General features: G+C 64.6%; 63 protein-coding genes, 1 tRNA gene and 2 pseudogenes (2 of these 66 running past the window's edge). 36 read left to right on the plus strand and 30 right to left on the minus strand.

Annotated elements, in window-relative coordinates; all coding sequences use genetic code 11:
• The 7 genes from F1C10_RS14570 to F1C10_RS14605 all read left to right on the plus strand — a co-directional run.
• Positions 1-776: the 3' portion of an NAD(P)-dependent oxidoreductase gene (locus F1C10_RS14570; protein WP_185207256.1), read on the plus strand. It extends 1,399 nt beyond the left edge of the window; 776 of the gene's 2,175 nt are visible here — the last part of the coding sequence; its start codon lies off the left edge, out of view; it ends in the stop codon at positions 774-776.
• 164 nt (positions 777-940) lie between these two features.
• A complete protein-coding gene (locus F1C10_RS14575; RefSeq protein ID WP_185207258.1) occupies positions 941-1,795 on the plus strand; it encodes a manganese catalase family protein in 855 nt (284 codons plus the stop codon).
• A gap of 56 nt (positions 1,796-1,851) precedes the next feature.
• Positions 1,852-2,706, plus strand: a complete 855-nt coding sequence (locus F1C10_RS14580; protein ID WP_185207260.1) for an MBL fold metallo-hydrolase — start codon at positions 1,852-1,854, stop codon at positions 2,704-2,706.
• Between the two features lie 39 nt (positions 2,707-2,745).
• Positions 2,746-3,270 carry a ferritin-like domain-containing protein gene (locus tag F1C10_RS14585; RefSeq protein ID WP_185207262.1) on the plus strand — a complete coding sequence of 175 codons (525 nt, stop codon included), beginning with the start codon at positions 2,746-2,748 and terminating at the stop codon, positions 3,268-3,270.
• Positions 3,271-3,612: 342 nt separating this feature from the next.
• Positions 3,613-4,107: a patatin-like phospholipase family protein gene (locus F1C10_RS14590; RefSeq protein ID WP_185207263.1), complete on the plus strand. Its 495-nt coding sequence runs from the start codon at positions 3,613-3,615 to the stop codon at positions 4,105-4,107.
• A gap of 97 nt (positions 4,108-4,204) precedes the next feature.
• Positions 4,205-4,390, plus strand: coding sequence for a hypothetical protein (locus F1C10_RS14600; RefSeq protein WP_185207265.1), 186 nt, complete (start codon positions 4,205-4,207; stop codon positions 4,388-4,390).
• 15 nt (positions 4,391-4,405) lie between these two features.
• On the plus strand, positions 4,406-4,591 hold the full coding sequence (locus tag F1C10_RS14605; RefSeq protein WP_185207267.1) for a DUF3734 domain-containing protein: 186 nt from the start codon (positions 4,406-4,408) through the stop codon (positions 4,589-4,591).
• A gap of 16 nt (positions 4,592-4,607) precedes the next feature.
• Here F1C10_RS14605 and F1C10_RS14610 read toward each other — a convergent pair whose 3' ends face one another.
• From F1C10_RS14610 to F1C10_RS14620, 3 genes are read right to left on the minus strand one after another with little or no spacing between them, the layout of a single operon-like run.
• On the minus strand, positions 4,608-5,069 hold the full coding sequence (locus F1C10_RS14610; protein WP_185207269.1) for a hypothetical protein: 462 nt from the start codon (positions 5,067-5,069) through the stop codon (positions 4,608-4,610).
• A gap of 57 nt (positions 5,070-5,126) precedes the next feature.
• Complete coding sequence (locus F1C10_RS14615; RefSeq protein WP_219729762.1) at positions 5,127-5,351, minus strand: hypothetical protein; 225 nt, start codon at positions 5,349-5,351, stop codon at positions 5,127-5,129.
• An 11-nt stretch (positions 5,352-5,362) separates the two neighbouring features.
• Positions 5,363-7,588, minus strand: a complete 2,226-nt coding sequence (locus F1C10_RS14620; RefSeq protein ID WP_258042954.1) for a hypothetical protein — start codon at positions 7,586-7,588, stop codon at positions 5,363-5,365.
• Positions 7,589-7,908: 320 nt separating this feature from the next.
• Here F1C10_RS14620 and F1C10_RS14625 point away from each other — a divergent pair, with 320 nt between their 5' ends.
• The 4 genes from F1C10_RS14625 (at position 7,909) to F1C10_RS14640 (ending at position 10,914) form a co-directional block, all read left to right on the plus strand.
• Complete coding sequence (locus F1C10_RS14625; RefSeq protein ID WP_219729763.1) at positions 7,909-9,003, plus strand: zinc-dependent alcohol dehydrogenase; 1,095 nt, start codon at positions 7,909-7,911, stop codon at positions 9,001-9,003.
• Between the two features lie 8 nt (positions 9,004-9,011).
• The gene (locus F1C10_RS14630; RefSeq protein ID WP_219729764.1) at positions 9,012-9,563 is read left to right on the plus strand and encodes a hypothetical protein; all 552 of its coding nucleotides are present in this window, start codon (positions 9,012-9,014) and stop codon (positions 9,561-9,563) included.
• Between the two features lie 497 nt (positions 9,564-10,060).
• Entirely contained in the window at positions 10,061-10,258 is a 198-nt protein-coding gene (locus tag F1C10_RS14635; RefSeq protein ID WP_185207274.1) for a hypothetical protein, read from the plus strand.
• A 65-nt stretch (positions 10,259-10,323) separates the two neighbouring features.
• Positions 10,324-10,914, plus strand: coding sequence for a UPF0149 family protein (locus F1C10_RS14640; protein ID WP_258042955.1), 591 nt, complete (start codon positions 10,324-10,326; stop codon positions 10,912-10,914).
• Between the two features lie 19 nt (positions 10,915-10,933).
• Here the strand turns inward: F1C10_RS14640 and F1C10_RS14645 are convergent, their stop codons facing one another.
• A complete protein-coding gene (locus F1C10_RS14645) occupies positions 10,934-11,542 on the minus strand; it encodes a hypothetical protein (RefSeq protein ID WP_185207277.1) in 609 nt (202 codons plus the stop codon).
• Between the two features lie 445 nt (positions 11,543-11,987).
• On the opposite strand from F1C10_RS14645, the gene F1C10_RS14650 reads away from it, so the two are divergent.
• Positions 11,988-12,221 (plus strand): hypothetical protein, encoded by a 234-nt coding sequence (locus F1C10_RS14650; protein ID WP_185207279.1) that lies wholly within the window; start codon positions 11,988-11,990, stop codon positions 12,219-12,221.
• A gap of 34 nt (positions 12,222-12,255) precedes the next feature.
• Here the strand turns inward: F1C10_RS14650 and F1C10_RS14655 are convergent, their stop codons facing one another.
• Positions 12,256-12,645 (minus strand): S8 family serine peptidase, encoded by a 390-nt coding sequence (locus F1C10_RS14655; RefSeq protein ID WP_185210279.1) that lies wholly within the window; start codon positions 12,643-12,645, stop codon positions 12,256-12,258.
• 96 nt (positions 12,646-12,741) lie between these two features.
• The gene (locus tag F1C10_RS14660) at positions 12,742-14,553 is read right to left on the minus strand and encodes a diguanylate cyclase (RefSeq protein WP_185207281.1); all 1,812 of its coding nucleotides are present in this window, start codon (positions 14,551-14,553) and stop codon (positions 12,742-12,744) included.
• A gap of 325 nt (positions 14,554-14,878) precedes the next feature.
• Here F1C10_RS14660 and F1C10_RS14665 point away from each other — a divergent pair, with 325 nt between their 5' ends.
• Both F1C10_RS14665 and F1C10_RS14670 read left to right on the plus strand, forming a co-directional pair.
• The gene (locus tag F1C10_RS14665) at positions 14,879-15,625 is read left to right on the plus strand and encodes a Crp/Fnr family transcriptional regulator (protein ID WP_185207283.1); all 747 of its coding nucleotides are present in this window, start codon (positions 14,879-14,881) and stop codon (positions 15,623-15,625) included.
• A gap of 2 nt (positions 15,626-15,627) precedes the next feature.
• Positions 15,628-16,755, plus strand: a complete 1,128-nt coding sequence (locus tag F1C10_RS14670; protein WP_185207284.1) for a GAF domain-containing protein — start codon at positions 15,628-15,630, stop codon at positions 16,753-16,755.
• 25 nt (positions 16,756-16,780) lie between these two features.
• On the opposite strand, the gene F1C10_RS14675 is transcribed toward F1C10_RS14670, so the two are convergent.
• Positions 16,781-16,987: a hypothetical protein gene (locus F1C10_RS14675; RefSeq protein WP_185207286.1), complete on the minus strand. Its 207-nt coding sequence runs from the start codon at positions 16,985-16,987 to the stop codon at positions 16,781-16,783.
• Between the two features lie 228 nt (positions 16,988-17,215).
• The gene (locus F1C10_RS14680; protein ID WP_185207288.1) at positions 17,216-17,776 is read right to left on the minus strand and encodes a hypothetical protein; all 561 of its coding nucleotides are present in this window, start codon (positions 17,774-17,776) and stop codon (positions 17,216-17,218) included.
• 53 nt (positions 17,777-17,829) lie between these two features.
• Between F1C10_RS14680 and F1C10_RS16765 the strand changes: the two genes are divergently transcribed.
• From F1C10_RS16765 to F1C10_RS14695, 4 genes are all read left to right on the plus strand, one after another.
• The gene (locus tag F1C10_RS16765; protein ID WP_258042956.1) at positions 17,830-18,273 is read left to right on the plus strand and encodes a thermonuclease family protein; all 444 of its coding nucleotides are present in this window, start codon (positions 17,830-17,832) and stop codon (positions 18,271-18,273) included.
• A 123-nt stretch (positions 18,274-18,396) separates the two neighbouring features.
• Complete coding sequence (locus tag F1C10_RS14685; protein ID WP_185207290.1) at positions 18,397-18,687, plus strand: hypothetical protein; 291 nt, start codon at positions 18,397-18,399, stop codon at positions 18,685-18,687.
• Positions 18,688-18,704: 17 nt separating this feature from the next.
• Entirely contained in the window at positions 18,705-18,893 is a 189-nt protein-coding gene (locus tag F1C10_RS14690; RefSeq protein WP_185207292.1) for a DUF6961 family protein, read from the plus strand.
• 270 nt (positions 18,894-19,163) lie between these two features.
• Positions 19,164-19,445 (plus strand): hypothetical protein, encoded by a 282-nt coding sequence (locus tag F1C10_RS14695; RefSeq protein WP_185207293.1) that lies wholly within the window; start codon positions 19,164-19,166, stop codon positions 19,443-19,445.
• Between the two features lie 234 nt (positions 19,446-19,679).
• On the opposite strand, the gene F1C10_RS14700 is transcribed toward F1C10_RS14695, so the two are convergent.
• Positions 19,680-19,901: a hypothetical protein gene (locus F1C10_RS14700; protein ID WP_185210305.1), complete on the minus strand. Its 222-nt coding sequence runs from the start codon at positions 19,899-19,901 to the stop codon at positions 19,680-19,682.
• Positions 19,902-20,040: 139 nt separating this feature from the next.
• Here F1C10_RS14700 and F1C10_RS14705 point away from each other — a divergent pair, with 139 nt between their 5' ends.
• The 3 genes from F1C10_RS14705 (at position 20,041) to F1C10_RS14715 (ending at position 20,939) form a co-directional block, all read left to right on the plus strand.
• Positions 20,041-20,202 carry a hypothetical protein gene (locus F1C10_RS14705; protein WP_185207295.1) on the plus strand — a complete coding sequence of 54 codons (162 nt, stop codon included), beginning with the start codon at positions 20,041-20,043 and terminating at the stop codon, positions 20,200-20,202.
• 231 nt (positions 20,203-20,433) lie between these two features.
• The gene (locus F1C10_RS14710; protein WP_185207297.1) at positions 20,434-20,616 is read left to right on the plus strand and encodes a hypothetical protein; all 183 of its coding nucleotides are present in this window, start codon (positions 20,434-20,436) and stop codon (positions 20,614-20,616) included.
• A gap of 53 nt (positions 20,617-20,669) precedes the next feature.
• Complete coding sequence (locus F1C10_RS14715; protein ID WP_185207299.1) at positions 20,670-20,939, plus strand: hypothetical protein; 270 nt, start codon at positions 20,670-20,672, stop codon at positions 20,937-20,939.
• Positions 20,940-21,031: 92 nt separating this feature from the next.
• Here the strand turns inward: F1C10_RS14715 and F1C10_RS14720 are convergent, their stop codons facing one another.
• Positions 21,032-21,658 carry an SOS response-associated peptidase gene (locus F1C10_RS14720; RefSeq protein ID WP_258042957.1) on the minus strand — a complete coding sequence of 209 codons (627 nt, stop codon included), beginning with the start codon at positions 21,656-21,658 and terminating at the stop codon, positions 21,032-21,034.
• Positions 21,659-22,484: 826 nt separating this feature from the next.
• Between F1C10_RS14720 and F1C10_RS14725 the strand changes: the two genes are divergently transcribed.
• The gene (locus F1C10_RS14725) at positions 22,485-25,325 is read left to right on the plus strand and encodes a PAS domain-containing protein (protein ID WP_185207301.1); all 2,841 of its coding nucleotides are present in this window, start codon (positions 22,485-22,487) and stop codon (positions 25,323-25,325) included.
• 1 nt (position 25,326) lies between these two features.
• Positions 25,327-25,695, plus strand: a complete 369-nt coding sequence (locus tag F1C10_RS14730) for a response regulator (protein ID WP_185207303.1) — start codon at positions 25,327-25,329, stop codon at positions 25,693-25,695.
• Here the strand turns inward: F1C10_RS14730 and F1C10_RS14735 are convergent.
• On the minus strand, positions 25,681-26,469 hold the full coding sequence (locus F1C10_RS14735) for a Crp/Fnr family transcriptional regulator (RefSeq protein WP_185207305.1): 789 nt from the start codon (positions 26,467-26,469) through the stop codon (positions 25,681-25,683). The genes F1C10_RS14730 and F1C10_RS14735 overlap by 15 nt on opposite strands.
• A gap of 425 nt (positions 26,470-26,894) precedes the next feature.
• Between F1C10_RS14735 and F1C10_RS16930 the strand changes: the two genes are divergently transcribed.
• Positions 26,895-27,086 carry an Rmf/CrpP family protein gene (locus tag F1C10_RS16930; RefSeq protein WP_374939352.1) on the plus strand — a complete coding sequence of 64 codons (192 nt, stop codon included), beginning with the start codon at positions 26,895-26,897 and terminating at the stop codon, positions 27,084-27,086.
• Between the two features lie 264 nt (positions 27,087-27,350).
• Here F1C10_RS16930 and F1C10_RS16770 read toward each other — a convergent pair.
• From F1C10_RS16770 to F1C10_RS14755, 4 genes and pseudogenes are all read right to left on the minus strand, one after another.
• Positions 27,351-27,551, minus strand: a pseudogene (locus F1C10_RS16770) (GMC oxidoreductase); the annotation flags it as partial.
• A gap of 4 nt (positions 27,552-27,555) precedes the next feature.
• Positions 27,556-27,693: pseudogene (locus F1C10_RS16775) on the minus strand (2Fe-2S iron-sulfur cluster-binding protein); the annotation flags it as partial.
• Between the two features lie 104 nt (positions 27,694-27,797).
• Complete coding sequence (locus tag F1C10_RS14750) at positions 27,798-28,133, minus strand: TfoX/Sxy family protein (RefSeq protein ID WP_185207307.1); 336 nt, start codon at positions 28,131-28,133, stop codon at positions 27,798-27,800.
• A 190-nt stretch (positions 28,134-28,323) separates the two neighbouring features.
• The gene (locus F1C10_RS14755) at positions 28,324-28,527 is read right to left on the minus strand and encodes a helix-turn-helix domain-containing protein (RefSeq protein ID WP_185207309.1); all 204 of its coding nucleotides are present in this window, start codon (positions 28,525-28,527) and stop codon (positions 28,324-28,326) included.
• Positions 28,528-28,643: 116 nt separating this feature from the next.
• On the opposite strand from F1C10_RS14755, the gene F1C10_RS14760 reads away from it, so the two are divergent.
• A complete protein-coding gene (locus F1C10_RS14760) occupies positions 28,644-29,687 on the plus strand; it encodes a hypothetical protein (RefSeq protein WP_185207311.1) in 1,044 nt (347 codons plus the stop codon).
• Here the strand turns inward: F1C10_RS14760 and F1C10_RS14765 are convergent.
• Positions 29,684-29,893 carry a hypothetical protein gene (locus tag F1C10_RS14765; RefSeq protein WP_185207313.1) on the minus strand — a complete coding sequence of 70 codons (210 nt, stop codon included), beginning with the start codon at positions 29,891-29,893 and terminating at the stop codon, positions 29,684-29,686. The genes F1C10_RS14760 and F1C10_RS14765 overlap by 4 nt on opposite strands.
• A gap of 274 nt (positions 29,894-30,167) precedes the next feature.
• Between F1C10_RS14765 and F1C10_RS16780 the strand changes: the two genes are divergently transcribed.
• The gene (locus F1C10_RS16780) at positions 30,168-30,299 is read left to right on the plus strand and encodes a hypothetical protein (RefSeq protein ID WP_258042958.1); all 132 of its coding nucleotides are present in this window, start codon (positions 30,168-30,170) and stop codon (positions 30,297-30,299) included.
• A gap of 35 nt (positions 30,300-30,334) precedes the next feature.
• On the opposite strand, the gene terL is transcribed toward F1C10_RS16780, so the two are convergent.
• From terL to F1C10_RS14785, 4 genes are all read right to left on the minus strand, one after another.
• The gene (gene terL / locus F1C10_RS14770) at positions 30,335-31,783 is read right to left on the minus strand and encodes a phage terminase large subunit (RefSeq protein ID WP_185207315.1); all 1,449 of its coding nucleotides are present in this window, start codon (positions 31,781-31,783) and stop codon (positions 30,335-30,337) included.
• Positions 31,780-32,355 carry a DUF5681 domain-containing protein gene (locus tag F1C10_RS14775; protein ID WP_185207317.1) on the minus strand — a complete coding sequence of 192 codons (576 nt, stop codon included), beginning with the start codon at positions 32,353-32,355 and terminating at the stop codon, positions 31,780-31,782. Before F1C10_RS14775 ends, terL begins: the two co-directional genes overlap by 4 nt.
• 78 nt (positions 32,356-32,433) lie before the next feature.
• Positions 32,434-33,795 (minus strand): DNA methyltransferase, encoded by a 1,362-nt coding sequence (locus F1C10_RS14780; protein WP_185207319.1) that lies wholly within the window; start codon positions 33,793-33,795, stop codon positions 32,434-32,436.
• A gap of 710 nt (positions 33,796-34,505) precedes the next feature.
• Positions 34,506-34,596 (minus strand) — tRNA-Ser (locus tag F1C10_RS14785).
• 94 nt (positions 34,597-34,690) lie between these two features.
• Between F1C10_RS14785 and F1C10_RS14790 the strand changes: the two genes are divergently transcribed.
• The gene (locus tag F1C10_RS14790; protein ID WP_185207321.1) at positions 34,691-35,632 is read left to right on the plus strand and encodes a peptidylprolyl isomerase; all 942 of its coding nucleotides are present in this window, start codon (positions 34,691-34,693) and stop codon (positions 35,630-35,632) included.
• 130 nt (positions 35,633-35,762) lie between these two features.
• Here F1C10_RS14790 and F1C10_RS14795 read toward each other — a convergent pair whose 3' ends face one another.
• A complete protein-coding gene (locus F1C10_RS14795; protein WP_185207322.1) occupies positions 35,763-36,890 on the minus strand; it encodes a hypothetical protein in 1,128 nt (375 codons plus the stop codon).
• An 846-nt stretch (positions 36,891-37,736) separates the two neighbouring features.
• A complete protein-coding gene (locus tag F1C10_RS14800) occupies positions 37,737-38,735 on the minus strand; it encodes a ligase-associated DNA damage response exonuclease (RefSeq protein ID WP_185210281.1) in 999 nt (332 codons plus the stop codon).
• A gap of 73 nt (positions 38,736-38,808) precedes the next feature.
• Between F1C10_RS14800 and F1C10_RS14805 the strand changes: the two genes are divergently transcribed.
• From F1C10_RS14805 to pdeM, 5 genes are all read left to right on the plus strand, one after another.
• Complete coding sequence (locus F1C10_RS14805) at positions 38,809-38,997, plus strand: hypothetical protein (protein ID WP_185207324.1); 189 nt, start codon at positions 38,809-38,811, stop codon at positions 38,995-38,997.
• A gap of 144 nt (positions 38,998-39,141) precedes the next feature.
• A complete protein-coding gene (locus tag F1C10_RS14810) occupies positions 39,142-41,592 on the plus strand; it encodes a ligase-associated DNA damage response DEXH box helicase (RefSeq protein ID WP_185207326.1) in 2,451 nt (816 codons plus the stop codon).
• 88 nt (positions 41,593-41,680) lie between these two features.
• On the plus strand, positions 41,681-42,649 hold the full coding sequence (locus F1C10_RS14815) for a retroviral-like aspartic protease family protein (protein WP_185210282.1): 969 nt from the start codon (positions 41,681-41,683) through the stop codon (positions 42,647-42,649).
• Between the two features lie 76 nt (positions 42,650-42,725).
• On the plus strand, positions 42,726-44,138 hold the full coding sequence (locus F1C10_RS14820; RefSeq protein ID WP_185207328.1) for a M20/M25/M40 family metallo-hydrolase: 1,413 nt from the start codon (positions 42,726-42,728) through the stop codon (positions 44,136-44,138).
• A gap of 108 nt (positions 44,139-44,246) precedes the next feature.
• Entirely contained in the window at positions 44,247-44,909 is a 663-nt protein-coding gene (pdeM, locus tag F1C10_RS14825; protein WP_185207330.1) for a ligase-associated DNA damage response endonuclease PdeM, read from the plus strand.
• 25 nt (positions 44,910-44,934) lie between these two features.
• Here pdeM and F1C10_RS14830 read toward each other — a convergent pair whose 3' ends face one another.
• The 5 genes from F1C10_RS14830 to rpmF all read right to left on the minus strand — a co-directional run bounded on the left by F1C10_RS14830 (position 44,935) and on the right by rpmF (position 47,893).
• Positions 44,935-45,303, minus strand: a complete 369-nt coding sequence (locus F1C10_RS14830; protein ID WP_185207332.1) for a MerR family transcriptional regulator — start codon at positions 45,301-45,303, stop codon at positions 44,935-44,937.
• Entirely contained in the window at positions 45,300-45,602 is a 303-nt protein-coding gene (locus F1C10_RS14835; protein ID WP_185207334.1) for an integration host factor subunit alpha, read from the minus strand. Before F1C10_RS14835 ends, F1C10_RS14830 begins: the two co-directional genes overlap by 4 nt.
• Positions 45,603-45,687: 85 nt before the next feature.
• On the minus strand, positions 45,688-46,656 hold the full coding sequence (locus F1C10_RS14840) for a beta-ketoacyl-ACP synthase III (RefSeq protein ID WP_185207336.1): 969 nt from the start codon (positions 46,654-46,656) through the stop codon (positions 45,688-45,690).
• A complete protein-coding gene (gene plsX / locus F1C10_RS14845) occupies positions 46,653-47,684 on the minus strand; it encodes a phosphate acyltransferase PlsX (RefSeq protein ID WP_185207337.1) in 1,032 nt (343 codons plus the stop codon). Before plsX ends, F1C10_RS14840 begins: the two co-directional genes overlap by 4 nt.
• A gap of 29 nt (positions 47,685-47,713) precedes the next feature.
• Positions 47,714-47,893: a 50S ribosomal protein L32 gene (gene rpmF, locus F1C10_RS14850; RefSeq protein ID WP_085810596.1), complete on the minus strand. Its 180-nt coding sequence runs from the start codon at positions 47,891-47,893 to the stop codon at positions 47,714-47,716.
• A gap of 206 nt (positions 47,894-48,099) precedes the next feature.
• Between rpmF and F1C10_RS14855 the strand changes: the two genes are divergently transcribed.
• Positions 48,100-48,540 (plus strand): MAPEG family protein, encoded by a 441-nt coding sequence (locus tag F1C10_RS14855; protein ID WP_185207339.1) that lies wholly within the window; start codon positions 48,100-48,102, stop codon positions 48,538-48,540.
• A 7-nt stretch (positions 48,541-48,547) separates the two neighbouring features.
• On the opposite strand, the gene F1C10_RS14860 is transcribed toward F1C10_RS14855, so the two are convergent.
• From F1C10_RS14860 to F1C10_RS14870, 3 genes are read right to left on the minus strand one after another with little or no spacing between them, the layout of a single operon-like run.
• Positions 48,548-48,880, minus strand: coding sequence for a hypothetical protein (locus F1C10_RS14860; RefSeq protein ID WP_185207341.1), 333 nt, complete (start codon positions 48,878-48,880; stop codon positions 48,548-48,550).
• Positions 48,873-49,379 carry a metallophosphoesterase family protein gene (locus tag F1C10_RS14865; RefSeq protein ID WP_185207343.1) on the minus strand — a complete coding sequence of 169 codons (507 nt, stop codon included), beginning with the start codon at positions 49,377-49,379 and terminating at the stop codon, positions 48,873-48,875. The genes F1C10_RS14860 and F1C10_RS14865 overlap by 8 nt, the downstream gene beginning before the upstream one ends.
• Positions 49,376-50,464 carry a spore photoproduct lyase family protein gene (locus F1C10_RS14870; RefSeq protein WP_185207344.1) on the minus strand — a complete coding sequence of 363 codons (1,089 nt, stop codon included), beginning with the start codon at positions 50,462-50,464 and terminating at the stop codon, positions 49,376-49,378. Before F1C10_RS14870 ends, F1C10_RS14865 begins: the two co-directional genes overlap by 4 nt.
• 172 nt (positions 50,465-50,636) lie before the next feature.
• On the opposite strand from F1C10_RS14870, the gene F1C10_RS14875 reads away from it, so the two are divergent.
• From F1C10_RS14875 to katG, 3 genes are all read left to right on the plus strand, one after another.
• Positions 50,637-51,185, plus strand: a complete 549-nt coding sequence (locus tag F1C10_RS14875; protein WP_185207346.1) for a DUF4142 domain-containing protein — start codon at positions 50,637-50,639, stop codon at positions 51,183-51,185.
• Between the two features lie 98 nt (positions 51,186-51,283).
• The gene (locus F1C10_RS14880; protein WP_185207348.1) at positions 51,284-51,868 is read left to right on the plus strand and encodes a GDSL-type esterase/lipase family protein; all 585 of its coding nucleotides are present in this window, start codon (positions 51,284-51,286) and stop codon (positions 51,866-51,868) included.
• Positions 51,869-51,998: 130 nt separating this feature from the next.
• On the plus strand, positions 51,999-54,035 hold the 5' portion of the coding sequence (katG, locus tag F1C10_RS14885) for a catalase/peroxidase HPI (RefSeq protein ID WP_185207350.1). The gene runs 201 nt beyond the window's last position; only the first 2,037 of its 2,238 coding nucleotides appear in the window; the start codon lies at positions 51,999-52,001; the stop codon falls past the right edge of the window.

Raw genomic sequence — 54,035 nt, forward strand, 5'->3', positions numbered from 1 at the left:
TGACGACGCGTGCCGAATGCGATCTCGGCGATCCGCTGTCGATCGCAACCGCGCTCGACGACATGCAGCCCTGGGCCGTCGTCAACGCGGCCGGCTGGGTGCGGGTAGACGAGGCGGAAACACAGGAAGCGGCATGCTGGCGCAGCAACGCGACCGGCGCGATTGATCTCGCGATCGCCGCCGCAGAGCGCGAGGTGCCGATCGTCGCGCTGTCGAGCGACCTCGTTTTCGACGGCGCAATCAATCGCCCCTATGTCGAAAGCGATATGCCGCGGCCGCTGTCCGCCTACGGCCGCAGCAAGCAGGCCATGGAAGACGGCGTGATACGGCGCGGTCACCGCCCGCTGGTGGTTCGCGCGGCGGCGTTCTTCTCGCCCGACGATCCATACAATTTCGCCCATGCCGTGGCCCGCGATCTCGATGCGGGGCGACAGGTGGGCGCAGCCGACGATCAGATCGTGTCCCCCAGCTACGTGCCCCGGCTCGTCGATACCATCCTCGACCTGCTGATCGACGGGGAAGACGGGATACGGCACCTCGTCACCGATGGCGCGGTGACCTGGCTCGAATTCGGCCGGGCGATCGCGCGTGCGATCGGGCATGATCCTGACAGGATCGTCGGGGTGAGCGGTGCCGACCTCGGCTGGCGCGCGCCGCGTCCGCGCTACAGTGTGATGGCGAGCGAACACATCGCGCCATTGGCGTCGCTCGCGGAATCGATTGACCATTTTGCAGACCGCTGGCGTAGCGATCATCCGGCGCTCGGGCAAAAATAATTAGAAAGATCGGGGCTGGAAGTTTGATCTACATCAGAGCAAAGGCCAAGTTGCAGATATGCTAATCGTGAAAGTGATTTAGATTAGCACGAAATAGATAATTATCTTGGTACTTATCGTGATGGTGATCGGTTGACCCAGCAACATAGTAATGGGGAGTCAACATGTATTACCACGACAAACGTCTACAATATCCGGTCGAAGTTGAAAAGCCGAACCCGCAGTTCGCGCGAATGCTACAACAGGCGATTGGCGGCGTCGAAGGCGAGATCCGCGTGTGCATGCAGTATTTCTTTCAAGCGTGGGGCAACCGCGCGCCGACAACCAAGTACCGCGATATGCTTCTCCACACAGCGACCGAGGAGATTGGCCATATCGAGATGCTCGCGACCGCCGTGGCACTGAACCTTGAGACGGCGCCTGCCTCACTGCAGGAGGAAGGTGCTGGCGACAGTATCGTAGGCGCCGTCATGGGCGGTGGAAGCGCCAAGGCAACGATCGAAGGATTGATCCACAAGAATTTGCTGTCGAGCGGGCTTGCGGCAATGCCGATGGACTCGGACGGCGTGCCGTTCAACATGAGCCATATCTATGCCAGCGGCAACGTTGCGGCCGACATGTATTCCAATGTCGCGGCAGAGGCGACCGGGCGGGTGCTGGCGGTGCGCCTGTTCAACGCTGCCGAAGACAAGGGCATGAAGGACATGCTCCACTACATGATCGCCCGCGACACGATGCATCAGCAGCAGTGGCTCGCCGTTCTGGAAGAATTAGGCGGCCCGGCTGCCAATCTGCCAATCCCCAATTCTTTCCCGCAGGAGATGGAGGATCAGCAGAACAACTATAACTTCTATGCGACCGCAGTCGACGGGACGGTCCCGGAGGGGCGTTGGACCAGCGGCCCCGCGGTGGACGGCCGCGGCGAGTTCACCGTCTTTCAGAACCAGCCTTTGGGCGACGAACCCGTCCTGGGGCCGGCACGACCGGACAGCGCCGCGCAGGACAAACAGATCGGCTGACGATCGCGGCCGGTGGCGTCCCCGCCGGCCGTTCTTCGTCCCAGACAGGATGACCGATGCGGATCCACCATTTGAACTGCGGCACGGATTGCCCACTCGGCGGCGCGCTGTTCGACGGGCAGAGCGCAGGCCCACTGGCCAAACTGGTCTGCCATTGCCTGTTGATAGAAACCGATGCCCATGGACTGGTACTGATCGACACCGGTTACGGGCTGCGTGACGTGGCGAAGCCGCATGCCGGCCGCTCACCGCGTATCTCAAGGCCGTGGCGTCTTATGCTCAACATCCGGCTGCGTGAACGGGAAACCGCGGTTCGGCAGATCGAAGCGCTGGGTTTTCGGCCCCGCGACGTGCGCCACATCGTCGTGACCCATCTCGATTTCGATCATGCCGGCGGGCTGGAGGACTTTCCCGAAGCGACCGTACACGTGATGCAGCGCGAATATGACGACGCGGCCGGGCCACATCGCGGCGTCGTCGCGCGCAATCGCTGGCGTCGCCCACAGTTCGACAAGGTGAGCGACTGGCGCCGCTATGGCGCGCGTGGTGCGCCGTGGTTCGGCTTCGACGCGGTGCGCGACCTCGACGGGTTGCCGCCGGAACTCCTGCTAATCCCGCTACCCGGCCATACGTGGGGCCATGCCGGCGTCGCGATCCGGCGCGATGACGGACGCTGGTTGCTCCATGCGGGCGACGCGTATTTCTACCGCGGCGAGATGCGCCAGGCACGGCGGCGCTGCACCCCCGGCCTGCGTGGCTACCAGCGGCTGATGGAAGTCGACGCCACCAGCCGCCTGACCAATCAGGCGCGACTGCGCACCTTGTCGATCGAGCATCGCAGCGACGTGTCGATCGCATGTGCGCACGACCCGGTCGAGCTTGCCGCCTGTCAGGCGGGCCACCCGCTCTGACACCCGCTTCCCCAACATCAACTCAGAAGGAAAACTACCATGGCCAGTCAGCTCGATACGTTTCGCGAACTGTTCATCACCGGGCTCGTCAACGCGCACGCGGTCGAGAAACAGGCGCTGGCGATTATGACGCCGCAAGTGTCGCGGATCGAACATTATCCGGAGGTCGCCGATCGATTGCGGCTTCATATCAAGGAAACGAACGCGCAGATCGCCCGGCTCGACGAGATTCTCGCCGGCTTCGACACGAGCAGTTCGACGATAAAGGATATCGGGCTGAGCATGTCGGGCGGGGCGGCGGCGATCGCACACAGTGTTGCGGGCGACGAGATCCTAAAAAACAGCTTTGCCAATTACGCGTTCGAGCATTTCGAGATCGCCGCCTATAAATCGCTGCTGGTGCTGGCGGAAGACGGCAGGTTCGTCACCGCGACGCCGTTGCTGATGCAGTCGCTGAGCGAAGAGCAGAGCATGGCACAGTGGATCGACGAAACGCTCCCGATCGTCACGCGGCGCTATGCCACGCTTTACGCCGAGAACGGCAGTCCCGAGGCGAAGGTTTGATCGGAATGCGCCGCTGGCAGGACGCACGGTGATGCGGCAAGGGCACGGCGACGTCGGCCGGCGCGCCGGGCTTCGAACAACCCGTTCGATTATGACCAGGGCAAGCTCGGCTAACTCTATTGGCTCGCGCGGGAGGTAGCGATGCGCGTCGCGCATCTGCCGGCCGCCAACGCTACCGATACAGCGGCGGCTGAGCGGAGAGCCGGCGTGCGTGCCTGGATCGATCCGGCGACGGACGAGGCGCATGGCAGTGGCGCGGATGCTGGCGCCGAGCCCTGAAGCAAGCCCAAGATAGCCAAGCTGCCACCGGCGTGACCATGCCGGCACTTCAGGAATGCCGCGTTGCTCTGGTGCTGGCCGGGCAATGCGCTTGGTGCCTATCAGGCGGGCGTGTTCCAAGCGCTAACGGAGCGTGGAATCGAGCCCGACTGCAGGATCGGAACCTCGGTCGGCGCGATCAACGAAACGATCATCGCGGGCAATATGCCCCAGCAAAGGCTGTTGCGCCTCACGCATCCGTGGCGTCCCGCCAGCACTGACGGCGGCTGGCCCGACTGGACTGCCGCGTTCCCCGAGACGTGGCGGCGTACGGCGGAAGCGCCTGGCACGCTGGCCGGCGGCCGGCCGGGCGTTCGCCCCTGCCGGCACCGCACTGATTGTGGAAGCAGCACGACGCCGGCGCTCTACGACACCGCCCCGCTTGCTACGACGCTTGCCCGCCTGGTCGATTTCACCCGGTCGAACAGCGGCGCGATGCGGTACGCGGCGTTGGCCGTAGACCTTGAGACGGGTGACGACGCAGTGTTCGACACGCAGAACGGCACGTTTGCGGCCTAGCATGTCCGCGGAAGTGCCGCCGTGCCCCCATCGTTTCCAGCGGTTTCGATCGACGGCCGATTGTTCGTCGATGGCGGGCTGTCGGCGAATATGCCGCTTGATTCGCTACGCGACGCCGACCGGCCTGCCGACGCTATGCATCGCTGTCGACATGCTGCCGGCATCGGGTATCCGGCCTTCGACGCTGGGCGAGTTGGTTTCGCGCACCCAAGACCTGATCTTCGCCGCGCAATCACGTCGGAGGATCGAGCGTTGGCGCCGGGCCTATGTGTACGATCCGTGATACCGCGACAGTTCGGTGACGCTGGTTCGGCTCGCCTACGACGGTCAGGCGCGCGAAGTGGCAGGCAAGGCGATGGATTTCTCGCCCGCATCGGTCGGGTCGCGCTGGGACACCGGCTATCGCGCCGGGAGCGGCCTTCTCGCTCGGCTCGACCGTGGGGCGATCGCCGCCGGCGGTGCCGGACTGACGATCGCCGCGTAACGGGCCGCGACCAGCGCTAGAAGAGCGTTCCGGCCAGATCGTCAGCCGCGCCGGTCCTGACCACCGGTGTCGCCACGACCAATGGCGCGTCGGCACGGCCACGCCGGCGACCGATCATGTAAGCCACCGCAGCCGTGACGACGATCCACGGCCAGGGTGACGCGGCATCGGAGACGGTCGGCGGCGGCGGTGCGGAATGGCTGTGAACATCGCTTGTCGAGGCAGCGTGCGACGACGAAGGCGCGGGCCCCGCGGGTGCCGTTGCCTGACCGGTTTTTACCGAATGTATCGGTGGAGCGACGACCGCGATGCCGGACGTCTCCTCCACCTCGAACGATGGCTGCCCCGGCGGCGAGACGGTGTGGCGCAACGCCGGGAAGGCGGCGTCGCTTGCCGCCTCTCCGCGCAAGCCGTTCTCGGCCGCAGCCTGATGATTGTCGGGGTCCGCGGTGCCGTAGAGGTGGGTCGTATCGTTCATCGTATCGGTCCTTTCAGGAGAAACGGCGCAAGGTGCAGGGCAGAACCAGTAGCAGCGTCATCGCGCAGCCTTCACCTGCTGCGCCCGGCGCAAAAGCATGCGGAGCTGGGCATCGTGCGCGAGCGCCGCGGGCAGATCGGTCGCGGCGCGTAGCCCGGCGACGCTGGATATGTTGCGGATCGTGCGGTGCGTCTGGTTGATCACCTGGCCAACCATCGCGCGTCGTTCGATCTCGCCGTGTTCCTCCATCACGATGCGCTTGCCGGACAGTTTGGTTTTCACCACGCTGATATCTACTCCCATGTCAGGATGAGGCGGCCACTTGCGGGGACGTGGAAGTCGATCCGGTCGCGCCCGGTATGTCTGGGCCGGATGATGTCGCCGCCGGCGGTCATCAGCGTCGGCTTGCCGATCGCGCGGCGCTTCACGCGCACCAGGCTGAAATCGGCGACGCAAGCCTCACCCCCATCGAGCGTCAGACTGAGCGCCCGGTCACCGGTGCGCTCGCACGCGTAGACGAAATGGTCGCAAAAGAGCCGGAAGGGCGCGCCTTCGACGTGGTGGAACGCGCGCGTGGCGAAGATGAAGGCAGCGCCCGCGCCATATACCTCCTGCCCCACCTGGCCGGCTTCCTGCCCGTCGGGATAGAGATCTTCCAGCGGGAAGGAGAGCGCGCGATCGACATGACCGTTCGCATCGCGTTGCTTGGCGGCTATCGCTTCCTTGGGCAGCGCATCGGGATAATAAAACCAGGCGCGCGACAGCGCGTAGCGGCAATATTGGGATACCAGCAGTCGTGCCGCCGGTTCGAGGTCAGGTCCGCTGTCGCCTAAATAGCGCTCGAACGCGAGGAAGGCTTCGAAACACTCATAGATCGCCATGTACGGCGCGTCCTGCAGGCACGTCACGCCCATGAACGTCTCGTACGCCGACGCATGTCCCAGCCGGCTCTGCCACAGGACCGAATTGTGGAAGAAGCTGGCGAGATAGACGTAGCTCTGGTCAAGATAGACGTGGCGATTGGTGATGCGCCACAACCGCATGCATGCCGCCGCGCCCCAGGCCGTGAGGTTGGCCTGGTAATTGAGATCGAAGCCCAACCCGATCGCCGCCTCGATCGCAGCCTGTGCTTCGGCGATATAGCGCGGTTCGTCGGTCAGCTCATACGCCTGAAGCATGATCCAGGCGTAGATCCCGCCGACGTCGGTTTGCCCGCGACCGTCGGCACCAGCAGTCTCGGTGATGACCGAGAAATCGGTGACCTTGAACTGGATCGGCCAGCGATAGTCGAAATGGTGCGCGACTTTGATCGCATAGTCGAGCGACTTCAGCAGCAGGTCGCGCGCCTCTCCGTCCCCGCCGAGCGCGAGATTGCCGAGATTGAGGAGCGGGTGATAGAGATACCAGCTGTCGACGGCATCGGCATCCTTGTCCTTGCCGACGTTGGGCAGGTAGCGCCGCAGCGTCTTCAGCTTTGCGTCGTAGAATTTTGGCACGCCGCGCTTCAGCTCAGCTTCGAGCGCGGTTGGCTCGCCGATCCACTTGCCCCAATCGTGCAGCGCGGAAATCAACGACATCTGTACCATGATGTCGGGATATTCGGCTGCGGTGTATGGGTGAACGTAGCGGTGGCCGTAGTGGCGGATCGTGGCTTCGGGCGCGCTTTCAAGATCATCCAGCGTGCGATCCGCGCGGTCGATCCAGTCCCGATAGCTCGTCTGCGGTAGGTCGATCATGCGATACGCTGCACCCAGCATTTGCAGGAAATGCCGCGCCGATTGCCGCTCGTCCGGGGGCGGATCATGGCGAAAAACCATAATCGCGTCAGACAACGCCACTGCCTTGCCTGCGGGCAGCGAAGCGGCGGACGACATTTCACCTAATGGCGGGGTAGGTGGCAGATACCCCAACTCTGGCCAGATACCGCCCACTACGCCTTCGGGTTTGGTGCCCGTCGCAAGGAAAACGTCGTTAAGGGCGGTCAGGTTCTGGAAATACAGGACGTTGCCGAACGACGGCTCTTCGATCCTGAAGTAGATCAGCCCCGCGTTCACGCCGCGCTGCTGCGCCTGGACGATGCCGGCCGTGCCGAGCGGATCGCCGGCCCGATCAATCGGGTAAAGATCCCGCGGCGTGAATGGCATCAGCATGTCCACAGCGGGCGTGAAGCACACGGTGACGCGCAGCCGCTCGAGCATGTCATGCGCGGTCTCGAAGACGATGCGATGCCCCCCCATCGCGCTATCTACTGAGATGCGGCGCGCCTCGCCCTCGCGGGCACGTTCCAACCGCCAGGTGAAAGGCCCGGCCATAAAGGCGACCCGTATCGCGAGCCCACCCTGCCGCTGGCGGCGCGCGAGCGCCCATAGCGAATCCCCGATCGCGCGCACTTCGACCGCAATGTTGCCGACCTCGAACGACGTCACGCGCTCCCCGAGCTCTTCGTGAAGCGCCGATCGCAGCGCCAGCACAAAGGGACTTGCTGGCATGGTCGACGCGGCGGTAGCGGCTGATGCCATTTACGCTGTTCCTGCTGCCAGTTAATCCTCCTGCTTGAACAGAGATCGAGCCCCCGGCGTTCCTGAGAATAAGATAGAACATTCCTTACATAGATCAGGCCTATTTGTTAACAGAGATCAGCTAAATCTGCAGAATACTGTCGTGAAACGATAATAATACAAGCTAGTTTCTGTCTAACCTATAGCAACTTCAGGAACCATCGCTGTACGCGAAAGATTACCTGGACTGGCCACGTGATATCGGCTGGTTCCTGGAGGTTTATTTGATGCAAGCGATGAACTATCGGGGACCGTACCGCGTGCGTGTCGATGAAAAGCCGATGCCACAGATACAGCACCCCGAGGACGCGATCGTCCGCGTCACACGGTCGTGCATCTGCGGATCCGATCTGCACCTGTATCACGGCATGGTTCCCGACACCCGCGTGGGCATGACGTTCGGGCACGAGTTCTGCGGAACGGTGGAACAGGTCGGTACCGAAGTTCGCAACCTGAAGCCGGGCGACCATGTCCTCGTGCCGTTCAACATCGCCTGCGGCAAATGCCATTTCTGCCAGCAGGGTCTGTTTGGCAATTGCCACGAATCGAATGCGCAGGCGACGGCAGTCGGCGGCATCTTCGGCTATTCACATACCGCCGGCGGGTACGATGGTGGACAGGCACAATATGTTCGCGTTCCCTATGCCGATGTCGGCCCAACGGTGATCCCCGACTGGATGGATCATGACGACGCCGTTTTGCTGACCGATGTGGTGCCGACAGGCTATCAGGCAGCCGAGATGGGCGGGATCCAGCCGGGCGACACGGTAGTCGTCTTCGGTGCCGGTCCGGTCGGGCTGATGGCCGCGCGATCGGCATGGCTGTTTGGTGCGGGGCGGGTGATCGTGATCGATCATGTCGACTATCGACTGGAATTCGCCCGCGTCTTCGGACCAGCGGAGGTCTATAACGTCCGCGAGATCGACGACATGGTCGTGTTCCTCAAGAAACAGACGGACTCGCTTGGCGCCGACGTATGCATCGACGCGGTCGGCGGCGATGCGGCGGGAAACGCGATCCAGACGCTGCTCGGCACGAAGCTGAAGCTGGAGGCGGGCAATGCGATCGCGCTGCACTGGGCGATCAATTCGGTCAAGAAAGGCGGGATCGTCTCGATCGTCGGGGTCTACGGCCCGACCGGAAACATCGTGCCCATCGGCAACGTGGTCAACAAGGGTATCACGATCCGTGCCAATCAGGCTTCGGTGAAGCGATTGCTGCCGCGCCTGATCGAGCATGTCAAAGCAGGGCTTATCAATCCAAAGGCGATGATAACCCACCGCGTGCCGCTGGCCGACATCGCCGACGCCTATCACATCTTCTCGGCGAAGCTCGACGGCTGCATCAAGCCCGTGCTTCTCCCCAACGGTCAGTGAGGGACACTATGTTGACCACCGAACTGGTCGATACCGCGACGATTCCCGGCTGGGGTGTCGATGCCGATCCGAAGAACAATCCTACCTATCCGATCCGCCATATCGAAGACCAGCAGACGCGCGGGCTGACGTGGGACCGTCCAGCAATTCAAGTGCCGGACGTCGAGGTGCTGCGATCGATCGAGCACAATCGGTTGCCTGCGGTCGTCGGCACCTCGACGCCGCCGAGCGGCGTGTCCGGCGCGATCAGACGCTATGCGTTCCGACGCAGTGAATCGGATTGGTGGCACTGGCTACTGCTGATGGGCGCGGACCGCATCAACGTCGTCGAAGGCGTGGTGCAGGATGTCGCAAGAGGCCGCCTACCCAACATACCCGCCGAAATGGGTGCGCGGGCCGAATGGCGGCACAACAAGACTGGCCTTGCGCGAAAGGTCGGTACGCTGATCGGCGTCGGTGCCGCGCTCTATCTCGCGTTACGGCGAGAAGGTGGGCCAGCAATTCCACACACTCCGGACTTAGCCGATGCTGCGCGGCCTGCACCACCCGCGCCGCTATGATACAATGCGAACCGTCGGCGGCTGCAGCCTCTTCGCAATGTCCTTGCGTCAGTCGTCTGCCGTGCCCAAAATCGGTAGCATGCCGGGCAACCGGGATCGCTCGACGCCGATGGCAAGGCCCCGATGTTGTCACAACGATCCAGTGGATGGACGGCACAGACCCGAAGTCAGCCTTGCGCAAAAAACTGGTCATAACATCGGTATGGCGGAAGCGAGCTGGAGGTTGGGGGATCGTCGTTGCTCACGAGTCTTTAATGCCGCCATCTCGCTGACACCGAATGTCCGCTTACCCCCCTCCATCTATGCCGCTCAGCAGCTTGGATGCGATCGCTTCAACCGGCCCGCGGGCGGACATGAACGAGCGGCGGGTTTCGGGACGCGGGCAAAGCGGCACGAGTGTCGTGTGTTGGGTCCTTGTGAAAAGAGCAGCTAACATCAGCTTGTTCGCCATGCGATCGGACGCTGCCAATCTTGACGGGTCCTGCTAGCAAGCGTCCATGCTTAAAACACGGATGAAGCGCCAAGCAGCCAAAATCGGGCGCGCGGTCGATCGCCTTGCTGCCATTGAGGCGTCGGTGGCCGCCCTTGCCGATGAGGACCTGCTCGACTTGGCTGACATCTTTGCCGCAGGCGAGCCCACACCCCTGCGTGAAATGGCTGCGGCAGAAATGCTCCATCGCAATCTCAGCCTGTGAAGCATCTGCCCTCTCGCTTTCGGCGCCTCGACGGTGCGCTAGCGGACCTGCCACTTGAAGAGCCAATGCTGCTCACTGAGCTGGATGGCTTTCTCACCGGGTTGGTGGTTTGCCCTGAATCGATCTTATCGGGCGAGTGGATGACGCTCGTGTGGGGACCGGACACTGACGGCATCCCGCCCTTCGAAGACCCGCTTGATGTGCAATGGTTCGCCGACGCTGTGGCAGCGAGGCGCGATGAGATCACGCGTGATCTTGTTCGCGGTAAACTTCAGCCGATCCTCGACGTCGACCAGCGCAATGGCGAGTTTTTATGGGAGGACTGGATTGATGGTTTTGCGGAGGCGGTCGCGCTCCGTCCGGAAGCTTGGCATGCTCTGGCTGACGATTCGGCGAAGGCTTCTGCGTGGGCGCGCTTGGTGACTTTGATGGCGGTGGCGCGCGATGAAAGCGACCTCGACAGCGTAGCGATCAATGCGATTCAAGATCGCGCTGCCGCTGAGCTGAGTGAGGCCGTGCAACTCCTGTATGCGGCGTTTGCCCATGCCGCTGGGGAGAAGCCGGGCGCTCTGGCACAGAAAGCAGCTTCAAAGGTTGGCCGCAACGACCCGTGTCCTTGCGGGTCCGGGAAGAAGCACAAGCGCTGCTGCGGCTGATCTGGCGGCGGCATACGAGCTATCGGCTAGGCCTGTTAGTCACACGCTGCAGCTTGGCGGAGGCGGTCCCGACCTCAACCTCCAAAGTCTGCGCCCGAGAATCCAGCGCAAAAGCGGGGATGTCGAAGGGCTCCACATCGCTGGGATGATAGATAAAGCGGAAGCTGTTCGGTCGACCAGGCACGAAGTTGAACGTCGCAAGCTCCTTGCGATCGGAAAGCCGCAAGACATGGACCTTGGTCGCTGGCACCTTCTCACGAGCGGAAGCCGTGTGCTTGCCGTCGCTCATGGCGTACAGCCCAAATGCGTTCGGCCATGTAACGCCCAGGCCTTCCGCCGGCGAGCCGTCGGCATTTACAGCAGTGACGGATAGGCTGACCTTCGGATCACGCGCTGGCGGTCCTGCACGCTCGAGCCGGGCAGGGCCTGGCTTGTTGTGGATGTGGATGATGTCGCCCTCCACAGTCCAGAAGCCCTCGGCTTTGATGAAGTCACTGTCCTCTTCACCACTGGTAATGTGGTACAATGCCGTACGGTCGGCATTCAGGTGAACGTCAATCTTGAAGTTGTCGTTCTTTTCTTCGTAATGGTAGTGGCCTACCAAAGTCCGTTCATCGCTGATGAACACAGGAACGCTGTTCGACGGGAGCTGAGCTTCGGCTAGTCTCAGGCTGAAAAGAAGCGCTGCGCTCGCGCCCGCGATCCAATGCCTTGCTGTTCTTCTCATTACGCTGCCTAATTGAAAGTGGAAAGGTTTGCCGAACGCATAGGCTTTAGCCTGGATTGTTGCCGTTCACTCCCATAGAACTTGCTGGGGATTACCTCGATCAAAAGCGTTGCGCGAGCTTTTGGCAAAAGCAGGCGGATCAGGAGACGCATTCCACCCTCATACAGCATCCAGAGCCAAGGTGAACGAGCGTCCGCAGTTGGCCTGCCCGCCAGGTAGCCTAGATGACCGCTTGTGGGTCCTTTCACGCGGTTGGACCGGCAGATATTAACGCACCATCAGTCCACCGCCAGTTCCGCGTGGCTATGTTAGGGGAGCCTTTATTCGCATCCGATAGTGCGGTCGTATGAATACCATCTCTGATATGGGCGCCCGAGCCGAACTGGTCGCCGGCATTCATGCGCCTTGGAACGCCACCGTGAGCGAATGTCTCACTCGGTGGGCCGCGCTCGGTTCAATTGAGCGATCGCGCAGTTACCTCGTCTTGCGCGGCGAGGCGGGCGCGAGGCGCACGCTGAACGCTTCAGCTATCGGTGAACTGACTCGTCAAATCGACAAGGAGCATCAGCACTTATCATAACGGGTGCAGCAGTTTTGAACAACTTGTTGCGACTTCAGGAAGTTGCATACGGCTTCTCGGCCGCCTTCATCGCCCGCGCAACGTCGAGCGCTCTGCGGCCCGCAATGTGGCGCGGGCGCTGATTTGCGTGCGCGCTGTCGAGCAGCGCTTCAGCAATTTGACGCGCTGAGCGGTCGGGATTGCGACCGATCAGCAGCGCAGCGGCACCGGCGACGTAGCTGACCGAATAGGATGATCCGGAGACGACGCTACACGTGCGCGTGTCGCAATCGACGGGCAGGCGCTCACCCGGCGCCACCAAGAAGTAATCGGCCGTGCTGCCCGCGCGGTTCGACCAACGCGCAATCGCACGCCGGGCCGTGCCGGCCCCGGCGACGATGATCGCGCCGCGAAACGCGGATTGCTTGCATAGCCCGCCGGCCAGACCGGCTCGTCATCGCCATCGTTGCCGGCCGCCGCGACGATCAGTGCGCCGCTGCGGACGGCACGCTCGCAGCCGTACCGGCACGCTCGCGCGAAATCAGCCGGCTGCGACGACAGGCGTATTGCGCTGGGCCGCAACGACAACCCTGTCGCGTCCCTGTGCCTTCGCGCGCAGCAGGGCCGCGTCGGCGGTCTGCACCAGCCGGCCGGGGGCACAATGCAGCGGCGCGGTCGCCACGCCGACCGAGGCCTGAACGGCGCCGAGCTGCTGCCCCTCATGCACGAGGCGAAGCGCGAAGATGCGCGTGCGGATCAGCTCGGCGCGTTCCATCGCCTGCGCGAGGTCGACGCGGGGCAGCAGAACGAGGAACTCTTCACCGCCGTAGCGAAAAGCCAGTTCCTTGTCGCGAACGGCGCCGCGCAACACGGCCCCCACCTCCTGCAGCACGGCGTCACCCGCGTCATGCCCGAAAGTGTCGTTGAAGCGCTTGAAATGATCGACGTCGATCATCAGGCAGCTGACAATGCCGCCCATCTGGTCGGCAACCGACAGTATCTGTCCGACACTGCTGTCGAGCTGTCGGCGATTAGCGAGCCCGGTCAGCGCATCGCCCATCGCCATGTCACGCAAGCGCTCGCGTAGACGCAGATTCGAGACGGCAAGCCCGATGTTTTCCGCCAGCATGGTCAGGTACGTCTCGGCCGTCGAGCGGGTGTCGCCAGCATCCTGCCGGCGCTCGAAATAAAGCAGGCCGAACGTCTCGCCGTGCGCGTTGAGCGGCAGGCACAAGGTATCGAGCATCGCCCCATCGTGCGACAGGTGATCGCACGGAACATCGATCGTCGGGCCGGCGGGACGATGTGGCAATCCGCGCCGCAGCGCCCAGCAGGAGGTCGGCGCGAACTCCGGACGCGATTGCTTGGGATAAAGCCAGTTGCAGGTTTCCATTACGGCGTTCCGCGCGGGATCGATCAGGTACAGCCTGCCGGCGAGTTCGGGCACGATCTCCGGAATGAATCGGCGGGCGATCTCCTCCAGGTCATGAAGCGAGTTGCAGCCCTGCATACGCTGCGTCATGCGCGAGAGAAGGTCGCGGAGCATACGGTCGGCGTCGCGCTCCTGCTGCAGGCGCTGACGTTCCAGCCCGTTCTCTCGGAAGACGCGAATCGCCTGGGCCATGTCGCCGATCTCGTCGATCTGGGTGAGGTTCGGCGGTTCCGCCGCATAATCCTGCGCCGCCAGCCGGTTCACCACGTCGCTGAGGCGCACGACCGGCTTGAGCACGCGTTGCTTGAAGATGAAGTAGAGCACGCACAGGAACAGGAGGCCGGTAATCGCCAACGCAATCTCCGACGTCGTCTTCCACGTGCGCGCGACCTGCGCCGCGCTGGCGACCTGCGCCTCGGTGCGCTGATCGAGCTGCTGCTGAAAACGTTCGATCTGTGCGCGGATCCGCTCCAGCTCGCGCTCATATTCGCCGCCGAACAGGATCGTGCGCGCCTGTGCGACGTCGCCGTGGTCGTAGGCTGCGAGTGCTGCCTTCTGCTCGTCCAGCAACGTATCAGCCCAGCGGATCGCCTCCTTCAACGTGTGCAGTTCGGCTGGCCCTGCGCCGGCATCGCCGAGCTGGGCAATACGCCGCTCCACTGACGCGAGCGCCGCTGCGTCATGCTGATAGAGGACGCGGTAAGAAGGATCTCCGCTGTTGAGATACTGGCGCGCCTGATCGCTGAGGGCGAACACTTCCTCATCGAGCTTCGAGGTGCCTCGGTCGAGCAGGTAGCGCTGCTCCACCGCCGCGCGTTCACGGTCCTGTGCATTGGAGGCGAGGATCATCGTCGTGCCGGACAAAAGAGTCAGGACGACCGTCGCTCCATAAGCCCAGTTCGTGATCGTGGCGAGCCGCATCGTGCGACCATACTGGCGGTGGGTCAGCGAAGGGTTAAGGCCGCTCCTATGGCCTCGTGACACGTTCAGGCGCGAAAGGATGCTGAACCTGCTGCGGCAACGGGCGGGATGAGCGTCATCGACATGAACGCACGTCCGCTTTTGGAAACTTGATCGGACCCGCTGAACGGCCGAAACTGGGTCTTTGCCATCGTAAAGCGGCCTGGCAGCTCCCGCCCAATAGTGGACATGCAACTCTGAGCGGCGTTGCAGGTGTGCTCGGCTAGACCGGAACAATACCGCTGCTAGGCTGCTCTATCGGAGGCGACTCTGGAGGGCTGACGAAATGGACAATCCGTTCATACGCAAGCTGGAGTTTGGAGCTAAGCTCACCGACGAGGATCGCGCGCTACTCGCTTTGGTCAGTCGCCCGACGCGGCTTGTTCCTGCTCGAAGGGATATCATCGGAGAAGGTGATCCGCCTTCCGATGTGCACCTTGTGATGGAAGGCATTGCCTGTCGCTACAAGCTATTACCTGACGGTAAGCGTCAGATAATAGCCCTATTCCTGCCGGGCGACATTTGCGACCTACACGTCCAGATCCTCGGTTGGATGGATCACAGCATAGGTACGCTAACCGAATGTCGACTGGCGGCGCTGAGCCCCGACGTCATCGACCAACTCACCGCTAATCCGCGGATCAACCGAGCACTGTGGTGGAGCACGCTGGTCGATGAAGGAACGTTACGAGAATGGCTTGTTAACATGGGGCAACGCTCAGCGGATCGTCAGATCGCGCACCTGCTCTGCGAGCTGCTGTTCCGTTTCCGCTTGATTGGGCAGGCGGACCATAACACGTTTCCTTTACCGCTTACCCAGGAGGAGCTTGCCGACACGACCGGGCTAACCCAAATCCACGTCAATCGAATGCTGCGTGACTTGAGGGAAAGAGGCCTGATCGTCATAGCGGCCAAACGCATTTCGGTGCCCGATGTGGCTGCACTCGCTGATTATTGCGACTTCAACGACAATCATCTGCACACCCGTGATCCGCGCACGAAGCGCGGAGCGGCCGAACCAAGGTTCGCGTGACGATGTTCGAAACCATGCTCTCTTCCGATGAGCTACTGTCGGCCAGCGTTCTTACTCGCCGGCCCACAACCGCACGTGACCCCAATTACGAGAATGCCGCACAGGATGCCTTGCTAAGTCGTATCAACAGCCGGCCTGACAGGGCGCTGCAAGCGCTCGTGGAAACGGTAGTTGATCTGTGTGGTGCCGGCTCTGCTGGGGTGAGCATCCTACGGGGGAACGACTTTGTATGGCCGGCCATTGCAGGGGCGTGGGCCAAGTACGTCGACCAAGGGCTACCGCGTAATGCCTCTCCCTGCGGCGTAGTGATCGAGCGCAACGCCACGCTTCTCTTCGATGAGCCCAAGCGCATCTTCCCGAGTATCGATGCGGTGCCTGAGATCAGGGAAATATTGCTGGTGCCGCTCTATTTTCGAGGCGAGCCTCGCGGCACTTTGTGGGCAATCTCGCACGACGAGAAGCGCTTTGACGCGGAGGACGCGCGCATCCTCGACCGGATGGGCCTGATCGCAGCGGCGATCGAGACGACGCGCCGATCTCGAGAGCGCGAACAGCGGCAAGTGCGTAGCGCCGGCGATCGGGTGCGCAATACGATCGCTGTGATGCGTTCAATCGTGCGCGGCAGTGATTACCCACAAGAGCTGGACGAACCGATCCCTTTATTGAAGCTGAGCTCCAGGTTGGGCGCCTATGCGGCCGGCGCGATCGCACCGGGCACGGCGGACACGGTCGACCTATGGACGCTGATCGCGCACCTTATGTCGCGTTCGGACGAGGAACCCGATTGGCGCATAAGTCTCTCGGGTGAGAACGTCGCTGTCCCCGTCGAGCAAGCAGGGCCGCTCGCGCTCGCGCTCCACGAGCTTCTGGAGAATGCGATTGAGCATGGCGCGTTGGCACAGCCTGGCGGGCACGTCGATCTGACGTGGTGGGCGGGCGACGCCGTAATCGATGACAAATTGCATCTTTCGTGGCTGGAGAGGGGCGGCCGTCCGCCCGCTGATCATCTAGGGAACGGCTTCGGCCTGGAGCTTCTGGAGTATGGCTTGGCTGCGCTCACGAGAGCCGAAACGCACGTCTCCTTCGATGCCACTGGACTTCGCTTCACTCTCGTGATGCCGCTTCACTAGCAACAGGCCGCCGCCGCTCGTCGCATCACTGCAACAATGGCGGCACCGGCAGGTGAGCTCTGATCTCGGCAGCTAACGCTGGCTGCTGATCATGCCCAGCGTAGGCGCGATCAAGATAGTGCCCGGCCAACGTGTAGTGGGCCCGGACTGCGGCGGGATCGCGGGCGGCCTGCGCCATCTTCAATTCAGCTTCTGCTCGCCTATAGAAGTATTGTTGATCGTTGGATCTCATAGCCGCCTCCTATGAGGTCGAGCTAAGCGCCGAAGGTAACGGCGAACATTCAAATTTGTTAATTCGCCTGTTCATTTTAACCCAACTTAGATTGTTCATCTTGGCATGTGGAGTAGGCGCTAGTCTCCGGGCGCCGCCGACGTCCGCTTCCCTCCCAAAAGCGGACGTTTCCGGCCCACGTTCTCACCCCCAATAGCGGACGTTCCCGCAATCAATACCTAAGGCAAACTAAGCGGAAGGCCAGATGCCCGCACGAAGCTCCGCCGGGACCGAGTAGCCGCGCTTCAGCAGGCGGGCGACCATGTCCTCGTAATACTTGATCGGGCTGTTGCCCCAAGGCTTCGGATCGGCGGCCGTGTAGTCTGCCCAGTAGCCTGCGAGGACACTTCGATCCTGCAGGTGCGGATGAAGCGCCCGGAGCGCGAGCCTCACTGCCTCGACAGGTACAGACGGGCGAGAACCGCTAAATAATGCGCGCTTTAAGATATGCAGCGCCAGCTCGATCGTGATCATCGCGGCCCGCCGTCGCCGAAGCTCCCGCAAGCCTTGGCCGAACGCTTCGATCTGCACCTTTACGTCGTGGCTGGCGCACTGCGGACATCTCAGCTCCCGGCATATGACGCCCCAGTCGCTGGACTCGCCGATACCGCGGCGCATGATGAACTCCTCTCGATCGAGGAGCGTCTTTCGCTTGCACTCGCGGCAGCTTATCCGGATCGCGCCATCGATCTTGCGGAGGTCGTAGATGGTTTTCGGGGGCCCAACCGTCAAGGCAAGGTAGCGGAACATAGATGGAACGTAAGGGCTGGTGATGTTGGAAAACATGTGCAGTGAGGTACGGCATGTTCGTGATTCTAGCCTCGCTCGCTGCCACTACCGTCCCCGCCGGCAAGACGTTCCGCTGCACGCCTACCCGGGTCTGGGATGGGGACGGGCCGTTATGGTGCGCGGAAGGGCCACGCATACGTTTGTCGGGGATCGCGGCTCGCGAAACTGACGACACATGCCGCAGCAATCAGCCTTGCCCCAGCGCGAGCGCACAAGCTGCTCGAGGCGCGCTGGTGAACCTTGTCGGCACGCCGATCGGCAGATCGCGCGAGGGACACGTACTCGTCAGGGGGCCGACACTTACCTGCCAATCGCTTGGTAACGGAAAGGGCATCAGGACAGCGGCTTGGTGCAGTTCGCCGCGGGTCGGCGATTTGTCCTGCGCCATGGTGGCGACGGGAACGGTGCTTAGGTGGAAGCGATACTGGCGCAGACACAGGTGCGAGAACGGAATGTGAGCGAAGACAGCTGACACCTACTGCCGGGCGCGACCAGCAGCGTGCACGCGCTCTGCCGGCGACTGTCGTTCCATCGCGCGTGCTGATCCGCTATGCTGCGTCGATCATCAGGAGCTTGAAGCCATGCTCACGATCAATCGGCTTCACGGCATCACGACAGCTTGGCGGGCCATCATGTGGGGGAGCTTCTTAGCGCTGCTGCTTGCTCCGCTAGTTGCGATGCAGCTTACCCGTGAGGTTCAATGGACCGCCTACGACTTCGCCGTTGCTGCGGCGCTGCTGGTGGTTCTCGGCCTGTCGACGGAGATGCTGGTTCGATCGAAGAGAAGCCTGTGGATCCGGGTAACCGGATTTGCTGTCTGCGTCGGTGCAGCTCTCGTCATCTGCGCAGACGGCGCGGTCGGCGTCTTCTGATCCTGCCGGCTGAACCGATGACTGAAGATCAGGAGCGTTGGGCTGAAGCACTCGAGATCGAGCGGCAGCACGGCATGCTGGCGCCGATGTGGATCGCCGAACGTACCGGTGCGCTCGCGTTGGCCGGTGACTTCGCCGGTGTGGCCCGCTTCCGCGAGATCGCCGCGAAACACGAACAGCTTCTTGCCGCGAAGGCGCATGCATGATCGAGGCATTATGCCCGACGTTGCGCCTGACGGATCGATGATGGTGAGCGGCTTCGCCAGCGGTCTCTGCTCATGCGCAGGCTGAAGCGCCTCTGGGATTATGAGACCGACAGCTTGTGGGTTTGGCTTCCGATCTGGGTCATCGGATTCCTGCTGCTTGGAGGATTTTTGGTTTAGGCGTGCCTACCAGCACCTTACACGCCGAAGTTATCCACAACTTCCACAGGAAGCTCGACGCAACCCGACTCCGGCCGTTCGCGTCGGCTCACCATGGCTACGGTTCTTGCCCCATCTACTGGCGAGGAGATCCGCGATCTGCTCGTACATCTGCTGGCTGGCGTAACGCACGCGAGCGAGGCTACGTGGCGCAAGCGCATCGGCACGATCGAGCGTTACCCGACGTGGAAGTACGTACGGTTCAGCTGGGGCGTCGCGCCTAACGCACAGGGGGCCGATCTTGAGGCAGTCAAAAAGGCGGTCGAGATCGTCCGCGCTGAGCATCCGTACATCACCGATCGCCTGCCAAATGGGATCGATCGGCTCGCACGATAATGCAATGCTCAGGCGCGAACTGTACGTCGCCGATGCAGCACTCGCGTCTTCAAATGCGCCGATTCTAGCGCCTGTTGATCGATGACGCGGAGGTGCTCTTCGCGCGTCACGATATGCGCGAAATGCGCTCGCTCGAAGTGCACCAGCTCTGCGTACATTCCTGCCGCCGTAGCGACCTGAACAATAAGAAACAGTTCCTGTCGTGCGCGTTACGAGCGGCGCAACCGCGATCCATCAATCAGCCGGTTTGATCGCGCGGCGTTCTCTCCGCTGCCGCTCATCCCACTCGCTTTCGACCCTCTGTCCGTTTGCCTCTGCCGCCTTGTCGGTTAGCCGATCAGCGGTTTCCAGCGCGGCCTCAGGGGTAACGGCGACGGCAACGCCGTCAGGTCCGTCGAGAAGGACCGACCCGTCCTCCGCAGTTACCTTCGATGCGTCCTTGTAGATCTTACTCATGCGACACTCCACTTCACGGAGTATCAACGCCGCGGCCGGTGCTCCGATCACATCAAATACGGCGATCTGGGTTAAGCAGATCGCGTGTGTCTCGTCGTCCGCATGCGCGTTGAATCGATAAGCATCAAGGGAGAGTGACGTGGAGCTGCAATCGGCATTGGAACGTCTGCGTGAGTTCAGCCTGTCCTGGAACGATGAAGACGTTGTCGACGAGAACAGCCAACTGACGGGAGCCGATCTCAAGCTGATCGCTCAGCTACTTGGATCCGAAGCGGCTCCCGCCGCTGGCGTCACCGATTAGCCGTCCACTCGTTATTGCCTAGTCCGCTAGCGCCGCGCCTAGGGGAAGCAGGACGGTGCCGTGCACGCAGTGCCGTCCTGCTTCTTCCGGCGGTTCGGCATCCATGCGGCCAGGGCATCAATGAACACAATCGCCGGGTGCCAAGCTCAAAACCTAGATAAATCAGTGTTTCGGTACCGGAACGGTTGGTGCTAAAATACTGGAAGGTAGTTATCTGCGGCGGAGGCTGCCGTGGACGATTCAAGCGTTGTGACGATAGGCGAGCCGCGATCTGCCGAGATCGATGCTATCGGCGCCAGCCTGTCTTGTGCGTTTCCACCTCCGCGCGCCGATCCTTTTGCTGATTTGCTGGCTGAGATCGACCGAGTGGACACGACGGAACCGGCGCTAATCGCCCGGCAGCATATCCGTTGAGTTTCGATGGTCCCTGTGCGTACACCACGTCACCAACAAGGGGTTGATCAAAGATGAAGAAGATGGTTCTACTCGCGTCCGCTGCTGGCCTTCTCTCGCTCGCAGCCTGCAACTCGAGCCCGCAAGAGCAAGCCGCTGACAACATCGAGGCGAACAGCGAGGCAGTGGCCGATAACCTCGAGGACGCTGCCGACGCGACCGGTAACGAGGCTGCCGAAGCAAACCTTGAGAACGCCGCAGATGCGGTGCGGGCAACGGGTCAGAACCAGGCCGAGGATATGCGGACCAACGATCCGGACACCAATCTTTCGAATGGCATCTGATCTTCCAAGAGATTAGAAGCTGTCTTGGCTCGCTCCCAAGCAGCTAAACGAGAAGGGCATCTGGGTCATCCGGGTGCCCTTTTCTTGACCGATCAAGCGTCCACTCGCATCAGCTGTGCAGGGTAAGGTGCCACCAGCTGCATGGCGTCCTCGATCGGCGCGCGCAGCCATGTCTCCTCATCCTCGTCGTGCAGCAGCACCGGCATCGCCTTCGGATGGATCGGCGCCACCAGTGAGTTCGGCTCGGTCGTCAGGAACGCGAACACGGCGCCGCCCTCGGCCGGGCGCCAGATCCCGGCGAAGCTCACGATTGGTCGGCTGGGTACGTCGAACCAGTGGAGTGGCAGCTTACCGTCGGCGCCACGGGTCTGGCCGTATTCGCTAAAGGCGGTGAATGGCACCAGGCAGCGTCGTTCCGGGTTCACGAGCGCGCTCTTCCAGAAAGGTGACGTGTAGTTGCGGACGTTCGTCACCTTTTTGTCGAGCAGCACCGGCTTGCCCGTCGCCTTGTCGATCCGCTTGCCGGGCACCTTGTGCGGGAAGCCCCAACTCATCGTGTCTAGGATACGCGCACCGTCAGCTTCGCGCACGACATACGCCGGCTTGTCAGGAAACAGTTCGGGCGGCGGAATGGTAAGGTCGTCAGGATAAGGCGAGACGATCCCGTAGCGGCCGGCAAGTTCGGCCTGCTTGGCCGACATACGATAGCGATTGCACACGCAGGCTCTCCGGTAGGCTCGAGAGCCTCGCGAGACGACGAACCTCTTCCCACGCTACGATATGGGCAAAGTGCGCGGCGTCAAAATATACCTGTTCCGAGTACAACGCTCAGCAATCCTCTGTTGAACGCCCTGCCTGCGCCGCAGGTACGTAGCGCCGGCCCAAATGGATGCGCCGTTATCTGGTCAGTTCCGGGCTGCGTGCGGCCTGCAACGGTGCAGGCTTCGACCTTCGCAACGCCGCGAACGCCCTACTGCGTTGTCGTGCCGGCGATAGCCGCGGTGTTCATCGAAGCGCGACGTCGAGACAGAACCTGCTGTTCAGACAGCGGAGAGCCGATTGCAACGCGATCCTTAGCTCGCGGCGAGACCTGACTTTGTAGGTAGCTCATGACGACGACGACGCACAGGACCGCGACCAGCGCCCCGTACATGATCAACGAACTTCGCTTTTCCATCTGACCTGCCGTCATAGTTCGGCGGGCTCAACGCTGAATAGTCGCTCCGTTTCCTTAACCATGATCAATATTGCATGTTCGGACCGTGTGGCTGAAGTTACGTGCACCGGGTGTCGCATTCAGCCGGTTCTCCCGGGCGTCTCGCAGTCCCTCGATTTCGCGAGACGCCCATTCAGCCCCGCTGTTGTAGCATGGTGAGCACGCCATCGCCCGCGGACATGACTAGTCTTCTCGAAGCGGACGGGCAGCTAACGCCCAAAAGCGGACGTTCGTCCGCCTCACCGAGGCTTGAGGGCGGTAGGCCTACCGGCGACGACGTATATGGCGTAAGTCGCTTTCAGATAGGCGCTTTTGTGCGAGGCTTTAGCATGGACCTGCAAAGCGAGAACGAGGCGCTGAGAGCGCAGTTGCGGGAAAGCGAGCTCCGCAATCAGCTTTTCTCCGAGAGTTGGGCGCAAGCGGTATGGGAGACCGACGCCGCGGGTGTCGTCGTCGCAGACAGTCCGAGCTGGCGCGCTTACACCGGACAGAGCCTTTCCGAGTGGATAGGCAACGGCTGGCTGGACGCCGTTCACCCCGGCGACCGAGCTTTCGCGGAGCGGGGATGGCGGGAGGCGTTGGCAGCCCGGTGTGTCTTCGATGCAGACTTCCGCCTTCGTGCTTGTCCCGGCGGGTGGCGCTGGACGAACGTGCGCGCCGCGCCGCTGCTCGACTCCGCAGGTCGGATTGAGAAGTGGGTCGGCCTGAACATCGACATCGATGACCGCAAGCGCGCTGAGGAAGCGTTGCGCGAGAGCGAGCACTTGCGCCGCGTTGCCCTTTCCGGTGGTCGGATGGGATCCTGGTGTTGGGACCGTGAGGCAGACCTGATCCGGGGGGACGAGCAGTTCTTCGCTCTATGGGGATTGCCTCCGACCGACAAAGCGCTGCCGCTCGCGACCTTCGCCGCGCACATGTCTGCCGAAGGCGCAGCGGAGATGGAGGAGGTGGTCGCTCGGGCACTTGCGACGGCCGAGGAATTCTCCGGGCCGCTAGAGGTCGTTGCGGGTCCGAGGAAGGGAAATTGGGTGCAGTGGCAGGGCCGCGCCGCCGAGGACGACCCTTCAGTCCTCTACGGCGTCACCTTCGACATCACGGAGCGGCGGGCGACGGAAGCGGCGTTGCGGGCGAGCGAAGAGCAGCAGGCGTTCCTGCTCCATCTCAGCGATTCCGTCCGGACGCTCAAGGAGCCCGCCGATATCCAGGGCGCGACCACACGCCTGCTTCGCGAGAAGCTCGACGCCGGATGGTGCTATTATGTGGAGTGGGCTTCGGACGGGAACGTGGGCCTCGTCCTGCGCGATAGCGCGCGGCAGGGACTTCCGTCGCTTGCCGGCAACCACGACGTGTCCGATGCACTCGAGTTCGTCCGGCTCCTGGAGGGCGGCGCCGTCGTGACCGTTCCAGATTACGCCGCCTACGAAGATCTTCCTGAGCGTATCCGCGTGCAGTTCGTGAAGCTCGGCTTCCGGTCGATGATCGTCTCTCCCCTGGTCAAGGAAGGCCGTCTCATCGCCTCGCTAATCGTGGGCGACGTCGACCCGCGAGACTGGTCAACGAGCGAGGCATCACTTGTGGTCGAAGTCGCCGAGCGCACGTGGGCCGCGCTGGAACGCGGACGCTCGGAGGCGGCGCTCCAGGCAAGCGAGCAGGCACTCGCTACCGATCTCGTCGACGCGGAACGGCTGCTCAGCCTGTCGGAACGACTGGTTTTGGAAGAGAGCATGCAGTCGATCTACGACGAGGCGCTGTCCGCGACCGTCGCGATCGCCCGAGCGGACGCCGGAACCATCCAGGTCTACGACGCGGCGACGCAGGCGCTGGAGCTGATCGTCAGCCGCAACTTCTCGCGCACGATCACCGATTATTTCCACCGTGTCGACGCGAGCAGCCGGACCGCGTGCGGGATCGCGCTGAAGACGGGCGAGATCGCCTTCGCTGATTTCCCCGAAGAGGTCGGCGACTTCGGCTGTCAGCTGCTCGTTGGCGAGGGCATCCAATCGGCCGTAGCCTATCCGCTGATCTCGCGCACCGGTGCGCCGCTCGGGATGCTCAACGCGCATTGGCGTCACGCCAGGCACCGGCCGGACGAGCGCCAGCTACGTTTCCTGGGCCTGCTCGCGCGTCAAACGGCGGACCTGATCGACCAGCGGCGGAGCCAGAGCGCCCTCCGCGAGATCCGGGAGCAGCAACGGGCCTTGATCGAGGGCGTGCCGCAGCTCGTCTGGCGCGCCGTTGACGGCGGACAATGGACCTGGGCCAGCCCACAGTGGACCGACTTCACCGGGCTGCCAGAGGAGCGTAGCCACGGCTTCGGCTGGCTCGATCCGGTTCACCCCGACGACCGCTCCCACGTTCGCGACGTTTGGGCCGGCGCGATCGAGCGCGGCGAGTTCCAGGTCGATTACCGGCTCCGCCACGCCGAGGAAGGCCGCTACCGCTGGTTCCAGTCGCGTGCGACGCCTGTGCGCGACGAGCACGGCGGGATCGTGGAGTGGCTAGGCACCTCGACCGACGTAGACGATCTTCGAAGAGCGCAGGACCGGCACGAGGTATTGCTTGCTGAGCTACAGCATCGAGTCCGCAACATCCTCGCGGTAACCCGCTCTATGATTAGCAGATCAGATGATGGCGAACGTTCAACCGAGGACTATGTCGCCCATCTGCAAGGTCGAATTTCAGCCCTGGCGCGGACGCAGGTGCTGCTAACGCGAGCGGCCGGGAGCACGGTGGATCTGGAACTCTTGATCCGGGACGAGATTGTCGCCCAAGCGGCGTCCGATGATCATGTCAGCCTCAAAGGCGAAGCCGTAGCAGTGTCGCCAAAGGTCGCTGAGGTGCTGACGCTTGCGGTTCACGAACTGGCGACCAACGCGACCAAATACGGTGCCTTCTCACGTGAGTCCGGCAGGCTCGAGGTCAGCTGGACGATCGACGAGCGCGACGGGCAGCCGTGGCTGACGATCATCTGGCGAGAGCATGGCGTGCCGATCGTCGATGCAGTGCCGCGCCGGCAAGGGTTCGGGACAGAATTGATCAGGCGGCGCATCCCGTATGAGCTTAAGGGCTACGGCAGCGTCGAACTCAGGCCGGGCGGGTTGGCAGCCCGTATCGAGTTTCCGCTCGTCGACGGCGAGAGCATCCTTCAGACTGATGCAGGAGGACGGTAACATGGAAAAGCCCACGCTGCAGAACGCACGGATACTTATCCTCGAGGACGATTACTATCTCGCGACCGATCTTCAGGCAGCGCTGGAAGCGGCTGGTGCTCAGGTCGTAGGCCCGTTCGCTGATCCAGCGGACGCGGCTCACGCACTAAAATCGAATGCGCCGAACTGCGCGCTCGTCGACCTAAACCTTGGCCGGGGGATCGATTTCGAACTGCCGCAGGAACTCGCGCGACAATCGATCCCGTTTGCGTTTGTGACGGGATATGATCGAGATGCGATCCCTGACACGTTCGCTGGAACGGCCAGGGTCGAGAAGCCTGTCGCCCCGCAAAAGGTCGTGGAGATCGTACGGCTGTTATTGGCTGTTTAGCGCATATGGCTCCGAATGTCGTAGCGCCTGGCCGGCAACCGCGTCTGGCAAATGGAGATAATGAGGATCGAACTCTCCGACGCGTACCAGACCCTGCCAATCAAGGACGGTGGTTTCTCGACCCGAGCTTTCGAGCAGCCCTTCGCCGCGTAGCGACTGCATCATCCGGTTCACGTGCACCGACGTCAGGCCGAGCGCATCGGCGATCTGATCCTGGGTTATGGGCATCGGAAAGCGGCCCTCGATGAAGTTGCCGATCTGGTTCGATCGCACCGCGAGCTCACAGATCAGATGAGCAAGGCGTGCCCGCGCATCGCGTCGGCCAACGTTGACGAGCCAATGCGCGACGATGTTGCCGTCGATGACGCACTCCCGCCAGAGAGCGGCACCCACGCCGGGAAAGCGCGCGACCAGATCGCGAAGGGCGGCATGCGGGATCTGAAGGATGGTTGTGGACGTAAGCGCGACCAGAGGCGCAGGAGCAGCCGGAAGCATCAGCGAATGGAGATCCACCATGTCGCCTGCCACATGCATCGAGACGATCTGGCGAGCCCCGTTCAATACCTGAGCGAACCTTGCCACGATGCCATTGGCCACGATACAGGCATGATCTGCCGTATCTCCAAGCCGCACGATCTCGCGATGCGGCTGCACCTGTCGCGGCGTCACCGGCAAGCCGAGGATGCCATCGCACTCCTCGTCGTTCAGCTTGGATCGGCCCTCGACCTTCGCCAGGAAAAGCTTCAGCGGGTCGGGTCCCTTGAGAAAGCTCATCGTCGGTCTCCGCAAACCGCTTACACAGAGATCAAACGTCCAGAGGCAGTCTATAACACAAGTTCACTTCTACCCTTCAGCTCACCGGTGCGCGGCCAAGCTCAGCGGTGAACCATCGGCAGCTTACCTCCCAAATTCAGCCGTTTTGGCGCACGTTCTGACGATTTGGGTTGCGATGTTTGCCATCGTGGTTTGATGGATTCGACTCGGTCGGTGATGTCCGCTTCCCTCCCGATAGCGGACTTCAGGCGTAGGTACCGCGAGCGGCCACACCGGTGAACAATCTAGCGTCCTGCATGCTGAAGGCTGCATAGCGGCTAGGGTCCTGATCGACGGTAATGCGAGCTTTCCAAACGCACATATCTCGTGAAACACGAGCAGCGCGGCGATACTAACTGCTCCAGCTAATTAGGTTCGGGTGGATTATGGTGGACCAATCTGATCTGACTACCGAGGAACAAGCGCGCGCTGCAGGGAAAGCAGCAGGAGCGCAGATGGGCATGCACGCCATCGATTGTCCAATTTTCCACGACCGGCTTGATCTACGAAGCGCGTGGATGGACGGCTTTTCTGAAGGGCGAGTTACGCAAACACGCAACTCGGCTACTCCAGGCTGAAGCGTCGTCGGGATCGTCCGCTCCGAGGATCTCTGCGTGATAGTGAAGCATCTACGCTGGGGCAGAAGCGGCTTCCGCCTCTGGTGCCACCGAGTAGACATTCACCCTATTGAGCGTAACTCGTTAGAGCCGGTCCCATAGGTCCTGCCTGTCGATTGCCAGCGGATCGGGAGCAGGCGGGTCAGCAGGGTTATCGAGCGGCTCTGCAACGATCGCGGCTGTTACGGCTATTTTCAAAGGCGCCTATCGCAGATCCGGAAGCTATCAGTCGGTCAGCCGGATCATGTCGGATGCCTTCTCCGCTATCATGATGGTGGGAGCGTTGGTGTTGCCCGAGACAAGCCTCGGCATGACGCTCGCGTCGACTACCCGAAGCCCATGAACGCCGCGGACGCGAAGCTGCGGATCCACCACCGCAGACGCATTGCCACCCACCGCGCAGGTCCCTACCGGATGGTAGAAGGCGCCGCCACGAACCGTCGACGTAAACGTGGCAGGTCGCGCACGCGCACGCTCCTCCGCAATCACCGTCAATCCCGGGAACGCCATTTGTCACGGCGACCTCCATCGCCGACTGACCGTCAGGCGCGGAAGGATGCTGATGCATTGCCCGTCTGGCTCACACCTGCGTCCTTATGAACGAGCGACCGGAGTTGGGAAGCGGCGTCACGGCGCTGAATGACCGCTGGTGGGTCCCTTCCATCACAATTTCTACGAGCCTTGCTTCGGTTTCCGCGGCTTGGGCGTCGGCAGCTCGGCCGCCGTGATGCGCAGCAGCTCGCCGAGCCATTCGGCGTCGTCCCATCGATCGGCCGCGATCAGCATCTGCGGTCTGGCACCGGGATATGGCGGCGCGTCCGATACGGGCTCAGCAACAACGCGGCCCGACAGCGTCGGCTTGACGAACAGCTGATCGTCGCAGACCGAGCCGATCATCTTACCATCGACGTAGACGCCGTACTCACCGAACATCGGCTTGGCAGTAACCGTGCCGGCACCGCTCGCCTGTTCAAGCAGGAACTCGATTGTGCGTTGCTGCGTGGCCATACACTGAACCTAACAGACCACAGTCGCCGCGGGCAACGGACGACCAAGGACTGCATCGCCGACCATCGTGAACGAGCGGCCGCTTTCAGGGTAGGTCAAGGCGCCGTTGAACGGCCAATAGTGGGTCAAAAAATTCCCTGATGACCCAAGTCCGCAGCATGTTGCCAATTTCGTGCCCAGCGCCGCTTCTTCAATTTAGCAGCGAGCCTGCCGCAACGGAGAAGGGAGCGGCGAGCTTTTCGACAACTGTGATGGTTGGATTGCGCGCACCACGCTCGATGTCGCTCACATAGGTGCGGTGGATGTCGGCGCGATCAGCGAACTCTTCCTGACTCCAGCCTTGTTCGAGCCGCAGCCGCCGCAGATTGGCCCCTAGACGCTTTCGAATGTCCACAGCGGGACTGAAGCGCAGCTGTCGCCGATCGTTCTACAGACGATCAGTGACAAAGCCGTTGACTGCCGGCTGGAACAGCGGATTGGTGCTGTCACTGATCGTCGACGGAGAGTTGCGTGGCAGGCAAAGAAAGCAAGCATCGTGAGGCAGCGAGAAAAGGTTGGGAGCGCGGCGGTGGCGGGCGAACAGAATGGAAAACATGGCATGTCGTCACGGTGGCAAGCCTCGGCGCTGTGACTGCGGGCATCGTCGCGCTTGGATCGAGCACGCCTGTGCCGGAAAGCCCGGCACCCAGGGCGGAGACGAAAGCACCTTCGGTCGCTCAGGCGTCTCCATGTAAGATACGGTTCGTCATCGAGCGCGATGCAGCGGTCAAGGATGACACGGTCCTGCTAAGGGCGCCGGCCAGCAAAGCCGCTCCTATTGCGAACTCCCAAGGCAAGACCAATCTGTCCGACATCAAGGCACTTGCTGCCATCACACCTGAGATGCCGCTGCGTGTCATGTGTGAGGAAGGGGCATGGTCACGGGTCAGGGTATTGGCCACGGGCTTGCGCTGGATGGAAGGATGGGTGCCGAACAAAGCGCTGCGTAAGCTCGTGCTCGACGATGCCGGGCATCGGGTGCTCACCGCCGCCGATCTCCAATGGCAGCCGGGCAGCGGCAGCGACCGTCGCGAGATCGTGAAGATCGCTAATCTGATCCTGCGCAACGACAAAAGATGTGAGGCGATCGATGAGCGCTCGCTGCTCGTCGAGGGAAGCCGTTCCGACCGCCGTTACACGCTTCTCTGCGATGGGCCCGGCGGGTCGTTTCCCATCACCTTCACCGCCCGGGATGCCGCATCACGCTCTTTCCCGGGGGTTGCTGATCCAGCTGGATCCGATCCTTCAGGCGAAGCTTCGTTCTCTGCGCCAATCAGCAAGGCCGACGCCGCTGACGCCTGCATAGACGCAATCACCGCACAGCTCGCGCAGCCGCGCTCGGCCGACTTCCACACCTTTACCGACACAACGTTCAACGTGGACGGTGCACGGGCGCGGTTCACCGTCGGCTTTGATGCGAAGAACGGGCTGGGCCTTGAAGTCGAGCAAACGGCAGCCTGCATTTTCGAAGGAGATAGTCTTGCCAGCGCGGAGATCTTGCCAGCGGGAAGCTAGGCAGGCCGGGTGAGCAGCACCACAATGGCACGTGCCACGGCAATGATCCGATCTGTTGTGGCGAGCACAGTTTGCGCTCGAGCCAGCGCTTCGTCTTTTGATTGGCGTTGCTGGCCCTCAAACGCCGGGGTGATCGCATCCTCCAGTTCGCCAGTAAGTATGGCAAACAATCCGCAGACGAGATCCGCATCGTCATTTCCACTCATGCATGGCTCCTCTGGCGTACGAAGCGACACGAGGCTCGGCAAGTCTATCCGCAGCTTTTGCCTTTCAGCAAAGCTTTGCGAATAAGGCTCGACTTCAGCACCCCTTAGAGCGACCAGCGTTGGCGTAGCCCGACTTGGAACAGGATCGCGGCGCATCCAGGCAGCGCTGCTCGCCTGGCCGCAGGTGGTGGAACCGGGCGCTGAGGTCAGGTTCCGCAAGGAGCCTGCGATGGCCTGCCCAACGAACTTGGCGGCAACCTCGGATGTACAGACGATGCCGGAACTTACCCAAACGACGGTCACAGCGAGGGGGCTGAACCAGACCTTGTGGCGACTGCTGACGAAGCCCGAACCACTGACGGCAGCGGAATGGGCGCTCGTCGAGGAGTTCGAGCGGCAGTGCTGAGTATCGCCGCGGCATTGTCTAAAAAACTGCCCGAGCTAGCCTCGCATGCGGCGGGTCGGCCGGTCGATCCACAATTTGCGCCCGGTTACCGGATCGCGTTCTGCGAGCAGCTCGTGCGACCACCGCCGCTGATACTCCAGGAATTGCGTCATACTATCGACCTGGTCGTCGTGCCTGCCGAAGGGGAAGCTGCGCAGCTCGTGGCGGAACGCCTCGAGCCACGGCGCTTCGCTGGGAAGGACACAAAGCCCTGCTTCGAGCTGCCCGGTCACCCCGATGAGCCGCTCTTCCTTGCTTTGCGTCGGTCTCGACATGACGGGGCGAAACTCGCGATCTGCACGAAACTCCTGCCACAGCGCGATCCCCGAGCCGGCCTCCTCGATGATGACCTCGTCGGCACGCCATTGGCGGCGCTGGCTCAGCACGGCGCGCTTCAGGTCAGGGAAGGCTAGCCGCTGGCGCAATACGTCGACGAGGTACCAGCGCTTCTCGCGGTAGCCCCATGTCGTGCAGACCGAATAGTCTGCCGTCGGCTCGTCGCTGAGCCCGGTATCCCAGCTTTGTACAACGCGATAAAAATCGGCGCGCTCGAGATCTTCGTCGTGGTTGGCGAACCATTCCAGCCGAATGAGGTTGCCCTCCGGCGCCACCGGGTTCTGCTGGAACTGCGCCGAGAATACCTGTGCGCCGAGCGTTCTACGCTCGGCATCTAGCTTCTCGCGTGTGACGCCAGGCCGGTCGAGCAGGTCACCGGCCTTGCGGTGATGCACATGCTTCGGCCCGAGCCGGATAATCTCGTCGCGCTCGGCAATCGCGGGCAGGCATAGATGCTTGTAACCGCTGTCGAGCAGCATCGCCGGCAGATCGAATTCGTGCAGCCGCTGCGAGATCGAAATGATGGCACCACCACCAGGGCTGTTGAGGCGAGTGGCAAGCGTGCCGGCAAACCACGCACGCGCTTCCTCAAGCTTGGCCTCGCTTCGCGCGTCATCGGCCTTGAGGCAGTCGTCGACGATGATGACGTCGGCGCCATGTCCGGTAACGGACCCGCCAACCGACACTGCCTTGCGCCCGCCACCGCGTGTCGTGACGGTTTCCAGCATGCGATTGCCGTCCTCGGCAATCTGCGCCGCTGGGAACAGCCGGCGATACCAGGCCGACTGCATGATCGTGCGTGACTGGGTCGCGTGAAGGCGCGCCAGATCCTGGCTGTAAGTCGCGACCATGATCCGTCGCGCGGGATTATGCCCAAGAAGAAATGCCGGAAGCGCCACTGACGCCGCAACCGACTTCAAATGTCGGGGCGGCACGGTGATGACGAGCCGAGCGCCGTCCTGCGCGCTCGCCTCGATAAGCGAATGGCAGATTGCCTCCAGATACCAGGCAAGCTGAAGCGGCGGCGCAGCGGGATGCAGATCCTGGAACACGCGCATCAGGAACAACGAAAAGTCCTGGCGCAGCATCGCATCGAGGGGCGCGCTCATCGCTCGCCCTCCGCTTCACGAGCCTTGCGAAGAAAGGCCTCAACAATGGCGCGGTCCGCGGCATCCATCTCCTCCGCTGAAACGTCGTTGGCGACGTTCAAGCCCGACGGTGCCGACGCCTCGTCTGAGATGTATTTTGCATATAGCTTGAGCGTCGTGATGATGGCACGCATGTCGCCGCCGAAGCTTTTCTCGGCTGTCTTATGAACGATGGCTTCCATCTTAGACATACGCGTCGAGCCGGTCGCGCTACGTACGACCACCTTCTGCGCAAACACTTCGCGAACGATGGTCTTCAAGCCTTTCGCGCCTTTCGGACGCCCCTTCTTGTTCCCGCTCTCCCCCTTCTTGAACTGCGAGTGTTTCGGCGGCTTTTTGTAGCCGACAGGGGAAGGCGCAGATTCGGCAGGAACGGCTGATGCAGTCTGTTGCGGCTGAGGAGAAGTAGGAAGCGGATTCGGAAGTGGTGCCGATGTTGCGCCTGTGTCGTTGGCAGGGCGGCGCGTGCGTGGGCGCGCGACCACATCTGGGCGAATGATCGGTGCGGCGTCCCGGGAAGTATTGCTGGTCATGTCGGCGAGCTTTCAATAGAGGCGCAGATGGGATCCGCGCCCGCTGATTGGTCAGGGAGCATCAAGCGAAACGAGCATTTACCCGTCCGCGCGCAGCGGCTCGGCACGAGCGATGGCAACTTCGGCGAAGCTCTCCCCGGTCGCCTCGAGAACAGCCTTACGACCGGACAACTTTTCCCAGCGCCGGATTGCCACATCGATGTAGCGCGGCTCGATCTCGACCGCGTAGCCGACCCGCTTGGTGCGCTCACACGCCAGGATAGTGCTGCCCGAGCCTGAAAAAGCATCGAGCACGATCTCGCCCTGGCGGGTGACATCGCGAATAGCTTCGGCAAGCAGCTGGGTCGGCTTGACGGTCGGATGGTCGGCAAGGTCGGCATCGCGCGTCGCGCCGAAGGCGTTCGCGCCCGCCTGTGTCCAGATGTTTGTGCGATAACGGCCGTGCTTGCCCAGCTCGACCGCATTGGTGTGCGGCGCCGAGCCATGTTTCAGCACCAGCACCAGCTCATGCTGCGAGCGGTAGAGGCTACCCATCCCGCCATTGGTTTTGGCCCAAACGCACAGGTTGAGGTGGCGCAGGCCTACATCACGTGCGGCCGACATCAACTCAAATAGATGGTGGTGGTCCATGAAGGCCATCACGATGGCGCCGTCCTTGAGGTGCGCGCTCATGTTGGCGAGATAGGATTTGTTGAAGTCGATGAACTCGGCGACCGACATCTCGCCCGAGGCCATCGCAAACTCGGCATGGCGACCGCCGCCCGAAACATGGCCGTTTACCTTTACGTTGAACGGCGCATCGGTCAGCACCATCGCGCCGCTGGCGCCATTCATCAGCCGCTCCCACACTGCAGGCTCGAGCGAGGAGCCACACAAGAGCCGATGCTTGCCGAGTAGCCACAAGTCGCCGGGTTGCGAAACCGGCATGGCATCAGGAAGCTGATTTTCGCACGCATCGTCGTCATTTGCAGCAGCGGCGCCATCGAGGATGACGTCGATCTCGCCGGTCGACCAACCAAGGATCTCGATAGGCGTCTCGTCCAGCTCAATGATGCTCGAGATTTCGATCCGCAGCAGCTCTGCGTCCCAGCTGCTCGACGTTGCCAGCTGGTTATCCGCCAGGCGGTAAGCCTTGACCTGCGCCGCGCTCCAATGCGCCGCGACCAGAACCGGCACGTCATTCGTGCGGAGCCGGCGCGCAGCTTCGAGTCGAGCATGGCCGCAGATGAGCACGCCGTGCACGTCGACCAGCAACGGCAGCGCGAAACCGAAATGGCGCATCGACGCCATCAGTTGCACGATCTGCTTCTCAGGGTGCTTGCGCGGGTTGCCGGCATAGGCCTGGATCTCAGCCAGCGGGCGATAGCTAATAGGACCAAGCCGCTGTTCGAGCACAGCGGGAAGGTCAGCAGCTTTGTTGCGTGTAGCAGTCTTTGTCATGTCGGTTCCTCAAAGAAAAACGGACAGACGAATGACCGGTCTCGACGCGCGACCACTCGCCTGCCCAATCAGGTAAAACTGGGCGGTCATTGTGATCCCATGCTGCTTCTGCCGGATGGCTTCTGATGCTCGGGTGGAGAAATTTGCCTCCAAGGACGCAGCTACACGCAACGAAGCACATCGTCAATAAGCCAACGAAAACAATTACCTAGTCCGACTTTTTATGTCAAGCGGAGTCTGGTGAGGCGTCCACTTGATATGTTTCGCCCCGCTTCACCGATGCTCGCTGCACCTTGCCTGTTCGACAAGAAAGCTGGCCTGATATGTTGCCGTAATTCCCTGTTTTCCGATCACGGGAATTTGCCGCCAGACGCGGCGGAAAAGCCGGGGTTTCTGGAGTTTGAGGGTACCGCAAATCCCATAAAGCGAGGCCATTCCCTGTTAATCGCACCAGAACAGGGAAAATCCGCGGTGACGAAGCGCAACCGAGCTTGGCCTCGGCAACCCACTTGGATGCCGCACATACGAAACGAAAAACTGAGGAATTGGCATTCCGTACCTCCCCGGAGAGCGCCGGAGAAACTCGCCACTCTGACCCGCGATAGTGCTCGCCGCTTCGCTCTCCAAAGTACGGAGCACAAGCGAATGCGCGCGGAACTGCGCCGTTCTAGGAGCGGCCCGCAAAGCGAAATGGAATCTTCTAGACTGGGTGGCGGAGCGGGAGGGATTCGAACCCTCGATACGCTTTTGACGTATACTCACTTTCCAGGCGAGCGCCTTCGACCACTCGGCCACCGCTCCGCATTGCCGGGAGCCGGAGCCCCTAGGGCGGACAGGCGCGCGGCGCAAGCGCCGCCGCATTGCGCGGGCGGGGCCAAGCGTGCACGATCGTGCGATGCTCGCAACGCTTCTGCCCTTCCTGTTCGTCCAGGCCGCCGCTGCGCAGGCCGCTGGCCAAACGCAACCTGACCCTCGTTCGCCGATGGAGATCGTCGCTGCCGCACCCGCATCCGATTGGCGGGAAATCGGGGCCAGCGAGATGCTGGTGATGGACGTTGGTGGGGGGCGGCGGGTCGTCGTGCAGTTGATGCCGGCGCCATTTGCACAGGCGTGGATCGGCAACATCCGAACCCTTGCCACGGCGAAGTGGTGGGATGGGACAAGCGTCAACCGCGTGCAGGACAATTACGTCGTGCAATGGGGCGATGCGAGCGAGAAAAAGCCATTGCCGCCTGGTCTTTCAGCGGCCGGCGAGGCGGATTACACCGTGTCCGCGACTTCGCTCAATCCGCGTGAGATGACGCTCGGGCCCGCCGACGTCTATGCACGATCGACGTATTTCTATCGTGGATGGCCGATTGCCGGCGACGAAGGGTGGCCGAACGGAGGCGCGCAGAAGGGGTTTGCGAGGGGTGCGCGGGCGTGGCCGGTGCATTGCTACGGCACTGTCGGCGTGGGGCGTGACGTGTCGCCGAGCACGGGGACGGGCGCGGAGCTCTACGCCGTCATCGGCCATGCGCCGCGCCACCTCGATCGCAACATCGCGGTGGTCGGCCGCGTGATCGCAGGGATCGAGCATCTGTCGAGCCTGCCGCGCGGAACCGAAGGACTGGGTTTTTACGCCAAGCCCGAGCAACGCGTGCCGATCACCCGGCTGCGGCTGGCGAGCGCATTGCCCGAGGCAGAACGGCCGCGCTTCGAATATCTTTCGACCAGCAGTGCGACCTGGACGCGCTACGCCGCGGCGCGCGCCAATCGCCAGGATGCGTTCTTCATCCGCCCGGCCGGCGCGGCGGACATCTGCAACATATCGGTGCCGGTTCGCGCGATACCGTAATCCGACGGGAGGGCGACCGCCGCAGCGGGCGTCGGGAGATCGTGGCGCCGAAACGCCGCTGGGCAAGCCGGGCGCCGCAGGCGCGTTGATCGACGATGGTGCGATGCCGCACGCTCGTTAACATGCCGTCTCAGCGCAACAGGCGAGCGAGGTATCGGCCGAGACGCGGGGCGTGGGTGGATCGCCTGATACGGCCGACGATGCGGTCGGCGGCACGATCGAGCCAGCGCAGGTGGTGGCGGCGCAGCCACAACCGGACCTGCGCGAGCCGCACGTCGAGCAGCGTCGCGCCGTGCGGATGGGCAGCGGCCGAGCGCAGCGCGCGACCGGCGGTAGTCGGGTCGCCGACCGCTTCGAGGTGCGCGGCATAGCCCATCCAGGCGTGCGCGTTGCTCGGCGTGCGCCGGATTGCGGCGCGGTGCAGCGGGGCGGCATCGTCCGCACGCCCCAGCCGATCGAGCAGCGTCGCTTGCAAACTGAGGATATGCGATTCAGGCTCGATCGCGGTGGCGCGCGCGAGCAGCCGGATCGATCGCTCTGGATGGCGCGCGGCGCAGCGCTTCGCGAGCACGAAATGATGGTGCTGCGAGGCGCGACGGGCATGGCGCACCTGGCGCAGCATCGCGGCGGGATCGAACGTGCCGGCGATGATCTGGCGCAGCGCGGCCTGCAGCGCGCCGGTTTCGACCAGCAGCGCACCGACCGGGTGTCCGCCGCCGACCACAGGAACGAGCGTCGTGGCACCGGCGGCGGCGATTGAACTGGCATGGCGCGCGTCGCCGGCAACGCGGGGGTCATAGAAGACGTATTGGCGCGCGGCGGGCACCAGCGGGGCTTCGGCGAAACGGGTGCGGGCAACATCGGGCTGCCAGCGCCGTTCCCACGGCACGACACGCGGATCGACGCTGATCTGCGGCGACAGCGCGACCGCTGTGTCCGCACCGCACCCGGCGGCAAAGCGCAGCGCGGCATAGCCGCCCATGCTGGACCCGTAGGTGATCGCGCGATCGTACAGCCGGGCCGTCGCCGCGACGTGGGCGAGCGCATCCGCCATGTCGGGATATTGATACCAGCGATTGCTGCGGTTGATGACGTGGACCGCATCGATCCGTGCGCGGCGCAGGAAATCCTCGCCGAAGCCGGCACGGTCGGGTGACGGATCATCGGTCAGCGAGCCAAAGGTGATGATTAGCGTGCCACCGCGCGAGCCGACGCGGCGGACCACCAGATTCGGCGAACGGAACAGTTCCTGTTGCAAGCGATCCCCTCGGCAACGCTGGTAGCGCAGCGCGGGCGGTGCGGCGAGAGCGGGATTGGCGAGCAAAGCGGGGGAGTGGTGCGGCGAAGGGTGCGGTGCTCCTGCGCGGGCCGCCAAGCGTACGCCATGACGAAGGCGATGCACCGGCGGCGCGGCGAACGGCGCGTCATGGCCGAGCGGCTTCGTGGAGCGTTCGGAGATCGCCAGGCGACAGCCCGGGTATGGCGAGATTGAAAAAAGGATGAGGGCGCACGGGGGCGAGGGTGGCGCGAGGTTGCAGTAGCGCGGGATCGTGCAAACGACGCTGCGGCCGCGACTGAACCTGTAACGTGCGGCCCGCGGCCGGGGACTGGCGTCCGCGACCGCGGAGTCGAACGGAGCGGGCGCTCGGGTCGATCGGGCGGACCGGACAGCAGCGGATCGGTGCGCAACCGCGCCCGGGAAAGACCGATATCTCGTACGGCACGTTCCCATGGCGCGCAATGGGATTGCGCCGCGGGCTCACGGAAGGAGCAAGCAATGCGCCCGGACGCGTCGAGCGTTCTTGAACTGACGACGATCGACCTTGAAAACCGCTGCCGTCTATTGCCGGATCAGGGCGTCCTTCGCGTTCGGGAAAGAGCCATCGTCAGAGGGCACTCTAGATGGCGTGAGGCGCGGCGGCGCTGGTCCTCCCCGTTCTTGTGCGCAAGGTGCGCCGGCCAAGGCTTGATCTGGCGCGTCATCCACCAGCCGATTTGGGCATCCTCGCATCTGGGAAAGGTCGAGGCTGCCGCGGAGCGATCCTGGGCGCGCGGCGCGGCAGACCGCGCTTCGACGGAGGAACCGGCAAGCCGCGCGGACGTGCTAGTCGTCCTCGTCCTCGAAGCCGACCAGCGCCAGCGCGCGGGCCTTGATCTGGCGCGTCATGCACCAGTGGATCAGCGCGTCCTCGCGCCCGTGGGTGACCCATACTTCGCGCGGGGCGATTTCCTGGATCGTGTCGATCAGTTCATCCCAGTCGGCGTGATCGGACATGATCAGCGGCAGTTCGACGAGCTTCTGCCGCGCGCGTTGGCGCACGCGCATCCAGCCGCTGGCCATCGCGGTGATCGGATCGGGCAGGCGGCGCGACCAGCGATCGTTGAGCGCGCCGGGCGGGCACATCACGACGTGCCCCGCCATCGCCGCCTTGGGCACGCCGGCGACGGGGATCAGCTCACCCAGGCGAACGCCGTGCTCCGCGTAGAGATCGCACAGGCGCTGGAGCGCGCCGTGGATGTAGATCGGCGCTTCGTGCCCGCGTTCGCGCAGCTCGGCGATGACGCGTTGCGCCTTGCCCAGCGCATAGGCGCCGACGAGGACGCAGCGATCGGGATTGGCGTGGAGCCGCGCGACGAGCTTGTCGATCTCGTCCCCGGTATCGGGGTGGCGGAAGACGGGCAGGCCGAAGGTCGCCTCCGTCACGAACACGTCGCAGGCGACGGGCTCGAACGGCGCGCAGGTGGGATCGGGGCGGCGCTTGTAATCGCCTGAGACGACGATCCGCTCGCCGCGGTGCTCCAGCAGGATCTGCGCCGACCCGAGCACGTGGCCGGCGGGAACGAAGCTCGCCTCGACGTCGCCAAGCCGCACCGTCTCGCCGTAGGCGACCGGGTGCCCGGCCTGTTCGCCGTAGCGCGCGTCCATGATCGCGAGCGTTTCCGGCGTCGCCCATACCGCACCGTGGCCGCCGCGCGCGTGATCGGCGTGGCCGTGGGTGACGAGGGCGCGCGCCTGCGGAATCGAGGGATCGATCCAGGCATCGGCGGGGCGCACGTAGATGCCGTGGGGGTGGGGTTCGAGCCAGTCGCCGAGCTTGGGCATCAGCCGAATACGCACGACCGGATCGAAAAGCCCAACACCCTCGTTATCCGTGCGACTGACAGGAGAGTTTCGCATGGCATATTCGATATTCGGCGACAGCCTGTGGGCGATCGTCGTCGTCGGCGGCTTCATCATCCTCGCCACGGCGCTCGCCTTCGCCAAGCTGCGCAACAAGACGACGCCGGCGCAGGACGCGCGGACCGAGCAGGCAACGCGCGACCTGTACAAGGAGCAGTCGCGGCAGGACAGCATGCGCGGTTGACGTCGCGAGGCGAGGGCGCGGGGCAGGTCGCCCGCGGCGTTCCACGTGGGCGATGGATGCGCGACGTCACGACGGAAGGCGCGCCGTCGACGGCGGTAGCACGCCGGTTCTGCGGAGCTGCCGCCGACCCTATATGGCGCGGCGATGACGGATACGCTGCCCGCCCCGCTCGCCGACTGGTTCGCCTCGCGCGGGTGGCAGCCGCGGCGGCACCAGATGGCGATGCTGGCCGAGGGGCGCGCGGGGCACCACGCGCTACTGGTGGCGGCGACGGGCGCGGGCAAGACGCTCGCCGGGTTCCTGCCGACGCTGGCCGAGCTGATCGAGGCGCCGAGCGAGGGGCTGCACACGCTGTACGTCTCGCCGCTGAAGGCGCTGGCGGTCGATATCCAGCGCAATCTGGTCACACCGGTGGCGGAGATGGGGCTCGACGCGCTCGGCATCGATATCCGCATCGAAACGCGCACCGGCGATACGCCGTCCGACCGCAAGGCGCGTCAGCGCGCCCGCCCACCGCAGATCCTGCTGACGACGCCCGAATCGCTCTCGTTGCTGCTGAGCTATCCCGACAGCTTCACGATGTTCGCAGGGCTGAAGACGATCGTGATCGACGAGGTGCACGCCTTCGCGACCGGCAAGCGCGGCGACCTGTTGTCGCTGTGCATGGCGCGGTTGCAGGCGATCGCGCCCGGCCTGCGGCGCGTCGCGCTGTCGGCGACGGTGGCGGATGCCGACGGTTATCGCGCGTGGCTCGCGCCCGATGGCGATATCGACGCGGTGAGCCTGGTGCACGGCGACCAGGGCGTCGATCCGAACATCGCGATCCTGCTGCCCGAAGATCGCGTGCCGTGGGCGGGGCATTCGGGGCGCTACGCCGCGGCGCAGGTGATGCGCGAGATCGAGGCGCATCGCACGACGATCGTGTTCTGCAACACGCGCAGTCTCGCCGAGCTGATTTTCCAGGATTTGTGGAAGGCGAATGACGCGCAGCTGCCGATCGGCATTCATCACGGCAGCCTGGAGAAAGAGGCGCGGCGCAAGGTGGAGGCGGCGATGTCCGCCGGGCGGCTGCGCGCGCTGGTGGCGACCGCGAGCCTCGACCTGGGGGTCGACTGGGGCGACGTCGACTGCGTGATCCAGATGGGCGCGCCCAAGGGATCGTCGCGGCTGCTGCAACGGATCGGGCGCAGCAACCACCGGCTCGACGAATCGTCCGAGGCGCTGATCGTGCCGGGCAACCGCTTCGAATATCTCGAGGCGCGCGCGGCGCTCGACGCGGTGGAGGCGGGCGAGCTCGACGCCGACGTGTTCCGCACGGGCGCGCTCGACGTGCTGGCGCAGCACGTGATGGCGTGCGCGTGCGCCGCGCCGTTCAATCAGGCGGCTTTGCTGGATGAGGTGCGATCGGCGCTCCCCTATTCGGCGCTGACCGACGAGCTGTTCGACAAGGTGCTCGGCTTCATTCGCGACGGTGGTTACTCGCTGCGCGCCTATGACAAGTTCAAGCGGCTGACGCAGGACGGCGAGGGCCCTTCGAGAGGCTCAGGACAGGGACTGTGGCGCGTGAGCCACCCCAAGTTCGTCGCGCAGCACCGGCTGAACGCGGGGATCATCGTCGAGGCGACGATGCTCAAGGTGCGCTTTCGCAACGGCCGCGCGCTGGGCAAGGTGGAAGAGGCGTTCGCCTCCACGCTGAGCCACGGCGACACCTTCTTCTTCGCGGGCATGAGCTTGGAAGTGGAGAAGATCGACACCGAGGACCTGATCGTGCGCGCGACGGCGCGGCCGGCGCGGATCCCCACCTATGGCGGCAGCCGCATGCCGCTGTCGACCAACCTCGCCGATCGCGTGCGCGGGTTCCTGGCGACGCCCGAGGAATGGCCGCGCTTTCCCGACGACGTGCGCGAGTGGCTGGAGATCCAGGCGCGCCGCTCCGCGCTGCCGCGCCCCGATCAGCTGCTGGTCGAGACCTTCCCGCGTGAGGGGCGGCATTACATGGTCGCCTATAGCTTTGAAGGGTGGAACGCGCACCAGTCGCTCGGCATGCTGATCACGCGGCGGATGGAGACGGCGGGGCTGAAGCCGCTGGGGTTCGTGTCGAACGATTACGCGATCGCGACCTATTCGCTCGATCCGATCACCGACCCCGCGGCGCTGTTCTCCGCCGACATCCTTGAGCACGAGTTCGTCGAGTGGGTGCAGCAATCGCACCTGCTGAAGCGCGCATTCCGCGAGGTGGCGGTGATCGGCGGGCTGGTCGAGCGGCAGCACCCGGGCAAGCGCAAGACGGGCAAGCAGGTGACCTTCTCGACCGACCTCATCTACGACGTGCTGCGCAAGTACGAGCCGAGCCACATCCTGCTGGAGGCGGCGTGGGCCGATGCGCGCGCGCGGATGACCGATGTGGGGCGGCTCGCCGGGCTGCTCGACCGCGCGGCGGAGACGATGCTGCACGTCGACCTGCCGCGCGTGTCGCCGCTCGCGGTGCCGGTGCTGGTGCTGATCGGGCGCGAGAAGGTGGCGACGGGCAGCGCCGACGACGCGCTGCTGATCGAGGCTGAGGCGCTGGCGGCGGATGCGATGCGGGTCGACTGACCGGCGGGGGCGACGCCGGACGTCACGCGGAATTGCTGCGCAGCAATTTGCTTTGACAAGGGGCCGGAACGGGCGCTTCATCGTGGGGATGCGTCATTGGTTCGCCTTGTCCCTGCTGTCACTGCTCGCAAACACCGGCGAGCCGTTGCCGGTGCAGGCGCCGCAGCCCATTGCCGCGCCGGCGGAGGAGCCGGTACCGACGCTGGGCGAGCAGCTGGCGTTCGGCAACAACGGGCCGCGAATGACGGTGCCGGTGCAGATCGCGGGCGCCGGGCCGTACGAATTCATCATCGATACCGGCGCGCAGCGCACCGTGATCAGCCGCGAGCTGGCGGGCAAGCTGGGGCTGGCGGGCGGGCGTAACGTGCGGCTGACGGGGATGACGGGAACCGAGGACGTCGGCACCGTGCTGATCCCGTCGATCTCGGTCAGCACGCTGGGCGGATCGGCGATCGAGGCGCCGGCGCTGTCCGCGGCGCATCTAGGCGCGCCGGGCATGCTGGGGATCGACGCGCTGCAGGGGCACGCACTGGCGATCGATTTCGACACGCAGAAGATGAGCGTATCGCCCGCGCGCCGCCGCGGCGAACGCGTGCGCCCCGCGCCTGACGAGATCGTGATTCAGGCGAAGAGCCTGTTCGGGCAGCTCGTCGTCACCGATGCGCGCGTGGCGGGCGAGCGGGTGCGCGTGATCCTCGACACCGGCAGCACGGTAACGATGGGCAATCTTGCACTGCGCAAGCGGCTTGCGAAGCGCGGCAAGGTGGCGCCGATCACGCTGATCAGCGTGACGGGCGGGGAGCTGGTCGCCGATTACGGATCGATGAAGTTGATCAAGATCGGCAGCGCGGAGATCAGCGACATGCCTGTCGCCTTCGCCGACGTGCCGCCGTTCCGCGCGTTCGGGCTGGAGAAGAAGCCAGCGCTGATGCTGGGGATGGACGCGCTGAAGCTGTTCACGCGCGTGCAGATCGATTTCGCCAATCGCGAGCTGCGCCTCAGCTTGCCGCGCGGCAGCCGGCGCAACTGGGAGCCGGCGCGCTTCGGCATCTTCTGATCCCGCGCACCGTTAGAGCGTTGCGCCGCCACGCTTTCCCTGCAACGATCGCCAGCATAACGAGCGGGAGAGAGTGATGCGGGGCGTGTGGCGTTTTCTGGCAGCGGCGGCTGCGCTTTCCCCCGCGATCGGTGCATCGATTCCCGCGCAGGCGCAGCAGCGCCCCGACCAGCAGGCGTTCTTCGGCCTCTACAAGGAGCTGGTCGAGACCAACACTGTCGTCGGGCAGGGGAGCTGCACGCGCGCCGCGCAGCAACTGGCGACGCGGATGAAGGCGGCTGGCTATCCCGCCAGCGCGGTGACGGTGTTCAGCGTGCCAGAGCATGCCGAGGACGGCGGGATCGTCGTGACGCTGCCCGGCACCGACCGCGCGCAAGGCGCGATGCTGCTGCTCGGCCATCTCGACGTGGTGGCGGCGAAGCGCGAGGACTGGGTGCGCGATCCGTTCAAGCTGGTCGAGGAGAACGGCTTCTACTACGCCCGCGGCACCGTCGACGACAAGGCGATGTCGGCGGTATGGGCGGACACGATGATCCGTTTCGCGCAGGAGAAATATCGCCCCAAGCGCACGATCAAGCTGGCGCTGACGTGCGGCGAGGAGACGACCTACGCGTTCAACGGCGCCGACTGGCTGGCGAAGAATCGGCCCGAGCTGGTGCGCGCCGACTTCGTGCTGAACGAGGGCGGCGGCGGGCGGCTCGACGCGGCAGGCAACCGCCAGGCGCTGGCGGTGCAGGTAGGGGAGAAGGCGGCGCAGAACTTCACGCTGCTCGCGACCAATCCGGGCGGGCACAGCAGCGCGCCGACACCCGAGAATGCGATCTACGAGCTCGCCGACGCGATCCGCGCGGTGCAGGGCTATGAGTTTCCGATCAAGTTCACCGACACGACGCGCGCCTTCTTCACCGCGACGTCGCAGGCGCTGCCCGCGCCGGTCGGCCCGGCGATCAAGCGGCTGCTCGCCAACCCGGCCGATCGCGAGGCGGACGCGATCGTCAGCCGTGACAAGACGCTGCACTCGACGCTGCGCACGACGTGCGTCGCGACGCTGGTGAACGCGGGCCACGCGGAGAACGCACTGCCGCAGCGCGCGACCGCGAACGTCAACTGCCGCATCTTTCCGGGCGAGAGCGTCGACGGCACGCTCATCAAGCTACAGCAACTCGCCGCGGCGAAGGTGAAGGTGACGGCGAACCAGCCGGTACGCCCAATCGCGGTGCCGCCGCCGCTCGACCCCAAGATCATGGGGCCGATCACCACGCTGGCGGCGAAGCATTTCCCCAAGGTGCCGGTGGTGCCGATGATGTCGACGGGGGCCACCGACGGCGTGTTCTTCGCCACGCTCAACATGCCCGTCTACGGCGTGCCGGGAATCTTCCTCGAGCCCGACCTGAACGGCATCCACGGGCTGAACGAGCGGATCCGCGTCTCCGCACTCTACGAGGGGCGCGACTATCTGTACGATCTGGCGAAGACGCTTTCGAGCTGAGGACCGCCGGCGGGCAGTGGCCGGAGCGGGATGGTCCGCGGCGGCGCTGCCCGCGCGCGCCGGGGGATGGGCTTGATCGGGCGAGTCGCTTGCGGCATGGCGCCGGCCATGGTTCCCTTTTCGTTCGGTGGACACGATCTGACGCCGCTGACGCAGGGCGCGCTGTTCTGGACGGCGCGCCGCGCGCTGCTGGTCGCCGATCTGCATCTCGAAAAGGCGAGCTGGTTCGCGCGCTTCGGCCAGATGCTGCCGCCGTACGATTCGCTCGCGACGCTATCCGATCTGACTGCACTGGTCGCCGCCACCGGGGCCAAGGAAGTCTGGTGCCTGGGTGACAGCTTCCACGACGTGTCGGGGTGCGAGCGGCTACCCGAGGCGGCGCAGGCGATGCTGCGCGATCTGACCGCGGGCACGCGCTGGACGTGGATCACCGGCAATCACGATTCGCACTATGTCGATCGCTGCGGCGGCGAGGTGGTGGACGAGGCGGTGGTCGACGGGCTGGTGCTGCGCCACGAGGCGCGCGCGGCGGAGTATCGCCCCGAACTGTCCGGGCATTTCCATCCCAAGCTGCGGCTGCGCGTGCGCGGCAAGCTGGTGTCGCGGCGCTGCTTCGTCGCCACCGGCAGCAAGATCATCCTGCCCGCCTTCGGATCGCTGACCGGCGGGCTCGACGCCGGCCATCCCGAGATCGTCCGCGCGGTGGGGCGCAGTGCGCAGGCGCTGATCCCGGTGCAGGATCGTCTGCTGCGGTTCCCTCTGGCGGCCTGATCACCGCGCTTCGCGCAGGCGCGGTTCAGGCGTCGAGCGCGCGCTGCAACCGATCGCGGATCGCGATCAATGCCTCGACCGGCACGGCTGCCGTATCCGCCGTCGATACGGGGGTGGGCGTCGCGAGCGGCGAGGGCGCCGACCGGCCTTCGCCGGCGAGCAGCTTCTGCACACCCTTCACCGTATAGCCCTCGGTATCGAGCAGCCGGTGGATGCGCTCGACCAGCGCAACGTCCTCGGGACGATAGTAGCGCCGGTTGCCCGCGCGGGTGACGGGGCGAAGCTGGGGAAAGCGCGTTTCCCAATAGCGCAAGACGTGCGCGGCGACGCCGGTCTGTGCCGTCACCTCGCCGATCGTGCGAAAGGCGCCGGGCGCCTTGCCCGTATCGGTCATGCCCCGCCGGAAACGATACGGTCGCGCATCATCTGGCTGGCGCGAAAGGTAAGCACGCGGCGCGGTGCGATCGGCACCTCGACACCGGTCTTGGGATTGCGCCCGATGCGCTCCCCCTTGTCACGCAGCACGAAGGTGCCGAAGCCGGAGATCTTGACGTTCTCGCCCTTCGACAGCGCGCCGCACATGTTCGACAGGATCTGTTCGACGATGTCGGCCGAATCGGCGCGCGACAATCCCACCTGACGGTGGAGTGCCTCGGCCAAATCGGCCCTGGTCAGCGTGCCAGCTTCGCTCATATCGGTGCTCGAACCCCCTATGCCGTGGCGAACTTTATCATCAGCGCCCGCCATGCAAAAGCCGCATCAGGCTGACTGATTCAAGTTAAATCCGTACGACGGCGGCACCCCAGGTGAAACCGCCGCCCATCGCCTCGAGCACGACGATCTGTCCCTGCCTGATACGCCCGTCGCGGATCGCGACATCGAGCGCAAGCGGAACGGAGGCGGCCGACGTGTTGGCGTGCTGATCGACCGTCACCACGACGCGCTCTGGCGCGAGGCCGAGCTTGCGCGCGGTCGCATCGAGGATGCGGGCATTGGCCTGGTGCGGGACGACCCAGTCGACCGACTCGGTCGGCAGCCCGGCGAGCGCCATCGATTCGCCCATCACCGCGGCGAGATTGACGACCGCGTGGCGGAACACCTCGCGGCCCTTCATGCGCAGCTTGCCGACGGTGCCGGTGGTCGACGGGCCGCCATCGACGTAGAGCAATTCGTTGTGGCGCCCGTCGGCGTGGAGCTTGGTGGCAAGGATACCGCGGCCCGTCGCCTCGTCGCTCTCCTGCGCCTCGAGCACCATCGCGCCCGCGCCGTCGCCGAACAGGACGCAGGTGGTGCGGTCCTCCCAATCGAGGATGCGGCTGAAGGTCTCCGCGCCGATCACCAGCGCGCGGCGCGCGACGCCCGAGCGGATCATGCTGTCCGCCACCTGCACCGCGTAGAGGAAGCCCGAGCAGACCGCCGCGACGTCGAACGCGACGCAATCGTCGATGCCGAGCATCGCCTGCACCTTGGTGGCGGTGGCAGGGAAGGTCTGGTCGGGCGTGGCGGTGGCGAGGACGATGAGGTCGATATCGGTCGCGGGCACGCCGGCCGCGTCGAGCGCGCGGGTCGCCGCGTCGCGCGCGAGCGTCGCGGTTGTCTCGCCTTCGCCGGCGATGTGGCGGAAGCGAATGCCGGTGCGCTCGACGATCCACTCGTCGGTGGTGTCGACCATCTCCGCCATCTCGGCGTTCGACACGCGGCGCACGGGGAGCGCCGATCCGGTGCCGGTGATGACGCTGCGAATCATGCCGCCTGCTTCTCGAAATGCCGGAGATCGTCGGCGATGCGACGCGCGAGATCGGCCTGAACCATCTTCGCCGCGACGCCGATCGCGGTGGCGATGCCGCGCTCGTTCGCGCCGCCGTGGCTCTTCACAACGAGGCCGTTGAGACCGAGGAAGACCGCGCCATTGTGGTTGTTGGGATCGAGATGCTCACGCAGCAGCTGCGTCGCCGGGCGCGAGATCAGGAAGCCGATCTTGGAGCGGACCGAACTGGTGAAGGCGCGCTTCAGGAGATCGGCGACGAAGCGCGCCGTGCCCTCCGCGGTCTTCAGCGCGATGTTGCCGGAGAAGCCGTCGCACACGATGACGTCGTGCTCGCCGCGCGACAGCCGATCGCCCTCGACGAAGCCGGTGAACGTCATCGGCAGGTGCGGCGCGCCGCGCAACGCGGCGGCGGCGTCGCGGATCTCGTCGGTGCCCTTCTGATCCTCGCTGCCGATGTTGAGCAGCGCGACACGGGGCGAGGCGAGGTCCAGCGCGACGCGCGCATAGGCCGCGCCCATCACCGCGAACTGGACGAGGTTCTTCGCCTCCACCTCGGTATTGGCGCCGAGATCGAGCACGACGACGTCATTGTCGCCAAGCGTCGGGAGCAAGGCGGCGAGCGCGGGGCGATCGATCCCCGGCATGGTGCGCAGCGCGAGCTTCGCCATCGCCATCAGCGCGCCGGTATTGCCCGCGGAGACGGCGGCGCCTGCGCGACCCTGCTTCACGCAATCGATCGCGATGCCCATCGAGGTGGACTTGGCCCGGCGCAGCGCCTGCCCCGCCTTCTCGTCACCCTTGATGACGCCGGGGGCGTGGACGATTTCTGCGTTGCGGCTGAGGTTCGGGTGCTGCTCCAGCCCCTGGCGGATCGCCGCCTCATCACCGACGAGGAGGAATTTCATCCCCTCGAACCGGCGACGTGCGCGGGCCACGCCGGCCAGCATCACGGCTACCCCTTCATCGCCGCCCATCGCATCGACGGCGATCCAGGAACTGTCGGCCATGATGCTGTTCGCTCCCGTGGCTAGGGCTGTCAGCCCTCGACCGAGACGACCTCGCGGCCGTTATAATGGCCGCATGCGGTGCAGAGGTTGTGCGGACGACGCAGCTCGCCGCAGTTCGGGCATTCCTGGAACGCGTCGACCGAGATCGCGTCGTGTGCGCGGCGCATGCCGCGGCGGGAGGGGGAAGTCTTTCGCTTGGGGACGGCCATCGCGGCACCTTGATCAAAATGTTCGCAACAAAAGCGACTAGCCCGACGACGATCGACGCGGTCCAGTGAATCACCGGCCGCGCCGGGCGGCCGGGCGCATCGCGAAGTTCGGCGCCTATAGCGGATCGCGCGGCGGTTGCAAGCGCGGGCGTTGCATGCGTGCCGGCCGGGTGGCAGGTTCGCCGCACGACAACGGGGAGGAAATCATGCTGCTGCCGGTCACACTCGTCATCGCCGCCGCCTGCGCGGTGGTCAACATCTGGCTCGCAATGCGGCTGGTCCGCGGGCGGCTGAAGGGCAAGGTGATGGTCGGTGACGGGGGCGACCAGGCGATGCAGGCTGGGATGCGCGCGCACGCCAATTTCATCGAATATACGCCGATCGTGCTGATCCTGCTCGCGCTGATCGAACTGGCGCGCGGGCCGCTGGTCGCTTTGTGGATCATCGGCGCACTCTACGTGCTGGCGCGGATCGCGCATCCGCTGGGGATGACGCGCGGCGCGCCCAATCCGCTGCGCGCGGGCGGCGCGGTGGTGACGTGGATCGTGACGCTGGTGCTCGCCGGCTGGGCGCTGGCGATCGCGATCGATGCGCCGCGATCCACCCCCGCGACGATCACGCTCGACGCGACCGCGCCGCGCGCCTGACGCGCCGTTAGTCTGGCGGGAACGTGGCGTACCAGTCGGCATAGGGCGTGGTGCGCGCCATGTGGCGGTTGAGGTCGGGCGCGCCGTCCTGCCACCAGACGGGGCCACGCTCGCCAAGCGCCACTTTCGCCGCATCGACGCGGGCGCGGGCGTCGGCCAGCGCCGGCGCATTGTTCGCCGCCTTGGCGGTACGTACCGCGCGTCGAGCGTGCATCAGCTCATCGACCAGCGCCTGGCGGCGTTCCTCGGGCAAATCGGGGTTCGCGCGGCGCCAAAGCCGGCCGCGCACGACGATGTAGCGGCCGTCGGGCGTAACGGGGGGCGGGACGCGGTCAGCCATCCGCCGGCCGACGCGGCGCGGCGAGCAGCGCCGCAAGCGTCACCGGCGCGAAGCCGCGCACGTCGACGCCGACGTCATATTGCCGCAGCATCGGCTTCATCCGGCCGTGGCTGTGGCCGTGGAGGTTGATCGCGCGGCGATGCTGCCCGTTCCAGCTGCGGAAGGGATAGTGGCACAGGATGAGCTGGTGGCCGTCGACGGTAATCTCGGCATAATCCTGTACGCTGGCCCAGCCGGCGGCGGCGAGCGTGGCGGCGGGATCGTTGTTGCCGCGCAGCAGGTGCTTGCGCCCGTTGAGCCGCGCCAGCAGCCCGGCCACCGCTTCGCCGCGCCGCGCGACATCACCGAGGTGCCAAACCTCATCATCGGGTGCGACGGCGGCGTTCCAGTTCGCCACCAGCGCCGCGTCCATCGCCGCGACATCGGCGAACGGCCGCTTGCTGATGTTGATCGTGCGGTGGTCGCCGAAATGCGTGTCGCTGGTGAACAGGATCGTCATGTCCAGTAGAGGATCCGCGCGGCGGGCAGCGCATCGGCGATCTCGCGTTCGAAGAAGCTGCGGAGCGCGCGCATCGTCGCGGCGTCGTAGACCTGTTTCTCGCCGCCGAACTTGGTGCGCTTGGTGGTGCGGTTCGCCTCGCTCATGTCGAGCGACGATCCAGGGTACCAGCCCTCGAGCACGGCCTTCGAGCCGGGCGTGAAGCGGTGGGTGATCAGCTCGATGGTGAGATCGAGGTCGGGCGCGCCGGCAAGCGCGGCAGCGACATCCGCGATCAGCGTGCGGTACGCCGCCTCCCACCCGTCCGCGGCGATGATCGGCGCGATCGTCAGCCCGATCGGATAGCCGTGGTCCGCCATGCGGCGCAGTGCCGCGATTCGTGCGGCGACACGCGCGGTACCGCCCTCGAACCGGGCGAAGCGGGGCGGGTTGAGCGAGGCGCGCATCCGCGTGCGGCGCTGGTGATCGAGCGGCAGCAGCGGCGCGACGTCGGCGAACTTGCTGGTGAAGCGCAGCTGCGCGGCTGCCTGCCACGCGCCGAACCAGCGGATCGCGGCGGAGAGCGAGCCGGTGAGATGTTCGAGCGCGAGCGGATCGGTGTAGCACGACGCCTCGTACGTCGTACCCTCGTGCGCGCGGTGGCGGCTGCGCGAGGTGATCGTGCCGTCACCGAGATAGTCGGGCAGCACGGCGAGGATCTCGTCGAGATTGGCGTAGGCGCGGGTGATCGGCGGGCCCTTGAGCGAGCCGGCGAGATAGCAATAGCTGCAATGCGCGGGGCATCCCTCGGCAAGGTCGACGCGCCAGTCGGCGCTGGGCGCGATCGGCTGCAGCCGCCGCTTCGACGGCGGCGCGACGGTGACGGCGAGCGTCGCCTTCGCCGCGGCGTAGGCGCGTTTCGGATCGTCGGGCAGCGCGAGCGATAGGCGATCGCCGGGCAGCTCGATCACGTCACTGCCGAGCGCCGCGGCGCGTGCGGCGATCGCGCGGCCGTGCGCCCAATTACGTGCGCTGCGCGTGACGAGGACGCGGCGCGGGATCCAGCCCGTCGCGGCAGCAGGGGGGAGCGGGGCGGCAGCGGTCACACAACGCACAACGACCGGCAGGCACAGCCGTTCAATCCAAGCAAAGTTGATCTGAAGCAAGTTATCTAAAGAACAACAGCGCTTGGGCGTCATGCACTTATTGACCGGCGTGACGGGAACTTCCGACAATTTTCCCTGTTGCCTAGTTAACGTCATGCAAGGGATGCGAGATATGATCTACGTTAAGGCAGCTGTTCTTTCGATGTTCGCGGTCGCTGCGGTCCCAGCACTGGCGCAGACGCCGCCACCGCCCCCGCCGCCCGAGGCGAAGACCACGGCAATGCCTTATGTCGAGGCTGCCGGCATGAGCGACATGTACGAGATCAATTCGAGCCAGATCGCGCTGGAAAAATCGCAGAACAAGGCGGTGCGCAGCTTCGCCTCGATGCTGATCAAGCATCACCAGAAGACGACGGCGGCGACCACCAAGGCGGCGCAGCGCGCGAAGCTGACGCCGCCGGCACCGTCGCTCGGCGGCGCGCGGGCGTCGATCGCCGAGCTGCAGGGCGCGTCGCCGGCGGATTTCGACCGGCTGTACATCGCGCAGCAGATCCCGGCGCACCAGGCCGCGCTCGACCTGCACCAGAGCTATGCCGCGGGCGGCGACCAGCCGGCGCTGCGGACCACGGCGAAGGCGGCGGTGCCGATCATCAAGCAGCATATCGCCGCCGCGACGAAGCTGCAGAACGGCGCGGGCAACGCCGGCCACACGGGCATGTGATCTCCGCTCCCCGCCGCGCCCGACGATCGGGGCGGCGGGGAGTTCCAGGGACCGGACGGCTGCTGAAATCTGCGTCGCGCGTCTTACCTTAATGGGCGATGCCTTCCTTCCCTTCGATCCTCGCGTTCGGTGACAGCCTGATCGCGGGCTACGGCCTGTCGGCTGCCGATGGTTTTTCTGGCCGGCTTCAGCGTGCGCTCCGCCGTCGGTATCCCGATGCGCGTGTCGACAATGCCGGTGTGTCGGGTGACACCAGCGCCGACGCGTTACGCCGCCTACCGCGCGTGCTGACTGGCCTGTCGCAGCGACCCGATCTGGCGATCGTGCAGGTCGGGCCGAACGACGTCATCCGCTCTGTTCCCGCGCTCCGCATGCGCGCCAACCTCGACGCGATCCTGGCCGAGTTCGCGCGCTGCGGCATCCCCGTGCTGCTCGCGACGGTGACGCCGCCGGCGTTTTTCGCCGACCGCGCGCTGGCCTATGCCGGCATTCACGCGGCGGTGGCGGCGCCGCACAACGCGGCAACGGCGCCCTTCTTCCCACCTGGCGTGCTGGGTCATCCGGCGATGGTCCTGGCGGATCGCGTTCACCCCAACGCCGTCGCGATCGCTGCCGTGGTCGATCATCTGCTGCCCACCGTCGAAGGTCTGCTCGCTCAAGCGGCGGCCGCGCGCGCGGCGTGATGATCGAGACAGCAGCGTATTGCGCGGCGACTGATCGATTTCGTAACTCGATCTGACGAAATAATGTCGCTTCACCTGTCATGAACGGCGAGTAGAACCGCTGCATGATCTCACGAGAGGACCGATAATCATGGACGCGAAGACGAGCGGCTGCCCGGTGACCGGAAGCCCGCTAAGCGATCACGCCAAGGAGCCGGCCGCGCTGCGCGCGCTGCTCGGCCGGACGAACCGCGACTGGTGGCCCAACCAGCTGTCGCTCGAGATCCTTCAGCAGAACGGCCTGTCGGGCAATCCGATGGGCGACGATTTCGACTATGCGGCCGAGTTCAAGACGCTCGACCTCGACGCGGTAAAACGCGACCTGACCGCACTGATGACCGACAGCCAGCCATGGTGGCCGGCCGATTACGGGCATTACGGCCCGTTCTTCATCCGCATGGCATGGCACTCGGCCGGCACGTATCGTACCGGTGACGGACGCGGCGGCGCATCGGCGGGGCAGCAGCGTTTCGCGCCGCTCAACTCGTGGCCGGACAACGGCAATCTCGACAAGGCGCGCCGCCTGCTGTGGCCGATCAAGCAGAAGTACGGCCAGAAGCTGAGCTGGGCGGACCTGTTCATCCTGGCGGGCAACGTCGCGATCGAATCGATGGGCGGCCCGGTATTCGGCTTCGGCGGCGGCCGCGCCGACGTGTTCGAGCCCGAGAAGGACGTGTATTGGGGCACCGAAGAGGAGTGGCTCGGCCAGACGCGGCATGACGAGGAGGAGGGCCGCGCGCTCGAGAGCCCGCTCGCCGCAATCCAGATGGGCCTCATCTACGTCAATCCCGAAGGCCCGGGCGGCGTGCCCGACGCGATGCGCTCGGCACGCGACATTCGTGACACGTTCGGCCGCATGGGCATGAACGACGAGGAGACCGTCGCACTGACCGCGGGTGGCCACACCTTCGGCAAGGCGCACGGCGCGGGCGATGCAAAGCTCGTCGGCGTCGAGCCGGAAGGCGCGGATATCGCGAGCCAGGGCCTCGGCTGGACCTCGACGCATGAGAGCGGCATGGGCGATCACACGATCACCAGCGGCATCGAGGGCGCATGGACGCCGACGCCGACGAAGTGGGACATGACCTATTTCGACATGCTGCTCGACCACGAGTACGAGCTCGTCACGAGCCCAGCGGGGGCGAAGCAGTGGCAGCCGGTCGGCAATCCCGAGGAGACGCTGGCGCCGAAGGCGCACACCCCGGGCGTCAAGGTACCGACGATGATGACCACCGCCGACATGGCGATGAAGGTCGACCCGGCGTATCGCGCGATCTCCGAGCGGTTCCGCAACGATCCCGAGGCGTTCGGCGATGCCTTCGCCCGCGCCTGGTTCAAGCTGTGCCACCGCGACATGGGGCCGAAGATCCGGTATCTCGGATCGGACGTGCCGACCGAGGATCTGATCTGGCAGGATCCGATCCCCAAGGCGGACTATGCGACGATCGACGCGAGCGATGTCGCCGGGCTGGTACAGAAGATCGAGGCTTCGGGCCTGTCGATCGGCGAGCTCGTCTCGGTCGCCTGGGCGTCGGCGGCGACGTATCGCAAGTCGGACCATCGCGGCGGCGCCAACGGCGCGCGCATCCGCCTCGCGCCGCAGAAGGACTGGGACGTCAACGAGCCCGCAAAGCTCGCCAAGGTGCTGGCGGTGTACGAGGGCATCAAGCGTGACTTCGACGCGAGCGCGACCGGCGGCAAGAAGGTGAGCATCGCCGATCTGATCGTGCTCGGCGGCTCGGTCGGCGTCGAGGAGGCGGCGCGCGCTGCCGGCAGCGACGTCAAGGTGCCGTTCACCCCCGGCCGTACCGATGCGAGCGCCGAGCAGACCGACGCCGAGAGCTTCGACGTGCTCGAGCCCAAAGCGGACGGTTTCCGCAACTATCTCGGCGTGCGCTTCAACGTGCCGACCGAGGAGCTGCTGATCGACCGGTCGCAGCTGCTGGGGCTGAGCTCGCCCGAGATGACGGTGCTGGTCGGCGGGCTGCGCGTGCTCGGTGCGAACCACAATGGGTCGCAGCACGGTGTGCTGACGACGCGCCCCGGCCAGCTGACGAACGACTTCTTCGTCAACCTGCTCGACATGGGCACGGCGTGGAAGGAAGTCGACGAGACGGGCGACGAGGAA

The sequence above is a fragment of the Sphingomonas sp. NBWT7 genome (assembly GCF_014217605.1).
Lineage (GTDB): Bacteria > Pseudomonadota > Alphaproteobacteria > Sphingomonadales > Sphingomonadaceae > Sphingomonas.

Bases quoted from the DNA above. Each gene is read 5' to 3' on its own strand.
- F1C10_RS14750 (WP_185207307.1), bottom strand. From the start codon at position 28,133: ATGGCCACGCAGCAACGCACAATCGAGTTCCTGCTTGAACAGGCGAGC.
- F1C10_RS14725 (WP_185207301.1), top strand. From the start codon at position 22,485: ATGGACCTGCAAAGCGAGAACGAGGCGCTGAGAGCGCAGTTGCGGGAA.
- F1C10_RS14635 (WP_185207274.1), top strand. From the start codon at position 10,061: ATGCTTAAAACACGGATGAAGCGCCAAGCAGCCAAAATCGGGCGCGCG.
- F1C10_RS14730 (WP_185207303.1), top strand. From the start codon at position 25,327: ATGGAAAAGCCCACGCTGCAGAACGCACGGATACTTATCCTCGAGGAC.
- rpmF (WP_085810596.1), bottom strand. From the start codon at position 47,893: ATGGCCGTCCCCAAGCGAAAGACTTCCCCCTCCCGCCGCGGCATGCGC.
- F1C10_RS14815 (WP_185210282.1), top strand. From the start codon at position 41,681: ATGCGTCATTGGTTCGCCTTGTCCCTGCTGTCACTGCTCGCAAACACC.
- F1C10_RS14810 (WP_185207326.1), top strand. From the start codon at position 39,142: ATGACGGATACGCTGCCCGCCCCGCTCGCCGACTGGTTCGCCTCGCGC.
- F1C10_RS14650 (WP_185207279.1), top strand. From the start codon at position 11,988: ATGAATACCATCTCTGATATGGGCGCCCGAGCCGAACTGGTCGCCGGC.
- F1C10_RS14875 (WP_185207346.1), top strand. From the start codon at position 50,637: ATGATCTACGTTAAGGCAGCTGTTCTTTCGATGTTCGCGGTCGCTGCG.
- F1C10_RS14880 (WP_185207348.1), top strand. From the start codon at position 51,284: ATGCCTTCCTTCCCTTCGATCCTCGCGTTCGGTGACAGCCTGATCGCG.
- F1C10_RS16930 (WP_374939352.1), top strand. From the start codon at position 26,895: ATGGTGGACCAATCTGATCTGACTACCGAGGAACAAGCGCGCGCTGCA.
- F1C10_RS14865 (WP_185207343.1), bottom strand. From the start codon at position 49,379: ATGACGATCCTGTTCACCAGCGACACGCATTTCGGCGACCACCGCACG.
- pdeM (WP_185207330.1), top strand. From the start codon at position 44,247: ATGGTTCCCTTTTCGTTCGGTGGACACGATCTGACGCCGCTGACGCAG.
- F1C10_RS14695 (WP_185207293.1), top strand. From the start codon at position 19,164: ATGGCTACGGTTCTTGCCCCATCTACTGGCGAGGAGATCCGCGATCTG.
- F1C10_RS14835 (WP_185207334.1), bottom strand. From the start codon at position 45,602: ATGAGCGAAGCTGGCACGCTGACCAGGGCCGATTTGGCCGAGGCACTC.
- F1C10_RS16780 (WP_258042958.1), top strand. From the start codon at position 30,168: ATGCCGGAACTTACCCAAACGACGGTCACAGCGAGGGGGCTGAACCAG.
- terL (WP_185207315.1), bottom strand. From the start codon at position 31,783: ATGAGCGCGCCCCTCGATGCGATGCTGCGCCAGGACTTTTCGTTGTTC.
- F1C10_RS14775 (WP_185207317.1), bottom strand. From the start codon at position 32,355: ATGACCAGCAATACTTCCCGGGACGCCGCACCGATCATTCGCCCAGAT.
- F1C10_RS14665 (WP_185207283.1), top strand. From the start codon at position 14,879: ATGGACAATCCGTTCATACGCAAGCTGGAGTTTGGAGCTAAGCTCACC.
- F1C10_RS14790 (WP_185207321.1), top strand. From the start codon at position 34,691: ATGCTCGCAACGCTTCTGCCCTTCCTGTTCGTCCAGGCCGCCGCTGCG.
- F1C10_RS14620 (WP_258042954.1), bottom strand. From the start codon at position 7,588: ATGGCATCAGCCGCTACCGCCGCGTCGACCATGCCAGCAAGTCCCTTT.
- F1C10_RS14680 (WP_185207288.1), bottom strand. From the start codon at position 17,776: ATGTTCCGCTACCTTGCCTTGACGGTTGGGCCCCCGAAAACCATCTAC.
- F1C10_RS14820 (WP_185207328.1), top strand. From the start codon at position 42,726: ATGCGGGGCGTGTGGCGTTTTCTGGCAGCGGCGGCTGCGCTTTCCCCC.
- F1C10_RS14840 (WP_185207336.1), bottom strand. From the start codon at position 46,656: ATGATTCGCAGCGTCATCACCGGCACCGGATCGGCGCTCCCCGTGCGC.
- F1C10_RS14805 (WP_185207324.1), top strand. From the start codon at position 38,809: ATGGCATATTCGATATTCGGCGACAGCCTGTGGGCGATCGTCGTCGTC.
- F1C10_RS14670 (WP_185207284.1), top strand. From the start codon at position 15,628: ATGTTCGAAACCATGCTCTCTTCCGATGAGCTACTGTCGGCCAGCGTT.
- plsX (WP_185207337.1), bottom strand. From the start codon at position 47,684: ATGGCCGACAGTTCCTGGATCGCCGTCGATGCGATGGGCGGCGATGAA.
- F1C10_RS14685 (WP_185207290.1), top strand. From the start codon at position 18,397: ATGCTCACGATCAATCGGCTTCACGGCATCACGACAGCTTGGCGGGCC.
- F1C10_RS14630 (WP_219729764.1), top strand. From the start codon at position 9,012: ATGTTGACCACCGAACTGGTCGATACCGCGACGATTCCCGGCTGGGGT.
- F1C10_RS14585 (WP_185207262.1), top strand. From the start codon at position 2,746: ATGGCCAGTCAGCTCGATACGTTTCGCGAACTGTTCATCACCGGGCTC.
- F1C10_RS14660 (WP_185207281.1), bottom strand. From the start codon at position 14,553: ATGCGGCTCGCCACGATCACGAACTGGGCTTATGGAGCGACGGTCGTC.
- F1C10_RS14640 (WP_258042955.1), top strand. From the start codon at position 10,324: ATGCTGCTCACTGAGCTGGATGGCTTTCTCACCGGGTTGGTGGTTTGC.
- F1C10_RS14800 (WP_185210281.1), bottom strand. From the start codon at position 38,735: ATGCCCAAGCTCGGCGACTGGCTCGAACCCCACCCCCACGGCATCTAC.
- F1C10_RS14625 (WP_219729763.1), top strand. From the start codon at position 7,909: ATGCCACAGATACAGCACCCCGAGGACGCGATCGTCCGCGTCACACGG.
- F1C10_RS14580 (WP_185207260.1), top strand. From the start codon at position 1,852: ATGCGGATCCACCATTTGAACTGCGGCACGGATTGCCCACTCGGCGGC.
- F1C10_RS14855 (WP_185207339.1), top strand. From the start codon at position 48,100: ATGCTGCTGCCGGTCACACTCGTCATCGCCGCCGCCTGCGCGGTGGTC.
- F1C10_RS14830 (WP_185207332.1), bottom strand. From the start codon at position 45,303: ATGACCGATACGGGCAAGGCGCCCGGCGCCTTTCGCACGATCGGCGAG.
- F1C10_RS14860 (WP_185207341.1), bottom strand. From the start codon at position 48,880: ATGGCTGACCGCGTCCCGCCCCCCGTTACGCCCGACGGCCGCTACATC.
- F1C10_RS14765 (WP_185207313.1), bottom strand. From the start codon at position 29,893: ATGAGTGGAAATGACGATGCGGATCTCGTCTGCGGATTGTTTGCCATA.
- F1C10_RS14780 (WP_185207319.1), bottom strand. From the start codon at position 33,795: ATGACAAAGACTGCTACACGCAACAAAGCTGCTGACCTTCCCGCTGTG.
- F1C10_RS16765 (WP_258042956.1), top strand. From the start codon at position 17,830: ATGTTCGTGATTCTAGCCTCGCTCGCTGCCACTACCGTCCCCGCCGGC.
- F1C10_RS14575 (WP_185207258.1), top strand. From the start codon at position 941: ATGTATTACCACGACAAACGTCTACAATATCCGGTCGAAGTTGAAAAG.
- F1C10_RS14735 (WP_185207305.1), bottom strand. From the start codon at position 26,469: ATGAGCTTTCTCAAGGGACCCGACCCGCTGAAGCTTTTCCTGGCGAAG.
- F1C10_RS14690 (WP_185207292.1), top strand. From the start codon at position 18,705: ATGACTGAAGATCAGGAGCGTTGGGCTGAAGCACTCGAGATCGAGCGG.
- F1C10_RS14700 (WP_185210305.1), bottom strand. From the start codon at position 19,901: ATGAGTAAGATCTACAAGGACGCATCGAAGGTAACTGCGGAGGACGGG.
- F1C10_RS14610 (WP_185207269.1), bottom strand. From the start codon at position 5,069: ATGAACGATACGACCCACCTCTACGGCACCGCGGACCCCGACAATCAT.
- F1C10_RS14675 (WP_185207286.1), bottom strand. From the start codon at position 16,987: ATGAGATCCAACGATCAACAATACTTCTATAGGCGAGCAGAAGCTGAA.
- F1C10_RS14715 (WP_185207299.1), top strand. From the start codon at position 20,670: ATGAAGAAGATGGTTCTACTCGCGTCCGCTGCTGGCCTTCTCTCGCTC.